Source organism: Streptomyces sp. NPDC048461, from assembly GCF_055587105.1.
In genome coordinates, this window is sequence record NZ_JBVJGW010000038.1 from 1 (window position 1) to 45386 (window position 45386).

General features: G+C 70.5%; 40 protein-coding genes and 2 pseudogenes. 19 read left to right on the forward strand and 23 right to left on the reverse strand.

The features are described from left to right. The first annotated feature begins 115 nt into the window (after positions 1–115). Entirely contained in the window at positions 116–265 is a 150-nt protein-coding gene (locus tag ACZ6S8_RS36365) for a hypothetical protein (RefSeq protein ID WP_469462280.1), read from the forward strand. Positions 266–409: 144 nt separating this feature from the next. Then, positions 410–652: a hypothetical protein gene (locus ACZ6S8_RS36370; protein WP_469462281.1), complete on the forward strand. Its 243-nt coding sequence runs from the start codon at positions 410–412 to the stop codon at positions 650–652. Positions 653–1275: 623 nt separating this feature from the next. On the opposite strand, the gene ACZ6S8_RS36375 is transcribed toward ACZ6S8_RS36370, so the two are convergent. After that, the gene (locus ACZ6S8_RS36375) at positions 1276–1587 is read right to left on the reverse strand and encodes a hypothetical protein (protein ID WP_469462282.1); all 312 of its coding nucleotides are present in this window, start codon (positions 1585–1587) and stop codon (positions 1276–1278) included. Positions 1588–2059: 472 nt separating this feature from the next. Here ACZ6S8_RS36375 and mobF point away from each other — a divergent pair, with 472 nt between their 5' ends. The 3 genes and pseudogenes from mobF to ACZ6S8_RS36390 all read left to right on the forward strand — a co-directional run. Further along, a complete protein-coding gene (gene mobF, locus ACZ6S8_RS36380) occupies positions 2060–3931 on the forward strand; it encodes a MobF family relaxase (protein WP_469462283.1) in 1872 nt (623 codons plus the stop codon). A 197-nt stretch (positions 3932–4128) separates the two neighbouring features. Beyond that, a protein-coding gene (locus tag ACZ6S8_RS36385; RefSeq protein ID WP_469462285.1) for an IS3 family transposase occupies positions 4129–5291 on the forward strand; the annotation gives its coding sequence in 2 pieces (ribosomal slippage) (positions 4129–4413 and positions 4416–5291; 1161 coding nt in all). Between the two features lie 171 nt (positions 5292–5462). After that, positions 5463–5616 (forward strand): annotated as a pseudogene (locus ACZ6S8_RS36390) (TIGR03842 family LLM class F420-dependent oxidoreductase); the annotation flags it as partial. Positions 5617–5766: 150 nt separating this feature from the next. On the opposite strand, the gene ACZ6S8_RS36395 reads toward ACZ6S8_RS36390, so the two are convergent. From ACZ6S8_RS36395 to ACZ6S8_RS36405, 3 genes are all read right to left on the reverse strand, one after another. Further along, on the reverse strand, positions 5767–6039 hold the full coding sequence (locus ACZ6S8_RS36395) for a hypothetical protein (protein ID WP_469462286.1): 273 nt from the start codon (positions 6037–6039) through the stop codon (positions 5767–5769). Continuing rightward, positions 6036–10043, reverse strand: coding sequence for a coiled-coil domain-containing protein (locus ACZ6S8_RS36400; protein ID WP_469462287.1), 4008 nt, complete (start codon positions 10041–10043; stop codon positions 6036–6038). Before ACZ6S8_RS36400 ends, ACZ6S8_RS36395 begins: the two co-directional genes overlap by 4 nt. 210 nt (positions 10044–10253) lie before the next feature. Next, on the reverse strand, positions 10254–11414 hold the full coding sequence (locus tag ACZ6S8_RS36405) for a hypothetical protein (RefSeq protein ID WP_469462288.1): 1161 nt from the start codon (positions 11412–11414) through the stop codon (positions 10254–10256). 1423 nt (positions 11415–12837) lie between these two features. On the opposite strand from ACZ6S8_RS36405, the gene ACZ6S8_RS36410 reads away from it, so the two are divergent. The 3 genes from ACZ6S8_RS36410 (at position 12838) to ACZ6S8_RS36420 (ending at position 15390) form a co-directional block, all read left to right on the forward strand. Further along, complete coding sequence (locus tag ACZ6S8_RS36410; protein WP_469462290.1) at positions 12838–13395, forward strand: RICIN domain-containing protein; 558 nt, start codon at positions 12838–12840, stop codon at positions 13393–13395. 97 nt (positions 13396–13492) lie between these two features. After that, positions 13493–15064, forward strand: a complete 1572-nt coding sequence (locus ACZ6S8_RS36415; protein WP_469462291.1) for an AbfB domain-containing protein — start codon at positions 13493–13495, stop codon at positions 15062–15064. A gap of 185 nt (positions 15065–15249) precedes the next feature. Further along, entirely contained in the window at positions 15250–15390 is a 141-nt protein-coding gene (locus ACZ6S8_RS36420; RefSeq protein WP_469462292.1) for a hypothetical protein, read from the forward strand. A gap of 61 nt (positions 15391–15451) precedes the next feature. Here the strand turns inward: ACZ6S8_RS36420 and ACZ6S8_RS36425 are convergent, their stop codons facing one another. Continuing rightward, positions 15452–15667, reverse strand: a complete 216-nt coding sequence (locus ACZ6S8_RS36425; protein WP_469462294.1) for a hypothetical protein — start codon at positions 15665–15667, stop codon at positions 15452–15454. Positions 15668–15933: 266 nt separating this feature from the next. Here ACZ6S8_RS36425 and ACZ6S8_RS36430 point away from each other — a divergent pair, with 266 nt between their 5' ends. Both ACZ6S8_RS36430 and ACZ6S8_RS36435 read left to right on the forward strand, forming a co-directional pair. Further along, positions 15934–16104: a hypothetical protein gene (locus ACZ6S8_RS36430; protein WP_469462295.1), complete on the forward strand. Its 171-nt coding sequence runs from the start codon at positions 15934–15936 to the stop codon at positions 16102–16104. Between the two features lie 39 nt (positions 16105–16143). Further along, positions 16144–16623: a hypothetical protein gene (locus ACZ6S8_RS36435; RefSeq protein WP_469462297.1), complete on the forward strand. Its 480-nt coding sequence runs from the start codon at positions 16144–16146 to the stop codon at positions 16621–16623. Positions 16624–16691: 68 nt separating this feature from the next. On the opposite strand, the gene ACZ6S8_RS36440 is transcribed toward ACZ6S8_RS36435, so the two are convergent. Next, positions 16692–17162, reverse strand: coding sequence for a hypothetical protein (locus tag ACZ6S8_RS36440; protein ID WP_469462298.1), 471 nt, complete (start codon positions 17160–17162; stop codon positions 16692–16694). Positions 17163–17790: 628 nt separating this feature from the next. Here ACZ6S8_RS36440 and ACZ6S8_RS36445 point away from each other — a divergent pair. Next, entirely contained in the window at positions 17791–18114 is a 324-nt protein-coding gene (locus tag ACZ6S8_RS36445; protein ID WP_469462300.1) for a hypothetical protein, read from the forward strand. 22 nt (positions 18115–18136) lie between these two features. Here ACZ6S8_RS36445 and ACZ6S8_RS36450 read toward each other — a convergent pair. Further along, positions 18137–18996 (reverse strand): IS5 family transposase gene (locus tag ACZ6S8_RS36450; RefSeq protein ID WP_469462301.1). Its coding sequence is split into 2 segments (ribosomal slippage): positions 18137–18645 and positions 18645–18996, totalling 861 coding nucleotides; the frame shifts between segments, so codons are not numbered across the junction. 469 nt (positions 18997–19465) lie between these two features. Here ACZ6S8_RS36450 and ACZ6S8_RS36455 point away from each other — a divergent pair. Beyond that, positions 19466–19669, forward strand: a complete 204-nt coding sequence (locus tag ACZ6S8_RS36455; protein WP_469462302.1) for a hypothetical protein — start codon at positions 19466–19468, stop codon at positions 19667–19669. Then, a complete protein-coding gene (locus tag ACZ6S8_RS36460) occupies positions 19666–19881 on the forward strand; it encodes a hypothetical protein (RefSeq protein ID WP_469462304.1) in 216 nt (71 codons plus the stop codon). Before ACZ6S8_RS36455 ends, ACZ6S8_RS36460 begins: the two co-directional genes overlap by 4 nt. An 805-nt stretch (positions 19882–20686) precedes the next feature. On the opposite strand, the gene menC is transcribed toward ACZ6S8_RS36460, so the two are convergent. The 11 genes from menC to ACZ6S8_RS36515 form a co-directional block, all read right to left on the reverse strand. Then, positions 20687–21793 (reverse strand): o-succinylbenzoate synthase, encoded by a 1107-nt coding sequence (menC, locus tag ACZ6S8_RS36465; RefSeq protein WP_469462305.1) that lies wholly within the window; start codon positions 21791–21793, stop codon positions 20687–20689. After that, positions 21790–22611, reverse strand: coding sequence for a GNAT family N-acetyltransferase (locus tag ACZ6S8_RS36470; protein WP_469462307.1), 822 nt, complete (start codon positions 22609–22611; stop codon positions 21790–21792). The genes menC and ACZ6S8_RS36470 overlap by 4 nt, the downstream gene beginning before the upstream one ends. Then, a complete protein-coding gene (locus ACZ6S8_RS36475) occupies positions 22608–23690 on the reverse strand; it encodes a M20 family metallopeptidase (RefSeq protein WP_469462338.1) in 1083 nt (360 codons plus the stop codon). The genes ACZ6S8_RS36470 and ACZ6S8_RS36475 overlap by 4 nt, the downstream gene beginning before the upstream one ends. 229 nt (positions 23691–23919) lie before the next feature. Continuing rightward, a complete protein-coding gene (locus ACZ6S8_RS36480) occupies positions 23920–24945 on the reverse strand; it encodes a dipeptidase (RefSeq protein WP_469462309.1) in 1026 nt (341 codons plus the stop codon). 83 nt (positions 24946–25028) lie between these two features. Then, a complete protein-coding gene (locus tag ACZ6S8_RS36485) occupies positions 25029–25724 on the reverse strand; it encodes an ABC transporter ATP-binding protein (RefSeq protein ID WP_469462310.1) in 696 nt (231 codons plus the stop codon). Continuing rightward, on the reverse strand, positions 25721–27538 hold the full coding sequence (locus ACZ6S8_RS36490) for a dipeptide/oligopeptide/nickel ABC transporter permease/ATP-binding protein (protein WP_469462311.1): 1818 nt from the start codon (positions 27536–27538) through the stop codon (positions 25721–25723). The genes ACZ6S8_RS36485 and ACZ6S8_RS36490 overlap by 4 nt, the downstream gene beginning before the upstream one ends. Then, positions 27538–28539 carry an ABC transporter permease gene (locus ACZ6S8_RS36495; RefSeq protein ID WP_469462313.1) on the reverse strand — a complete coding sequence of 334 codons (1002 nt, stop codon included), beginning with the start codon at positions 28537–28539 and terminating at the stop codon, positions 27538–27540. Before ACZ6S8_RS36495 ends, ACZ6S8_RS36490 begins: the two co-directional genes overlap by 1 nt. Continuing rightward, positions 28536–30116, reverse strand: coding sequence for an ABC transporter substrate-binding protein (locus ACZ6S8_RS36500; protein ID WP_469462314.1), 1581 nt, complete (start codon positions 30114–30116; stop codon positions 28536–28538). The genes ACZ6S8_RS36495 and ACZ6S8_RS36500 overlap by 4 nt, the downstream gene beginning before the upstream one ends. Before the next feature lie 220 nt (positions 30117–30336). Beyond that, entirely contained in the window at positions 30337–31242 is a 906-nt protein-coding gene (locus tag ACZ6S8_RS36505; RefSeq protein WP_469462316.1) for a serine hydrolase, read from the reverse strand. After that, positions 31239–32180, reverse strand: a complete 942-nt coding sequence (locus ACZ6S8_RS36510) for a serine hydrolase (protein WP_469462318.1) — start codon at positions 32178–32180, stop codon at positions 31239–31241. Before ACZ6S8_RS36510 ends, ACZ6S8_RS36505 begins: the two co-directional genes overlap by 4 nt. Before the next feature lie 27 nt (positions 32181–32207). Next, a complete protein-coding gene (locus tag ACZ6S8_RS36515) occupies positions 32208–33533 on the reverse strand; it encodes a serine hydrolase (protein WP_469462320.1) in 1326 nt (441 codons plus the stop codon). Positions 33534–33702: 169 nt separating this feature from the next. On the opposite strand from ACZ6S8_RS36515, the gene ACZ6S8_RS36520 reads away from it, so the two are divergent. Continuing rightward, a complete protein-coding gene (locus tag ACZ6S8_RS36520) occupies positions 33703–34290 on the forward strand; it encodes an isochorismatase family protein (RefSeq protein WP_469462322.1) in 588 nt (195 codons plus the stop codon). A 105-nt stretch (positions 34291–34395) separates the two neighbouring features. Here the strand turns inward: ACZ6S8_RS36520 and ACZ6S8_RS36525 are convergent, their stop codons facing one another. Together ACZ6S8_RS36525 and cuyB are read right to left on the reverse strand one after the other, a co-directional pair. Then, positions 34396–36087: a PucR family transcriptional regulator gene (locus tag ACZ6S8_RS36525; RefSeq protein WP_469462324.1), complete on the reverse strand. Its 1692-nt coding sequence runs from the start codon at positions 36085–36087 to the stop codon at positions 34396–34398. 52 nt (positions 36088–36139) lie between these two features. Further along, positions 36140–36883: a cysteate racemase gene (cuyB, locus tag ACZ6S8_RS36530; protein WP_469462326.1), complete on the reverse strand. Its 744-nt coding sequence runs from the start codon at positions 36881–36883 to the stop codon at positions 36140–36142. Positions 36884–37362: 479 nt separating this feature from the next. On the opposite strand from cuyB, the gene ACZ6S8_RS36535 reads away from it, so the two are divergent. Continuing rightward, positions 37363–38712, forward strand: a complete 1350-nt coding sequence (locus ACZ6S8_RS36535; protein ID WP_469462327.1) for a pyridoxal phosphate-dependent decarboxylase family protein — start codon at positions 37363–37365, stop codon at positions 38710–38712. A 328-nt stretch (positions 38713–39040) separates the two neighbouring features. Further along, on the forward strand, positions 39041–40072 hold the full coding sequence (locus tag ACZ6S8_RS36540; RefSeq protein WP_469462329.1) for an ATP-dependent DNA ligase: 1032 nt from the start codon (positions 39041–39043) through the stop codon (positions 40070–40072). A gap of 239 nt (positions 40073–40311) precedes the next feature. Here the strand turns inward: ACZ6S8_RS36540 and ACZ6S8_RS36545 are convergent, their stop codons facing one another. Then, entirely contained in the window at positions 40312–40641 is a 330-nt protein-coding gene (locus ACZ6S8_RS36545; RefSeq protein WP_469462331.1) for a DUF6233 domain-containing protein, read from the reverse strand. Then, the gene (locus ACZ6S8_RS36550; RefSeq protein WP_469462332.1) at positions 40638–40934 is read right to left on the reverse strand and encodes a hypothetical protein; all 297 of its coding nucleotides are present in this window, start codon (positions 40932–40934) and stop codon (positions 40638–40640) included. The genes ACZ6S8_RS36545 and ACZ6S8_RS36550 overlap by 4 nt, the downstream gene beginning before the upstream one ends. Positions 40935–40999: 65 nt before the next feature. On the opposite strand from ACZ6S8_RS36550, the gene ACZ6S8_RS36555 reads away from it, so the two are divergent. From ACZ6S8_RS36555 to ACZ6S8_RS36565, 3 genes are all read left to right on the forward strand, one after another. Then, on the forward strand, positions 41000–41815 hold the full coding sequence (locus tag ACZ6S8_RS36555) for a TIGR02391 family protein (protein WP_469462334.1): 816 nt from the start codon (positions 41000–41002) through the stop codon (positions 41813–41815). Positions 41816–41883: 68 nt separating this feature from the next. After that, entirely contained in the window at positions 41884–42351 is a 468-nt protein-coding gene (locus tag ACZ6S8_RS36560) for a hypothetical protein (protein WP_469462335.1), read from the forward strand. A 4-nt stretch (positions 42352–42355) separates the two neighbouring features. After that, positions 42356–42550: a hypothetical protein gene (locus ACZ6S8_RS36565; protein ID WP_469462337.1), complete on the forward strand. Its 195-nt coding sequence runs from the start codon at positions 42356–42358 to the stop codon at positions 42548–42550. A gap of 167 nt (positions 42551–42717) precedes the next feature. Here the strand turns inward: ACZ6S8_RS36565 and ACZ6S8_RS36570 are convergent. After that, a pseudogene (locus ACZ6S8_RS36570) lies at positions 42718–45291 on the reverse strand (helicase associated domain-containing protein); the annotation flags it as partial. Between the last annotated feature and the right edge of the window lie 95 nt (positions 45292–45386).

Sequence of the window (45386 nt, forward strand, 5' to 3'; positions counted from 1 at the left end):
CCTCCACACCTACAACCACCACCGCTGCCACACCGCACTCGACGGCAAGCCGCCCATCAGCCGCGTAAACAACCCTGCGGGTCAATACACCTAGGCCCTGCTGCTCCTCACCGGGATGTGCGCGGTCGTCATTCTCCTCGGCGCCGCCGGGGACGTCTTCGACGCCGCCCTGGGCCAACTGGCCGACGCGCTCCCCACCACCCAGGTCGGCACCAGCACCTCCGACGAGTTCTGGGGCGTGGTCGACGACCCGATCCGCACCTAAATTGCCCAGCACACCGCCGGCCTCCCGGTCAGTGGCGCCGCCATCTACACCTTCTGGCAGCTCACCGGCCTGGTCGGCGGGTTCATCGGCGCCACCGGCGCCCGCCTCACCTGGACTGTCTGGGGCGCCGCAACGGTCGCGGTCGTGTGGACCACGACCCCCGGCGACGGGCGCACCGTCGCCACCGCCATCGCCGTCCTCGCCTGGACCATCGCCACCACCGCCGCCCTGCGCGGCTGGAGCCTGCGCCCGGTCGTCAACAACTTCCCCGCGCACGCCCAGCCTGCCCCAGTCTTCCAGCCCCAGGTCGAGATCCGGTCCAAAATCCACATCCCCACCGCCCCCGACGACGACGCCCCCAACAACGTCCGTCCCTTCCAGCGCTGACCCCCTGTCGCTCCGCCCGGCGATCCCCACCCCGCAGCCGCGGGTCGGAGCGAGGGCCGGTCAGGCCGACCGGCCTCACGAACCCCTCAGCCCGACCGAGAAGGAGACCCCGTCTTGGCGAGAGCGCCGCCCGTATAGGCGTGATCACCGAGCCCTCAGCCCCGACCTGGTGGAAGGTCGACCGCCACAAGGTCTTCGGCATCAGCGGGCTGCTGATGCCTCGGTTCAGGTCGCCGTTCGGGGAGCCTGCTCGCTCGCGCGGCCTTCCCACACCCCGACGCAATGGGCAAGGTCCTCTGAAAGGTAGACGTGAAACCGGCGTGGTGGGGCGGTGACCGTGGCCAGGTACACCCGTGCGTCTCCTACATCGTGGAGCCCATCCAGAGCCTGTGCCAGGCTCCTCAGTCGGCCCGGATCAGATGCTCCCATCTCCACCATCATGTCCAGCCGGGCGCACCAGATGTCCCACAACGAAGGGGCCGAGGCCGATTTCGAAGAGATCTTCCACCGCGCCCGACAACAGAGCAGCCAGGGCCGCGGGCCCGCTGGTGGAGCCATTGCGGGCCAGAGCAAATCTCAACGCCTCGAATGTCAAATCCGCCCCTCTGGTTTGGCCTTGGTGCTCAGAATCCGTCGCCCCATCCGAAAGTGAGGTTGTACGCGCGCTGGAGTGCGTGTCGGCCGTGGTCCCCGTCGGCGTAGGCCCATACAAGGGCTGCGGAGAACCAGAGCAGAAAGACTCCGCCGACGATGCCCAGAGCGATCAGCTTCCCGTTCCAGCTAAGCAGGACCAAGGCGATGGCCACGATGGCCACGCCGAAGTGGGCTCCCCGGGAGTCGAGCGACGCAGCCTTGCGTGCCTCTCTGCGTTCGGCCCGTTCTGCGGCGAAGCGCTCCTCTCGAACAGACTGCGGTTCGTTCTCGTCGAAGTTCATCTCATCCCCCTGGTCCTGAAGCTACATGGACCCGGTCTACGTCGGCAGAGGAGCACCACGGGGATATGGATCAGGTACGTAGGTCGGTGGTGAAGCGGGGCAGGGTCTCGTAGGTCGGCACGTCGGTCCTGCAGGCAGGAAGAAGCCCCGGCGATGCCAGGGGCGGAGAGTCGGTGACGTGGTGCAAGGGCGGCGTTTTGGGCCGTCGGGTGGGGGACCGGTACGTGTATGTCGCTGGTTGACGGTGGAGTCGTCTGCTGGTGGTTTCCGGGGTGCGTGAGGCGTGTGTGACGGGGTGCCGCGCAGTATTTGCATGGCCTGGCGTTGTCCGCCGGGCGGGCTCGGTGTCGCCGAAAGCTCCCGCCGTACGGGATCGGCTGTGAAGTTCCGGTGAACTCTCCTGCCCCACGGGATCGCGTTTTTGTGCAGGTCAGAGGTGGTGTCTCCTGTGGGGATGTTGAGTGTCGCGAAGGTGCAGAGGCGTAACGCGTGGCGGTACTACGTGCGCGGGGTCGCGTTCGGGGACGGTCGCCGTCCGGTCGGTCAGTCGCTGGAGGACGCCCAGGGGCAGGCCGGCCTCCCGCCTGGGAGGTGGCTGGGTCGCGGCCTGGCCGCGCTGGGGCTCACTGCGGGGCAGACGGTGGCCGAGAGGCAGTTGGAGCTTCTGTTCGGGGAGGTCCGGCACCCGGACGCCGACCGAATGGAGCGCGAGCTCATGGACGACGGCGCCGACGCGGAGACGGCAGGGCTGGCCACCGTCCTCGGTCAGCCGATCGAGGAGATCGAGCAGCGGGGTCAGGTTGCGCTGCTCGGCCTGGACTTCGTGTTCCGGCCGCAGGCGTCCCTGGTTGTGCTGTGGGCGCTGGGGGATGAGAGGACGCGCCGGGTCATCGAGCGGGCGCACGAGCGGGCCGTCGCCGCGACCCTGGAATGGCTGGAGGACGAGGTCGCGGAGATCCGGTGGGCGTCCGGCCGGGAGCGCGCGCAGGCCCCGGCCCTGGTCGTTGCGGCGTTCCGGCACTTCGACAACAGGAACGGCTTTCCCCTCCTGCACGAGCACTGCCTGATCGCCAACCGAGCGCAGCGCCCGGACGGCTCCTGGTACGCGCTGGACACGGTCCGCCTGTACCAGCACGTCGTGGCGGCCGGCACGCTCTACACCCTCCAGATGACGACCGAGGTGTGCGAGGAGCTCGGACTGGCGACGGTGCCGCGGGAGGTGACGCCGGGCCTGCGCCCGGTGATGGAGATAGCCGGGGTCGACCAGGAACTCATCGACTGGTCGGCCACCCGCCGCCGGCGGATCGAGGACGCCCTGGAGGGTCTCACCGACGACTACGTGAAGAAGCACGGCCGGCTGCCCGGCGAGCGCGCCCGCCACGGTCTGGCGTGGTGGGCGGCGCAGGAGACCCGACCGGACAAGAAGACCCCGCGCCCGCTGGATCTGCTGCTCGCGTGGTGGCGTGTCTCCGCGCTCCTGAATTTTGGGCAGCGGATGGTCGACGGGCTACTTCAGCGGTGCCAGGCGGCCGGTGCGGCGATCCACGCCCAGGTGGTGCCACGGGTGGACACCGCGCTCGCCGCCGTCGACGTCGCCGCGGTCGTCTTCACCGTGCGCAACGTCTTCGCCCGCCGGCACGTCCTGGCCGAAGCGCGTCGGCACCTGCTGGAGACCCTGCGCGGCCGCGCGGTCCCGCCCCGAATCGACTGCTACATCGCCAATCGGGCGCTGGAACGCTACGGCCGTCAGCTCACCGTGCCCCAGAAGGGCCGACGGGCCCCGGCCCCGGATCAGCTCACCTATACCGCCGACTTCGCCTGGCCCACCCGCTGGTGGATCGCAGGCAACGATGGGAAGCCGCCCCGTGAGTCGAGCCGGTACGAGCGGGCCCGGGTGGCCAGCCTCACCCTGCAGAACGCGATCCGCGCCGCCCTCACCGCGCCGCCCGCCGTACGCGACGACGCACCGACCGCGTCGGCCGTACCCCCCGACCGCGACCAGGCCGCGCCGCACGCCGTCGACCACCGCGGCCGGGACGCCGCCCTGACTCCGGCGCAGCGAGCCGCCGCCATCTACGTCCACCAGCAGGCCGCGATGCCGCAGGAGTACCTCGAGGGCCGCACGACGGACCCGGCGACGTGGATGACCTCACCGCAGAACCTCGCCCGGATCGCCGCGCTTACCCACGCGGCCGAAGCCCGTAGCCGCACGGTCGAAGAGCAGGCCGACCAGACGAAGCAGGCGACTCAGGTCAAGCAGACCGCGGCCGCCGACGCGGGCGGCCACCAGCAGCGGCACCCCACGGCGCAGCCGGACCAGAGCAGGGGAGCGGGTCCCCGCTGAGGGAACGTTCCACGGACCAGGTGTCCGTGGAACGTCGTCGTGTACGCCTTTGGGTCACTAGTCGCGCCGCAGGACTGGGACCGTCCTGCGGAACAGACAGCGAGGCCGCCGCGCCAGCAGTCGGGAGCAGGTCTGCCGCACGATCGGGTGACATCTGAACTGGCTTGGCTTGCATGGCAGGTGGGAAGGATGTCGCTGTGCCCAAGCCCTATCCCCAGGAGTTCCGCGAGGACGTCGTGCGGGTCGCGAGGAACCGCGGTCCGGGCGTCACGGTCGAGCAGGTGGCCACCGACTTCGGCGTCCACGCGATGACGTTGTGGAAGTGGATGCGCCGCGCGGACATCGACGACGGCGTGAAGCCCGGGACGACCAGCCAGGAGAGCGCGGAACTGAGGGAAGCGCGTCGGCGGATCAAGCTGCTGGAGCAGGAGAACGAGGTCCTGCGGCGGGCGGCGGCCTATCTGTCGCAGGCGAACCTGCCGGGAAAAGGATCTACCCGCTCGTGAAGGAGCTGGCCGGCGACGGGGTGCCCGTCACGGTCGCGTGTCGGGTGCTGAAGCTCGCCAGACAGCCCTACTACCGGTGGCTCGACGAGCCGGTGACCGCAGCCGAGGTCGAGGAGGCCCATCGCGCGCAGGCGCTGTTCGCCGCGCACCGCGACGACCCGGAGTTCGGCTACCGCTTCCTGGCCGACGAGGCCCGCGACGCGGGTGCAGGCATGGCTGACCGCACCGCCTGGCGGATCTGCCGGGACAACCAGTGGTGGAGCGTGTGCGGCAAGAAACGCGGCCGGGCCAAGAAGGCGGGCCCGCCGGTCCACGACGACCTGGTGAACCGCGTCTTCACCGCGACCGGCCCGAACCGCCTGTGGCTCACCGACATCACCGAACACGCCACCGGCGAGGGCAAGCTGTATCTCTGCGCGGTCAAGGACGCCTTCAGCAACCGCATCGTGGGCTACTCCATCGACGCCCGGATGAAGTCCCGCTTGGCAGTGACCGCCCTGGACAACGCCGACGCCCGGCGACAGAGCGTCGCCGGATGCATCCTGCACAGCGACAGAGGATCGCAATTTCGCTCCCGGAAACTCGTCCGGGCCCTCGGCCGCCACCAGATGGTCGGCTCGATAGGAAGAGTTGGGGCGGCCGGCGACAACGCGGCCATGGAGTCCTTCTTCAGCCTGCTGCAGAAGAACGTCCTCGACCGACGCACCTGGTCCACCCGCGAGGAACTGCGGATCGCGATCGTGACCTGGATCGAACGGACCTACCACCGACGCCGCAGACAAGCCGCCCTCGGCCGGCTGACCCCCGTCGAATACGAGACCGTCATGACCACGCCGGCTCTTCAGGCCGCGTGACTGAACCTGTCACCCAACGCTGCATCAGACCCTCGTTGAGCCGCGGGTCGGTGTTGGCCAGGTGGGTGTAGGGACGCCGACGCCGACCGGATCATCGCGGCCGTTCTCGCCTTCGACGACGACGCCGAGCACCCCCTCGGCCAATGGGTCCACACCCGCCAGACCGCCCACCGCTTCTGCCTCCTGGGCCCGGCCGAGGCGCACATCGAGAAACTGCGGGTCCTGCGGGACCTCGGCGTCGACCAGTTCCGTGTACGACATGCACGGCGCACGGGAGGCCACGATCGACGCGTACGGCTCCGACGTCATCCCGTCGTTCGGCTGACTCCCGCGCGCGGCGCGGGGGGCCCCCCCCCGCGGGGGGCCCCCCGCGGGGGGCCCCCCGGCCCCCCCCCCGGCGGGGGGGGGCCCCCCCCCGGGGGGGGGGGGGCCCCCCCCCCCCCCCGCGGGGCCCCGCTGTGGATCCCGCAGGCCCTCAGCCGCCGGGAGCGGCTCTCAACCGACGCCCGATCTGCAGGTCCTTGTCGAGCGTGCTCAGGCGGACGGGATCCCGGGTCTCGTCGAGCACGATCACGTGCAGTACGGCGCCGACGAGGGAATCGTCGGCGACCGAAGGCCAGACAGGGGTCTTGGTCTGATCGATGAAACCCCTGCTGCCGTCCGGCGATTCGACCTCCAGGCCCCAAGGTCGTACCGCGGTAACGGTGACGTCTGTTTCGCCGTGCAGGACGAAGTCCATCTCGGTCATCCCTTCTTGCCCTGGAGCCACTCGCGGTGCACCGTGAGCTCGTTGAATTCCTTGATCTTGCCGATCGGGATCACGAACTCGATACGCACGCTTCCGCCCGGACCCTGCCGGTCGTACCGCTCCGCGTACTCGCCGAACTTGGCGAGGAACTCGGGAGCCATGTCGTAGCGGATCATCCCATCGGCGTACGGACCCGCGCCAGTTCCCACGTACTCTGCAGCGATACTGCGCTCGCCGAAGTAGACCGCCGCGTCTCCGGTGGTGTGTGAGGCGGGGTTGGGGCCGTTCTTCTTCTCGTACTCCTTGTCGACCATTTTCGGGGTGCGGTAGATGGAGAGGCCGATCTCCGGACAGTCGTCGTCCCCCTTGGGTTTGTCCTTGCCCGCGGCCGCCATGCGCATGAGGGGCTGCGTGTGGGAACCCTTCCGCGTGTCCTTGTCCTTGTACCGGTCCGCCAGGCAACCGGGGATGCCTCGCTGGACCTTCTCGACGATCTTTTCGCCCTTGGAGACAATCCCCTTGGCGCGGGTGATCTTGTCGAGGAAGGCGTTGATGCCCGCGACGGCCTTCGCGATCCGCGGGATCTTGCTGGCGATCTTGAGGGCCTTGACCGGGCCGAGGTTCTGGACGATGGCCCACAGGCAGGTGGGGATGTCGGGGTCGTCTATGCAGGCTTTGATGTCCTCCAGGAAGAGCTCGACAAGGATCTCCCCGCCGTTTTCCAGCAGGTAGTCGATGAGGTTCTGCCCGGCGAGGGCACGGGCGGCGGCCAGTTCGTCGGCGGTGATGCCGGCCTCGTCGAGCGCCTTGCGTTCAAGGTCCGTCGGTGTGACGGGCGGGGCGGTCGAAGGCTCCTTTGTCCTGGCGGCCTCCTCGCGTTCCTTGCGTTTCAGCTCGCGCTGGTACTCCTCGGCCTTCTTCGCGGCGGTGTCGGCGTCGCGGGCGTGCTGGGCGGCGTTGGTGGCCGCGGTCTCCGCGGCTTTGGCGTGTTTCTCTGCGGATTCGGCGAGTGTGGCGGCGTCGGCGGCGTCCTTCTCCGCCTGGGTGGCGGCGGCCTGGGCGGTGCTCGCCTCCTTCTCCGCCCGGGTGGCGGCGGCGGCCGCGGCCGTCGCCTGGTTCTCCGCCTGGGTGGCCGCGGTACGGGCGCGCTGCGCCTCGGCCTCGGCCTGGGTGGCGGCGTTGCGGGCCGCCGTCGCGTCCGCGAACGCGGCGTTCGCGGACTGGCGGGCCTGCCGGGCGTCGGTCTGGGCCTGCGCGTCCGCCTGATGGGCGCGGGTCGCAGCCGCCCGGGCCTTCGTACCGTCCTGCACCGCCTGAGCCGCCGAGGCCATAGCGGCGGCCGAGGAACGCGCGGCCTCCGCCGTGGAGCGAGCGGCCGCCGCGGCCGCCTTGAAGGCCGGGGCCACCTGGGCGTTCGCCCGGTTCGCCGCTGTCTCGGCGGCTTCCGCCGCTTTGCGGGCCTCCGCCGCGTTGGCCTGCGCCGAGGCGACTTGCTCCTGGCCCATCTTCAGCGCCCCGTTCGCCACCGCGAGCGCGAAGTCCGCGCCGATGTCCGTACCGGAGAACGGGGCGACCAGTGCGATGGCGTTGTTCGCCGGGTCGGCGATACCGGCCGCCGTCGTACGGGCCGCGGAGGCGGCCTGGACCGCTGCGGAGGCCTGGAGCTGGGCCATGGCCGCCTCACTGGCGGCGCCGTCGGCTTCGTCACGGGTACGGCCGGCGGCCTGGAAGGCGTGGTTCGCGTGGATCGCGGCGAGTCCGGCCAGCCGGGAGGCCTCGTGGGCGGCGATGCCCGCCCGGCCTTCCTGTGCGGTGGCCTCGGCCGCCTTGGTGTTCGCCCGCTGAGTGGCGGCCCGTGTCAGGGCGGCCTCGCGCTCGGCCGTGTTCGCCGCGGCGTTCGCCGCGGAGGCCGAGGCTTCCGCCTTGTTGGCGGCGGCGTTCGCGCGCGAGGCGTGTGCCGACGCCTCACTTGCCGCCGCCCGTGCCCGGGCAGCGGCGCCGGAGGCCTCGGTGGCCGCGGAGCGCGACCTCTGCGCCGCGTCGGAGGACTCGTTGGCGGCGCTGCGGGAGGTCACGGCCGCCCTGCCGGAGGCGTTCGCGTCCGACCGTGCCTGGTCCGCGGCCTGCCGGGCCAGCTGGTAGTCGGAGGTGCCGCTCACCGCGGCGGCCAGTGCCTCGGTGGCCTTGGCCCGGGCCTCGTCAGCCTTGTACTGCCGCTCCGCCTCGAAAGCGGCGTCGCGGGCCTGGCGGGCCCGGGTCTCCTCGTCCTGGGCGTGCTGGGCCAGCCGGGAAGAGTTGCCCTCCTGGGTTGCGGCGTGTGCGCGCATCTCGGCCGCGGTGGTGGCGGCGGCCTGTGCCTCGGCCCGCTTGGCCGCGGCGGTACGCGCCTCCGCGTCGGCGCGGGACCGCGCCTGCGCGGCCACCTGGTTCTCGCGTTCGGCGCGTTCGCGGGCGGCCGCGGCCAGCTCGCGTTCGCGTTGGGCGACGGCTTTCTGCTCGGCGGCGATCTTGGCCTGCCGCTCGGCTTCGATCCGGGCGTCGCGGGTCTTCTTCGCGTGCTCCCAGGCCGAGCTCTCGGCCTGCTCCGCCTCGATCCGGGCCTGGCGGGTCTTCGCCGCGGCGTCCGCCGCGGTCTTGGCCTGCTTCTCGGCCTGACGGGCGAGTTCGGCCGCGGCCTTGGCGTGCTGGTCGGCGTTGGCTCGCCACGCCTTGGCCTGGTTCTCGTGTAGCTCGGCGCCGTTCTGCGCGTTGAGGCCGGCCGCGTTCGCGGCGGAGGCGTCGACCGCGTGCTGGGCGGTCTGCGCAGCCCGCGACGCGGCGTCGGAGGCCGCGGCGATGCCGGCCGCGACCTCGGCCCACTGGACCCCGTGGGTCAGGCCGGTCTCCACCAGGATCTCGGCCTGCACCTTCGCCTGCCCCGACGCCACCTGAGCCTGCTTGGCCGCGGTGTCGGCGAAGCCCACCTGGCGGGCTACGTCCTTCTTCACCTCGGAGTAGTCCGACAGGCGCTTGCCCGCCCTGTCCGCCGCCAGCATCCGGTCGGCGTCACGCGAGGCGGAAGCCGCCATGCTCATGGCATTGGAGGCGTTCTTCAGGGCCCGGACGGCGTCCCCGTGCGCGGTGATCAGTTTGGTACGGGCCTGGGCGGCGCGGGCGGTGTTCTCGGCCAGCTTGCGCAGCCGCTCCGCCGCCTCCAGAGCGTCTTTCTGCGCCTGCTCGTGTGCGGCCCGGTCGTCGGCGTCCAGCTGCGCGGCAACTTGGTAGCCCTTCTCCAGGAACTCGGCGATCGCCTTGTCGTCACCGGCGGCCAGCGCCGCCTGTGCGGCGCGCTTGACCTGCGGCCCGCCGATCACCGCGAGCGTCTCCACCCGCTTGCGGTTCTCGGCCGCGCGCTGCCGCTCGTTCTGCTCCGTGGTCTTGTCGCGCTGTCGGGCGATGTCCGCACCGAAGGCGAGGAAGTCCGCGCGGTCCCGCGCGGTCCCGCCGAGCACGCGCTCGACCTCGGCGTTGAAGTGCGGGCCGCCGGTGCCCCGCATGGCCTCGATCGTGCGCCGGTTCTCGGCGTCGGCCGTGTTCCGTTTGTCCTTGGCCCGCTGGCGCGCCTCGGCCTGGCCGCGTTCCAGGAACTCCCGGATGGCGTTCGGGTCGGTGCTTTCCAGGGCCTTGCGAGCGGCTTCGCGCACCTCCTCTTCCTCGTCGAACTCGACGTAGTCCTGGACAAGTTGCCGGTCGCGCTCGTCACTGATCCGGTCCAGTTCGGACCGGGGGGCCACGGGCGGGGCGGCTGCCCGCGCCCGGGCGATCGCCGCGTTTCCGCGCTGGACGCGGTCCAGGTTGGCCACGTCGAGGGCCGCGGCATCCGGTCGCTCGGCGCCGGTGGCGGAGGCCTGTCCGATCAGGCCCGTGAGCAGGGCCACGGCCATCGCCGTGGAAACAGCTCTGGCGGCCGTGCGCACGTGGCCGGGCCGCCGTCTTCCTGTGCTCGGACGGAATACCTCATTCATTGAAATTCCTTTGAAGAGGATGAAATGTCTGTTGATTGGGTGCGGAAAAGCGAGGGGTGGCCGAAGGCAGGGGGGCAGTCAGGGCGCCGAGGCGCCGGGTGCCCGCCCCGCTCGGGGGTGGGCACCCGCTGTCGTCCCCGGGTACCGGCCGGGCCGTCCGCCCCGCGCTTTTGGCGGGCGGGTCCTGCCGCGCTCACGCCGGAGGGGCGGTCAACTCCGCGTGCGGGTAACGCCGTTGTTCGCCTGGCGCAGGATCTCCTGCCAGAAGGCGGCGGCCTCGGCCGCGTGCTGCTTCTCGTTGATCCAGGACTGCTCGTTCTCCCGGGCGGGGTCGGCGATGCGCTTCCACAGCTCCCCCGCCCCGCCCTGGGCGAGTGCCTGGACGTCCTTCCATGTCTCTGCCTGCCGCACCGTGTGGTCGCGCTCCGACTGCCAGGAGGTGTCCGCCGCGCGGGCGTGTCCGGCCACGGCCTCCCAGGCGCGTTCCGCCTCGGCGCGGGCCGCCGCGACGTCGGACGCGTCGCGCAGCGCCTCCTCGGCCGACGTCGCGGCCTTCAGCAGCAGGGTCAGCGTCCGGTGGTGCAGGACTTCGGACTCCGCCGTGCGCAGCCGGTGGCCCTCCAGGTCCACGGCGGCGCCGGTCACCCAGCCGAAGCCGTAGAACTCCCGGACCTCCTCGTCGGTCGCCCCGGGCCGCAGGGCCCACTGTGCCGAGACCCGGACATGCTCTCCCGGATCGTTCGCGGCCACCGTCCGTACGAAATCCCGGTCCCGCTCCTGTATGGCCTGCTGTTCCGCCGTCGCCGCCTCGCGCGTCGTACGGTCGGTCAGCTGTGCCCGGACGTAGCCGGTCTTGACGAAGGCGGTTCGGTCCGCGTCGGAGCCCTTGAGGGCCCGCTCGGCAGCGGTGCGCGTGTTCGGGGCGAAGGAGACCGGGTGGGTGCGTACGACACGCTCGCAGAACAGGCGGTTGCGGGTACGGGTGTCCCGCAGCCGCTGTTTGGCCGCTTCGTAGCCTCCGCCCGGGCCGAGCCAGGCGGTGATCGCCGCGTCGCCCTCGGCCTGGCGCAGCGCGTTCCACGCCGAGGTGCGCAGCTCCGCCGGGAGCCCCGACAGTGCGATCCGCCGTACCTCTTCCCGGGCTCCCGTCGTCGCGGCGGCGACGGCCGCCTGGGGTCCTTCGGCCTCGGCGGGTGCCGACGGGGCCGTGGCGGATCCCGTCCGTACGACACCGGGCGGCCGCGAGGCGTCCTGTGCGTACGCGGCGCCCGCTCCGAAGGCCGTGGGTGCAGATGCCGCGAGGGCTGTGAGGACGGCCAGCGCGGTCCGGGCGGCCTTGCCCACGCGCGGGCGGGCCTTCGCGCCCGTCACGGGGTGAGGGGAAGCGTGATCACCCAGGCCGGGTGGGCGTTGAGGAGGTCGCGCGATTCGCTGTAAGCCCCGGACGTGAACAGCCGCGCTTCTTCTTCTTCTTCTTGGCATGGTGCTGTGAATCCCCCTTAGGAACGTTCCGGATCGTGAACCGTCTCGCAGCCTCAGAAGCGAAGAGGCTGCCGGGATCCTTGGGGAACCGGCGGTGGCCGTCACGGCGGCGGCACGGCGAACCGGCCTGCCCACACGACGCGAGGTCGTGGAAGACGGGCGTCGGAACGTGCGGCAGCACGAAGACTTCCCTCTGTGGTGGGCTCCCCCGGAACCCGTTGAACGGCGGTGCACGTGGCAGGGCGGAATCGATAACACCCGCCACAAAGAAAGTGGTTGGTCAAGCCACCTACATCGACATTACCAAGGCAAAGAGAAAACAAGAGCTCGATTTTCAGCCACCCCGTTTCGGCCCGCCCGACCACCCTGACCCCACACCGCAGCCTGCGGCCCGCGGATCACATCCTTGAGACCGTCGACTGCGGGATGCCGGTGGCCGCAGCCATCGACCTCGTCAACCAGTACGTCCTCGCGGTAATCTTCCATGGGATACCCCGGCCGCGACTCGACGGCCAACACCCGTCCAGACCCTGCTCCGGTAAACGCCGCCGCGAGCGTCGCGGCCGCCTTGATGCGGACCGTCGCCTCAGGATGACGGCCCCGCCGGGCATACCTCCATGGGGGAGTCGCGAACGCCTGCGGCCCGCGCCGCTCAGAATCGGCCCAACTCACCCCGCCCACCGACGCCCCGACCCGCGTCGACACGGCGCGAACAAGACAGGTGGAGTCGCTGGACGGTGACCGAGAGCCCATGCAACTCCCCCTGCTTCACCGGAATCCAGGCCATGAGGTGAGTGCACGTCGGGCGCACCCCGGCCGCTGGCACACCCCTTGAGTGGCGAAAAATAGCCCTTTGCTTCCTTCGGCACCTGCCGGTTACGGTTCCGATGATCATTCAACGGGGTGAGGCGCCGGAGGGGACGGGCGAGGTGTTGACCGCACTTCGCCGGGCCGGGCGAATCCCGCGTACGTTCGTATTCCGGGGGGAAACATGAGCCGTGAGTCTGCGTGCCCAGGCTGCACGATGACCCAATCCGTCGCCGAGTCGCCCCACGGGCGGCCGACCGGCATCGCCGCGCCCGCGAGCTTCCTCACCGGCTGAGAGCCCGAGCCCGGCCGGCTCCTCCGGGGGCGCGCCCGGCAGCGTGCCGCCGCGCGAAGGTGTGAGAACTCTCGTACGCGTACCCGATCCTCCCCACACCCCGGCCCGTAGCCGTACCGGTGACGCTGCGTGGCACCTCCTCCATCGACGCGTCGCGATGCGCCCCGCCGCATCCGCGTCGGACATCCCAGCACGAAGAGAACGGATCCCATGAAGTTCCAGACACTCCGCTCAGCCCTGGCGGTCGGTGCCGCCGCGACCGCCCTCGTCGCAGGGACAGGCACCGCTCACGCGGCCCCCTCCACGCCCGCGCCCGCCGCAGCCACGGCCGGCGGCATGGACACGCAGCTCGAGGTGAAGTACGGCAGCCAGTGCCTCACGATCGCAAACGGAAGCCTGCGCAACGGGGCCCACGCCATCTCGGGTACCTGCGACAGCACCGCGCTCCACCAGGTCTTCAAAGCGAGGGCAAGCGAGACGTCAGGCTTTGAACTGGTCGCCGGCCACAGCGGCCGTTGCCTCACTCACCGGCCTTCGGCGAAGGCCGATGTCGTACAGGATTGGTGCAACGGCTCCACCGGCCAGCGCTGGGCGATGCAGTTCCTGGAGGGCGCCGAGCAGAACCGTCTGCAGCTGCGTCCGGTCGATGCCCCCAGCGATTGCCTGACCATGGGAGGAACCCCCGCAGGGGAGGAGCCGACGGCCTACGTCGTGCAGTGTTTCAACAACATGCCCAGCCAGGAATGGCGTCTCGCCTTCGTCAACTGACGCCTCCCGGCGACTCGTTTTCCGCAGTTCTTGAACGCATTGTGTCGCCGGTTCACGGCGACGGAGGGGTTTCGACATCAGTATGAACACCAATCACATGGCTTCCGCGTGGATGCGGCGGACCGTCTCCCGCGGGCTGGTCACCGCCACCGCACTGGCAGCGGTGACCGGCGCGGCCGTGCCCGGTACGGCCATGGCCGACAGCCCCGCCGAGACGCGGGACGCGGCGGCCCGCGCCGCCGGTATGGGCACGACCGAAACGCAGCGGGTCGAGGCCGCGGCCGTGGTCCGACTGGACCCGACGGCGGACGTGCTCCTCCTCAGCGACTACGACTTCGTGCACGCGCTATGGCAGAAGGCCCGGGACGCGGGCGAGAAGCTTGATGCGGTACGGACAGCCGCGGAGCAGGCCATGGCCAGCACGGCGGCCGAGGACCACGTGCGGTTCATCGTCACGGGCGTCCACGAGGCGTACAGGCTCGATCAGCAGCGCGAGCGCGACAAGGCCGAGGCCGAGCGTGTCGCCCGGCTCGCCAGGTCACAGGTGCTGTTGGCCATCGGCATCTCCAGCAATCCCGACCTGCTCGCGTTGACGGACGACAACTTCATCCGCGCGGTCGCCAGACACCCCGCGTCCGGCGCCGAAGTGCGGGCCGCTGCGCTGAAGGCCCTGGTCGGGGAGGCGGCGGAATGGCGGGAGTTCATCGTCAACGGTGCCCGCGAGGCGCACAAGCGTGACGTGGCCAAGGAGCTGGAGGAGCTGGAGGAGCAGAACCGCAAGGAGGCCGAGCGCCGCAGGGAACTCGCCGCCCGCAACAACACCGCGGCCCTCTTCCGCCTCACGCCCTCCCCGGCCATGATCACGTTGAGCGACGACAACTTCATCCGCGAACTCCTGCGCCTAGCGCCGGCCGACATGGAGGGCTCCGAACTGCTCGCGGCCGCTCAGCGCGCGGTCCTGAGCGCGAAGCCTGTGGACTGGAAGGCCTTCATCCACTCCGGCGCCGAAGCCGCGTACAAGCGGGACGACGAGAACCGCCGCAAGAAGCTCGCCCAGGCCAATCGCACGCTGGCCCTGCAGATCCAGGCAGCCGCCGAGAGCAGCGGCGTCAACCCCCACATGGTCGCCGCCGCGAAGAAGGTGCTCGGCGGTACCAATGACGCCGCCGTGGCGGAGTTCCTCAAGGAGGACACCCAGTACCGGCTCAAGCGCCAGTCCCTCAAGGCGGGCGACAAGAAGCTGACGGGTTGGTTCGCCCGCCAGTCCAGCCCGGACGGCGGCGAGGGGTTCATCGGCCCTCTGGACGCCAAGAGCAAGCAGTCCGATCGCGAGGACGCCACCTGGGTCGTCGTGCCCTCCCTCGCTGGTCTGCCCGGCTGCTACTCCTTCGAGTCAGCCAGCAAGCCGGGCCACTACCTGAAGGGCGACAAGCCGTCGCTGCGTGTCCGGATCGCTCCCGACGACCGCAGCGGGGCCTTCAGGCAGAGCGCGACATGGTGCGCGACCAAGGGCCAGAATGGCTCCGGTACGTCCTTCAAGTGGGCCGTCGGGCCTGAGGAGCGCTCGCTTCGCCACATGGCGGGCGAACTCTACGTAGCGCAGCACTACACCACCGATGACGCCCGCCAGGCCTCCAGCTGGCAGATCGCCACCCCGCTGGCCCCCTGAGCCGCCACCGTCCTGGCCCCTGCCCGCTTGGCACGAGCTGAAAGCGAAAGGCGACAACCGCACGAAGCACCGAACCGCTCGCGGCGCCCGTCGGGGCGACGCGCGCCTGCAGTGGGGCCCCGCGCCGCGCGGCCCCGGCCACGAGGGAGGCCGCCTTCCACGAGCGGGCCCGCCGGGTGGGGAGCGTGAACTACCGGCTCACCGTGGCGACCACGACCCTGCCCCTTCTGACCCGCGACGGGGCGGATGCTCCGGTGTGGCGGGTCGTCGGCAACGGCCACGGCGAGGAACGCCGCGCCCTGGCCGCACTCCCGAAGGCACGGTGAGGCCAGGCCCGCGGGCTTGCGGCCGGAGGTCTCCCGTCAGTCCGGACACTCGGCCCGGCCGCTACGGCGTCGGCTCCCACGCTTCGGGGCCGGCACCCCTCCACTCCACGAAGTCGGGATCGGTCACGTCCACGTCCTCGGCACTCTCCAGGCCGGCGGCGGCCAGGAAGACCCTGATGTCGGAAGGGCGGTGCGCGACCCCGATGGCGACGCCGTCGTAGCGCACCCGGCGCCACCCCTGTTCGTCGGGCGGATAGACGATCAGCTTGGCGGACATGCCTCCACCATCGTTGCGCCACTGCCGCTCAGCAGGTGGAGGCAGCCATCCGGGCTACCAACCCCGGCTGCATCACGAGGGCAAGCCGAAGGGGAGCCTGGGCACGCCACCCCGCACCCCGGCTTGCCCACCCCGGCTGGGGCCTGTCGGCAGGGGACGTCGGTCACGGACGGTCCGGAGCCTCCCGGTGAGGTGGCGGCTGACCGGTGACCGATGGCCGGTCACCGCCTCGGTCAGGAGTTGCACGGACCGGTCACGGCCCTGACGTGCTGTTTGACCGATCGCGGGAGGAGGATCGGTCACGCCCGGCCTGGGTGATCGGTCACGGGGTGCTGCTGGGCAAGCCGCTCGGCACGGATGGCTTGCCCAGCGCCCGGATCGCGTGGCGGGACGGCTCCCAAGGTCGCGGCGTCACCGTCTGGAACGTGACGGCCTGAAGCCGGCCGACGCCTCCTCGCAGGCCGTAGACCGGAGTCATGAGACGAATCAAGCAGGAGAGCCCGGCCGTGCTCGGGCAGAGCGATGCGGGCGACATGTGGCTGGCCCTGGCGCGTCTTCACGCGGCTCACCGCGACCCGGTCGGCCGCCTCGTGCCGTTCGAGCGACCGGAGGCCCTGCTGTCCCTCACCGAGCCGGACGACGTTCTCTTCGCCGCACGGGTGGAGCTGTCCGGGATGGAGACGATGGGGCACCTCCACGACCTCATCCGCACAGTCACCCACGGCGTCACCACGGAACTGGGCTACGTCGGGCCCGGGGTCGCACTGGAGGTCATGGTCGGCAAGCGCCACGAACTCGCCTTGCATCGGGCCCACGTTGACGGCCTCACCCGGCTCCTGCGCGACGCCGTCGACACCGTCGCGGCCCGCAGCACACCCGGGGGCGGCCGGTGCTCCCACTGCGACGGCACCGGGCTTGCCCGCCCGCTGTGGGAGCCGGCCGCCGGGCAAGCCTGAACACCCTGGGCAAGCCCAAGGCGACCCTGGGCAAGCCACCCGCAAAGGCGGCTTGCCCAGGGGCCGGGCTACGCCATCGCGGCGTCCACGGTCTCCAGGACGACGAGCTGCTCCGGGTCGACCGGGACGCCGTCGGCCTGGCGCAGCGAGCGGAGTGTGGTGCCGTCGGCGCACAGCCTGCACAACCCGGCCAGGGGGAACGGGGTGGCACCGATGAGGGTGTGCGAGGAGGAGCTGTCATAGACGGGCCGGTAGCAGCCGGGGCACGGCAGGCAGTCGTCGACTCCGTCCGCCGGCGGCGAGTCCGGGTCGAGCAGCGGCACGATCCACAGGAGGTTCTCCCCGGCCTCGGCCCACTGCGCCATCGGCCGCTCCGCGGACCGTTCGAAGACCACGTCGTCGCCGTCCGGGCCTTCGCTGGTACGGACCCGCGCCAGCGTGCCGACGCCTTCGGCGGGGTGGTTCGGGAGGAACGCCAGGACGGTCTTGGCGCCTGGCTCCTCGGTGACGCTGCAGACGTGCCCGAGCCCGGCCTTCATGGCCGTGCCCCATCTCGGTCAGGCCCTGGCCCTCGTCGTCGTTGCGCAGGCGCAGCTGCCACGAGGCCGGGGCGCCGTCGATCTCGGCGGGGGAGGAGGTGATCAGGATGCCGTTGCCGGACTGGCGGACGTCCAGGTGCACCATCCCCAGGACGGAGTGGAACGCGGTGCCGAACCACTCCGTCGGCTGAGCGCCTTCACCACGCGGCGCGCTCGGCTTGTGCAGCTTGTGTCGTCCCATGCTCTGCCTCGCAAACGTGATCCGTGCACGGGCCGATGGGTCCGCTGAACCCCCAACCGCTGCCCGGCGACCCAGGCACGCCACAGGCCCGGCCTCCACCCATTCAGCGCACCTGGGCAAGCCTCCCCGGCCGGGAGGGCCGCCCGGTGCGTCCCGACCCGCAGGAGGGTTGCACCGGAAGGGGGCTGGAGAGGTGTCTGCACGGGTGCACTAGAGCCTGTCTCTTTGCTGAGAAGCCGCCCAGTCGACCGGAAACTCAGGCGCCTCGAGGGGCTGCTCGACTACGGTCGCCGGGGAGGTAATCGAGTGTCCTGGCCATCTGTGATCATCCTTGTCCCCGCGGATCGACGTCCGTTGCTTGAAGGGGGAATCCGTGCTTTTGGGCTCGTGCCGGATCCTGTGACGGGTGACGACAGGCTGCACTGGCACGGGTACTCGTACTCCATCGACCTCTCGGGCGGGATCCTGAGTGACTACGAGAGCGACGAGCTTGATCAGGTGACCACCCAGATCGGCAAACCGTACGCGGTCTACGTCTCGTGCCAGTCCATGGACGCGGCCCGGGCCTTCCTCCGTGACGTCCTTCTTGGACTCGACGGGCTCGTCGACACCAACCACTCCGAAATCCTGCAGGCGAGCGAGTTCCTCACGCTTGTCGACCGCCACCCCGACTGGGACTGGCGACGCCAACCGAGTACCGACCTCGTATAGGCCGGCTCGCATCGGCGCCCGGTCACCTGCGGGACCAGATCAGAATGGCAGCGAGGTGCAGGGCGGCCTGGTAGGCGACTGCGAGTTTGTCCGTCCGCATTGCGAGGCCACGCCACTGCTTGAGTCGGGCGATGCACCGCTCAACAGCATTGCGCTCCTTGTATGTCTCGGCGTCGAAGCCGGGTGGACGACCTCCGGCGCGGCCTCGGCGCCGTCGGTGGCCGATCTGGTCGGCAGGCTGCGGGATGACGGCACGGACGCCGCGTCGACGGAGGTGGCCACGGATTGCGCGGGAGGAGTAGGCGCGATCTGCAAGGACGATCGCTGGACGAGTTCTTGGCCTGCCGAGTCCCCTTCGCGGGACCCGGATTCCGGCCATGACCGCCTCGAAGGCCGGCGCATCCCCGGCCTGGCCCGCCGTGACATGGATGGAGAGAGGCCGCGCCTGGCTGTCACTGGCCAGGTGGACCTTCGTGCTCAAGCCGCCGCGGGAGCGTCCGAGCGCGTGATCCTCCGGCTCAGACCGGCCGGGAGCCCCCTTTTCCTCGCTCCGGCCGAGTGCTGGTGAGCCCGGCAGATGGTGGAGTCCACGGAGACTGTCCAGCCCACATCATCGTCAGCATCCGCCACTGCAAGGACAGCTGCGAGGACCCGTGCCCAGGTGCCATCCACGGCCCACCTGATCAGGCGTTTATGCGCGGTCTGAAAGGGCCCGAGCTCGTCAGGCAAGTCGCGCCACGGCGAGCAGGTGCGGTACTTCCACGCGATGGCCTCAAGGGTGCGGCGGTGGTCAGCCCACCGCCGGCCACGGACCGGATCGGCCGGCATCAGCGGCTCGATCCGGTCCCACATCACATCAGTGATCACTAATCGGACAGGCATATCCGATCAACTGATCAACCCATCAAAGAGACACGCTCTAGGCGGGGGACCGCAGGTGTGACCGGAGGTGGGACCCCCCGAAACTGGTGATCTTCCATCTGTGCAGGTCAGCAGCCGTGGGCAAGCCCCCTTCGGAAAACGACACCTCTTACCTCGCGATAGCCGAGGGAAGAGGCCCGCTTCGATTCTGGTGGCGGGCGGCGGTGCGAAGGGGCCGGGTGCCAAGGGACGACCCGTTGTTGCGCGAGTGCTTTGCAGCACTGTCCCGCATCCTTCCGGGACTCTCGCTGTCCAGGCCGCAGGGCTATCTGGTGACTGCTTGTGGCAGCTGAGTGCTGTTGTGTGTCGGCGGGAATGCCGGGTCGGTGAAACGGTTCACTACAGTGCCGCCGGCCGAGAGGAACCCGCTCATGAGCACCCCAGCACCCCGCCCCTTGGTCGCAACCTGGGCTCCTTCCCAGTCCGGACCGTGCGTGCGCAGGAGGAGATCAACCGGATCCGTAGGCTCATCGACCGCGTCAGCTCCGACCTCGACCAACTCACCGCCGAGGACCGCGCGCAGATCGAGCAGGCCGTAACCCTCGTGCGCCGCTCGCGCACCGTCCACCTCGGCATGCCCCGCGTCGGCCAGCCCCTGCCCGACATCCGACCCCCAAGAACCCACCCGTCATGACCACCGCCATGAACGACGGCCGCCGATCCGACACCGAACGCCGCCGCGCCCGTGTGCAAGCGGCGATCATGGCAGCACGAAGCGACGGGACGCCGCTGAATACCTCGGCCATCGCCCGGACCGCCCGTGTTGACCGGACCTTCCTCTACCGTCATCTGACCTCCTCGACGCCCTCCATACCGCCGCTTACGAACCGGCCGTGCAGCCGGTAACAGGGGCGGCGGTCCCCCGGCGGTCGTTGCAGGCCGACTTGGCCAACGCGGCGGCCCGTAGTGCACGCTTGGCCGCCCGCGTCCATCAGCTCGAAGAACGCCTGTCCAAGGTGCTCGGCGAGGAAATCTGGCGGATGTCCGGCCTCCGACCACCCGCCGACATCGCCGAGCTCAGTAGCCGCGTCAGCAGGCTTGAACAGACCAACGTTGAGCTGACCCGCAGGCTGACAGATTGTCAGGCCGAACTTGACGCTGCACGGGCAGCCAACCGCGGCCTCACCATCGCCCTGAACCAGAGCACGTGGTCCAAGAGATTGGCTCCACCGGCGCTCGGTCGATCGGCAGGCCGGAGACGATCTGGGTCTGCGCTGAGACGCAGCAGGCACGGACGTAGCGTGCCGGTCGTCCATCGCGCGGCCAGTTCCCGGACTCATTGGCCGCTGCATGCGGCACTGCCCGCCCCCAATGGTGCCGGGACGATCTCTCCCGGGGTGGAGGCGGGCAGCGCATCTCGGGGGGCTTCGCCTTGTGAGCGAGCGCCTTCCCCGCGCGCGGTATTCCTGAGCCGAGTTCCGGGTTGTCGGTGAGTGAGTCGGCGTCAGGTCCGGTTCCGCGAGCCGTGGGTGTGGGCTTCGGTTTCACTATGGCCGTTGCGCGGCATCGTCAGTTGGTGGTGTGAGCCTGTCTCTCGTGTGTGAGTTCGTTCAGGTACACGAGAGTCAGCGAATCACAGGCAGTTCCGACTGCGCGGGCCCCCCATCAGCCAGCCGTCTGGCAGCGGCCGATATCCGCAATGATGCGACTGCTAATGAGTGATCCACTCCGTGGAAGTGGTCATCTCCTCCAGTACGTCGCGTACGGGTTCCACGCCGAGACCGGGGCCGGTGGGGACGTCAAGGTAGCCGTCGTCGTCGAGGACGAACGGCTTGGTGATGTCGGTCGCGAAGTAGCGGTGGGAGCCGGAGGTGTCGCCGGGCAGGGTGAAGCCGGGCAGCGCGGCGAGGGCGACGTTGGCGGCGCGGCCGATGCCTGTTTCGAGCATGCCGCCGCACCAGACGGGGATGCCGTGCGCTTGGGCGAGATCGTGGATGCGGCGGGCTTCGAGGTAGCCGCCGACGCGGGCCGGCTTGACGTTGATGATGGAACAGGCGCCGAGGGAGATGGCGGCCGCGGCGTCGGCTGCGGACTCGATGGATTCGTCGAGACAGATGGGCGTGCGCAGGAGCTTGGCGAGTTGAGCGTGCTGGACCATGTCGTCGTTGGCGAGGGGCTGCTCGATCAGGAGAAGGTCGAATGCGTCGAGTTTGGCGAGGTGCTGGGCGTCGACGAGGGTGTAGGCGGCGTTGGCGTCGACCTGCAGGAGGAGGTCGTTGCCGAACCGCTCGCGGACCGCGCGGACGGGAGCTACGTCCCATCCGGGTTCGATCTTCAGTTTGATCCTTACGTAGCCCTCCTCGACATAGCCTTCGACGGCGTCGAGGAGTTCGGGGATGGAGTCCATGATGCCCACGGAGACGCCGCAGGGGACGCGGTTGCGGCTGGCGCCGAGGTGGCCGGCGAACGACTCTCCGCTCGCGCGGAGCTGGGCGTCTAGGACAGCCGTCTCAAGGGCGGCCTTGGCCATGTGGTGACCGGTGAAGGGGCGAAGGACCCGGCCGACGGTGTTGGCGTCGACGCCGTCCTTGGGGAGGGCAGGGATGAGGAACTTGCGCAGGACGTCCTGGGCGCCGTCGACGTACTCGGAGCAGTAGCGGGGCTCGGACATCGCCGCGCACTCGGCCCACCCTTCGCCGTCCTCGGTCACGACCCGGACCAGCAGGACGTCGCGGGCCGTTTCGGTCCCGAAAGAGGTCCGGAACGGGGCGACGAGAGGCATCTGGATCCGGCGGAGTTCGATTCCGGAGATCTTCATGGCGTAAGGCTCCTGGAGAAAGCGGCCGCGGTGAACGCGGCGGGGGTGCGGGTGACGACGTAGGAAGAGCGGTTGTGAAAGCCGATAACCCGGCCGCCGTCGGCGAGGAGAGCGCCGAGGGTGTCGCGGACGGCCAGGCGCCAGGCCCGCGCCGCAGCGGGGTCTTTCCGACGGAGGGCTTCGATGTCTTCGGGGACGTCGATGAGTACCGTCTCCGTGTCGGCCGACCCCGCCCGAGGGTGCCCCTCGTGGTCGCGTATCGCGTAGGAGGATCCGGCGACCACCGTACTGAGCAAGGGCTCAGGGGTATGGGTGGCGGTGGGCAGCGAGGTGGTCAGGTCCCACGCGGCTAGGACGCGGTCGGTCTCGTCGCCCCCATTGATGGCGTCGTCCATCGGGCCGTAGAACGACGGCAGATATTCCTCGGGGCGGGCGCCGAGCTTGGCTAGGTTGAAGTGGGCGTTTCGGCGGACCAAGGGGTCGTAGGTCCAGGTGATGCGGGCGAGTCCGCGGGCCAGGGCCCACTGGCGTTGGTGGAGTTTGAGGGCGAGGCCGATGCCGCGGCCCATGGCTGTGCCGGTGATGTGGGAGTGCAAGGTGGTGCCGGCGGGGGCGGCGAGGAACGCGACGGACGCCCCGACGATTGTGCCGCTCTCGTAGGCTCCGGCGACATAGTTCCCGGCGTGGGACAGGGCGCGCATCATCTCAACGGAGACGGGTGCGCTTCCGGCGTCGGTGCGCCAGATGTCGGCGTAGAGGCGGTGAATGTCTTCGAAGCCGGAGATGGTGTGGAGTTCGCGCAGTTCGAGTGGGGTCATTGGAGCGCTCCGACGAGGTGGGCCAGGAGGCGGGCGCGGGCGGGCATTGTGGCGGTGAGGACGTGTTCGTGGTCGGCGTGTGCTCCGTCGCCGACGGCTCCGAGGCCGTCGAGGGTGGGGCAGCCGACGCCGGCGGTGTAGTTGCCGTCGGAGGCGCCGCCCACGGAGGTCTCCCGCAGGGGTCCGAGGCCGAGAGTGGTGGCCTGTTCCGCCGCGAGCGCGAACAGCTGGGCGGAGGCACCGTGGTCCAGGGGCGGCCGGTTGGGGCCGCCTCGGACGTCCAGTGTGGCTCCGGGAATCCGCGGGCGGAGGTCGCGCAGGAGACGGTCGACGGTGTCCTGGGCCCTAGTGGTGGGGACGCGGACGTCGATGTTGAGGGTGGCGAGGGCGGGGACGGTGTTGTTGGCGGTGCCGGCTGACATGAGGGTCGGGGTGAGGGTGGTGCCGGGGCCGGTCTGGGCGATGGCGGCTTGCGTGATGTCCTGGAGGGCGAGGACCTGGTGGGCGAGTTCGACGGCGGCGTTTATGCCCTTCTCGGGTTCCAGGCCGGAGTGGGCGGCCCGGCCGTGGACGGTGATGTCGTAGATGGACACGCCCTTGCGGCCGGTCTTCAGGGCTCCGCCGTCGGCGGACGGCTCGGTGACGAGGGTGGCCGCGCAGCGGCGGGCGAGGTCTTCGATGAGGGTGCGCGAGGTGTCGGAACCAACTTCCTCGTCGCCGGTGATCAACACGCAGAGCCCGTCGAGGGAGGGCAGGGAGGCCAGGGCATGGAAGGTCTGGACGAGGCCGGCCTTCATGTCGAAGACGCCGGGGCCGCGGGCTATGCCGTCCTTGACGCTGAAGGGGTGGGTGGTGAGGGAGCCTGTCGGCCAGACGGTGTCGTGGTGGCCAAGCAGCAGAACTCGGGGGGTGCCGAAGGTCCACAGGACGTGGGTGACGCCGTCGAGGACGATGAGTTCGCCCGGGGCGCCCAGGTGGCGGTGGCCTTGGGCGGCGACGAGCTGGGCGCTTCGGGCGACGGCTTCGTAGTCGGCTGAGTAGGACTCGCAGGTGACGAGTTCTTCGAGGTCGGCGAGCATGGCGGCGAGGTCGATCGCGTCTCCTGCTCGCGGGAGAGGGGATCCAAGGTCTACCGGCACGGGTGAGTCCTCCAGGGTGGGTTGGTGGCCACGTTAGGCAGCGTCGGTCAGGTGTCGTTCGTCGTTCCATCACTGCCTTGGCGGTCGGATTCGTACCCGCCGCCGAAGTCCTGGAAGTTGGCGACGCCCGGCAGGTGGGGGTACCTGTCGGGCGTGTGGCGGCGGGGTGTCAGCCCATGTGGTCGGTCATGAGGCGCCGGACGTTGCCGCCGAGGATCTTGAGGAGGTCCGCTTCGGGGAAGCTGCGCCGGATGAGGGCTTCGGTGAGCAGGGGCATGCCGGCGGGGCCTTCGAGGCCGGGGAAGTCGAACATGGGGTCTTCGTCGTCGAGGCTCTCGCAGCAGGGCGGGGTGACGTCGTGGATGATCTCGCGGACGAAGTCGGAGCCGAGGCCGACGTGGTCGATGCCGGTGAGGGAAGCGATGTGTTCGATGTGGTCGACGATGCGTTCCACGTCGACCTTGTCCTGGGTGTCGGTGAGGAAGTCGGGGACGAAGTTCACGCAGATGACGCCGCCGGTGGAGGCGACGCCGCGGATCTGCTCGTCGGTGAGGTTGCGGTGGTGGTCGCGCAGGGCCCGGGCACAGGAGTGGGTGGCGATGAGGGGGCGGGTGGCGATCTCCAGGACGTGGGCGACGCCGGTGGCGGAGAGGTGAGAGACGTCGAAGAGCATGCCCAGGCGTTCCATCTCGCGCAGGGCCTGGATTCCGGGGGTGGTGAGGCGGCTGCCGGTGGCGTCTTCGCGGCTGCCGTCTGCGAGGGGGGTGCGGCCCCAGTGGGCTATGGAGGCTATCCGTACGCCGAGCCGGAAGAGGGTGGGGAGGAGTTCGACGGATGCGTCGATGCCGGGGGCGCTCTCGAGGGCGAGGACGAGGGCGATCCTGTCGGTGGCGAGGGCGGCGTCGATGTCGGCGCCGTTCAGACAGAGGGAGACCTGGTCGGCGTTGGCCTCGGCGAGGACGTGGGCGCATTCGATCATGCGGAGCGTCTGCCGGAGGGCGCCTTCGGGCCGGTACTGGTCGTCGATGAAGACGGGCAGGACTTGGATGTTGATGCCGCCCTCGCGGAGCTGCGGCAGCCAGCGTTCGCGGAAGAAGCTGCCCCAGAGGCGGGGTGGACGCGCGGCGACGGCCATGAGGAGGTCGTTGTGGGCGTCGGCGACGATGGCGCGGTGGTGAAGGTCGGGCAGTGACATGAGCTGGCCTTTCACGGGTGTGAGGGCGAGGGCCGGCTCCCGACAGGCACCACGTGCCCGCGGGGCCGGCCTGCGTGGGTGGGTCAGGTCCGGGTAAGGCGGGGCACGGCGTCGAGCAGGGCGCGGGTGTAGGGCTGCGCGGGTCGGTTGATCACGTCTTCGGCGGGGCCGGCTTCCACCAGGTGGCCGTGGCGCATGACGGCGACGGCGTCGCAGACGTAGCGGACGACGGCGAGGTTGTGGGAGATGAAGAGCATCGTCAGGCCGAGTTCGCTGCGCAGGTCGCGGATCAGGTTGAGGACCGCGCCCTGGACCGATACGTCGAGGGCGGAGGTGATCTCGTCGGCGATCAGGACGTCGGGGCGTGCGGCGAGGGCGCGGGCGATGGCCACGCGTTGGCGCTGGCCACCGGACAGTTCGCGCGGGTAGCGGGCCTGGTAGCTGGCGGGCAGGGAGACGAGGTCGAGGAGGCGTCCGATTTCGGGTTCCCGTTGTGCGCGGGGTACGCGGAGTCCTTCGGCGATGGCGTCGCCGATGCTCATGCGGGGGTTGAGGGAGGAGTAGGGGTCCTGGAAGACCATCTGGACTCGCCCGGGTTCGACGCCGGTGACCGTGCCGCTGTACGGGAGGAGGCTGGCTGCCGCACGGGCGAGCGTCGACTTCCCTGATCCGGATTCACCGACCAGGCCGGTGACCGTGCCGGTGGGGATGGTGAGGCTGACGTGGTCGACGGCGGTGACGCGGCCGAAACGCACGGTGAGCTCGTTGATGATCATCATGCCTCCCAGCAGGCGACCGAGTGTCCGCCGGAACGCAGGGCGAGTTCGGGACGGGTGGAGCAGCGTGCGGTGGCTGCCGCGCATCGGTCGGCGAAGGCGCAGCCGGGGCCGATGTCGGCGGGTGAGGGCTGGCGTCCGGGGATGGTGGTCAGCGGGCGGCTGCGGTCGGTGTCCATGTCGGGCAGGGAGCCGATGAGCGCGCGGGTGTAGGGGTGGCGGGCGTGGTGGAGGGCGTGCGCGGGCAGTTCCTCGACGACGCGGCCGGCGTACATGACGAGGACGCGGTCGCAGAGTTCGCTGACGACGGCAATGTCGTGGGAGATGAACAGGGCGCCGGCCTGGGTGTCGTCAACGACTTCGCGCAGGACGCGCAGGACTTCGCGTTGGACGGTGACGTCGAGGGCGGTGGTGGGTTCGTCCGCGATGATCAGGCGGGGGGTGCCCATGAGTCCCATGGCGATGACGGCGCGTTGGCGCATGCCGCCGGAGAGCTCATGGGGGTACTGGCGTACGACGCGTTCGGGGTTCTTGATGTGGACGGCTGCCAGGCGGTCGATGGCGCGCCGGTCGGCCTGGGCGCGGGTGGCACCGTCGTGGAGGGTGGCGACTTCGGCGAGCTGGCCGCCGACCTTGAGGGCGGGGTTAAGGGAGGAGGTGGGGTCCTGGAAGACCATCGCTAGACGGGTACCGAGCGTCTTGCGGTTCTCGGCAGGGGTGAGGGTGGCGAGGTCGGTGCCGCAGAGCAGGGTGCGTGCGCTGGCGACGAGGCCGGGATGGGGGACGATCTGTCCGATCGCGGCGGCGGTCATGCTCTTGCCGCTGCCGGATTCGCCGACCAGGCCGATGATCTCGCCTTCGCCGATGGTCAGGGACAGGCCTCGTACGGGGGTGATGCCGCCGGGGAAGGCGACGGTGAGGTCGCGGACTTCGAGGACCGCGCCTGAGGTTGGGGCAGTGGTGGCGGGGGTGGTCGGCGGGGTGACCGGTTTGCCGGTCGGGGCGCTGCCGGTACGGGCGGCGGCTGTGGCGAAGGCGTCTCCGAGGAGGGTGAATCCGAGCCCGGCCAGCGTGACGGCGAGGGCGGGGGCAATGACGACGGCGGGGGTGACGTAGACGTGTCCGAATGCTTCGTTCAGCAGGCGGCCCCAGTCGTAGTGGGGGGCTTGGACGCCCATGCCGAGGAAGGACATCGCGGATAGGCCCAGGAGGGCAGCGCCCAGGGACTGGGAGATGTTGAGGATGAGCGGTTCGGCGATGTTGGGAAGGATGTGCCGGGTCAGGATCCGATGGCGGGGGACCTTGAGCATGCGGGCGGCGGCGATGTAGTCGGCGCCGGTGACGGTCGCGGTGAGATTGCAGGTCAGGCGGGCGAAGGTCGGTGCGAGCGCGACACCGATGCCCAGGACCGCGCCTTGGGCGCCCAGGCCGGCGACGACAGCGGTGAACATCGCCAGAAGCAGCGCGGGGAAAGCGACGAGGAGGTCGACGACGGCAACCACGGCCCGGCCGGCCCGGTACGGGAGGACCGAGGGCAGGGTGCCCAGGATGATTCCGGCGAGGGTTCCGATCAGGGTGGCGACCAGGGCGAGGCCCAGGGTGAGGCGGGTCGCGACCAGGGTGCGGGCCAGCAGGTCGCGGCCGAGGGCGTCGGTGCCCAGCCAGTGGGCGCCGGAGGCGCCTTGGCTGATGTCGTCCGCGTTGATGCGGGCCGCGGCCGCGCCCCACAAGGGCGGGGCAACGATGGCCAGGAGGACGATCAGGGCGACAAGGGCGGAGCCGATGAGGCCGGCGGGGGTTTTCAGCAGGCGGCGCATCAGCCCTCCCGGCGGGTGGCAGCTTGGGCGGACTTGGGGTCCAGGGCACCGAGGAGAAGGTCGACGAGGAAGTTGACGAGCAGGACGAGCGCCCCGTAGACGAGGATCATGGCCTGGGCGACGGGGTAGTCCTTCTGCGTGATGGCCTCGACGGTGCGCAGGCCCAAGCCGGGCCAGGCGAAGACGCTTTCGACGAGGACGCTTCCGGTTATCAGGCCGCTGAGGAGCAGGCCGCCCATGGTGAGGGTCGCGGTGAGGGTGTTGGGCAGCAGGTGCACCGCGTACAGGCGCCAGGGTGGCAGCCGTTTGGCGTGGGCCAGGCGCATGTAGTCGGTGTCCAGTTCGCGCAGGGTCTCCACCCGGGCCAGGCGGGCGATCATCGCGGCGGGGGCGATGGCCAGGGCGGTGACGGGCAGGACGTAGGAGGCGGGGCCGGTCAGGCCGGCCGGGGGCAGCAGGCCGAGGCCGAGGCCGAAGACGAGGAGCAGGGCCAGTCCGTAGAGGTATTCGGGGATGGCGACGGCTGCGCCGGTCGCGGTGGTGAACGCGGTCTCGGTATGGGGGGCGCGCCCGTTGTGGGTGCGTACGGCGCCCCACAGGCCGAGCGGGATCGCGATGGCCAGGGCCAGGAGGGTGGCCAGGGTCGCGAGGGCGAGGGTGTTGGGGAGGCCTTGGCCGATGATGTCGGCCACCGCCTGGTTGGAGAAGAAGGAGGTGCCCAGGTCGCCGCTGAACAGGTGCTGCACGTAGTGGACGAACTGGGTCGGCAGGGGGGCGTCGAGGCCGAGGTCGGCTCGGCGGGCGTCGATGAGTTCCTTGGGGGCGGTCGGGCCGAGCATCTGGCGCAGCGGGTCGCCGGGGATCAGGTGGATCATCGCGAACGACGCCACGATCAGGACCGCCAGGGAGAGCAGCAGGCGCAGCAGCCGGCGGGCGAGATCTAGCGGGTTGATTCTGCGGGTGCGCCGTGCCGGTTGGGCAGCCGTGTCGGTGGCGGTCACTTCTTGGTGCCTCCCGTCATGCGGATCGACGTCGGGTCGAAGAGACCGTTGGTCATGCGGAAGGTGGCGTTGTGGGCGGCGATGGTGAGGGTCTTGTCCACGACGGGGATCAGATCGGCGCTGTCGAACAGTGCGCTCTCGGACTGGGCCCATTTCTCGCAGCCTTCGCTGCCGGGCAGGGCGCTCGCGGCGGCGGTGAGTTCCTCGTATGTGCTGTTGGTGAGGTGGGCGAAGTTCTCGCCGTCGGGGGTGACGGGGCCGGAGAGCATGCCGGTCAGCTGGGTGGGCAGGGCGACGCCGAGGGGTGCCCAGTCGACGTCCCAGTCCTGGGTGTCCAGTTCGATCTCCGCGTAGGCGGCGTCCGAGACGGCCCGCAGCTTCACCTCGGCGCCGACCTTGGTCCAAGTGTCGGCGAGGTACTCGGCGGCGGCCGCCATGGTCTCTCCGGAGGATGCCGCGTAGATCATGCGCAGGGTCAGTTTCTTGCCGTCCTTGGTGCGGACGCCGCCCTGGGTGCGGTGCCAGCCGGCCTTGTCCAGGGCGGCTTCGGCCTGGCCGCGGTCGAAGGCGGGCAGGTGGCCGGTGACGGTGTCGCCGGGGCAGGGGCGGGGAGCGTTGACCAGGCCGGTGGGCGCGGTACCGGTGCCGCCGGTGGCGATCGCGCCGAGACTCTTCAGGTCGACGGCCTGCAGGAGCGCGCGGCGGACGGCGGGGTCGCTGCCGGGGTGGCCGGCGCCTTGGTGGAAGAAGAACTCCTGGGTGCCGTTGGGCTGGACGCTGGTCTTCACGCCGGGGATGTTCGTGACGCGGGCACGGTCGGGGCCGCCGAGCTGGGCTCCGTTGAGCTGGTGGGAGGCGAGCATGTTGGCGACGGTCGCCTCGCTGCCGAGGACCTTCAGAACGACGCGGCCCGGGGTCGCCGGGTCCGCGGTGGTGGTTCCGCCCGGGCCCCACGTGTAGTCCTCGCGGCGGGTGAAGGTGTAGCTCTGGTTCGCCTTGGCCGCGGTGAGCTGGAACGGCCCCGACCCCGAGGTGTGGCCTTCCAGGAAGGTGCGGTCCTTGAGTCCCTGGCCGCAGACGACGAACAGGTAGCGGGTGGATTCCAGGATGAACGCGAACGGCTCCGGGGTGGAGAGCGTCACCCTCCCCGCGGCGTCGTCGGCCGTGGCGGTCAGCCCCGCGGGGACCAGAACCCCGTAGGCGGGCGACTTGGTGGCCGGATCGGTGATGTGGGCGACGTTCCGCGCGATCGTGGACGCGGTGACGGGGCTTCCGTCCGCGCAGGTGACACCGCGGTGCAGCGTGAATGTCACCGACCTGGGGGTGACGTTCCAGGTGTCGGCGAGGCCGGAGGTGATCCGGCCGTCGGAGCCGGTGTTCACGAGCGTGTCGTAGGCGAGCGACAGGGCCGTGTAGGTCGTCGTCTTCTGTACCTGGGCCGGGTCGAGCAGGCCCGGATCGCTCTTGATGGCGAAGCTGAAGGCGTCGCCGCCGGCTTGGCCGGCGGGTGTGGCACCACAGCCGGCCGCCAGCAGCGACGCCGCGATACACGCGGCGATCGCTTGCGCTCTTGTCATGGGGGGCTCCTTGGGGCGGGAGAGTTGCCCCACAGTCGCGGCTGGTGGCCGGAAATGATTCGGACGGGAGAACAAAGACCGCGCGCCGGATTGGGTCCCGGGCCCCAACCGGATCCGATCTTCATCTGGTGCCGCTTCCGCGTGGCGGGAGCGGTGGGAAAGACGTGTGCCCCGGACCGGGGATCCCGGGCCGGGGCACACATACACACGACGGGGTGGGTCAGGTGCGGGTTCGCAGGTGGTCGACGGCGATCCTGGCTGCCTGGCCTATGGCCCGGTCCACGAGCGGCTGTCGGCCGGCCGCGGTGGTGGTGCGCAGGAAGACGCCCACGGCGTAGCGGCTGCCGTCGGGGAATTCGACGACGCCGGCTTCGTTGCGGATGGCGAACTCGGTTCCGGTCTTTCCCGCGATCCTCCCGCCGTCGGGGAAGCCGGAGACCATCCGGTGCTGCCACACCTGGCGGCTCATGATGTCTCTGACCTCGGCGCACGCGGCGGTAGAACCGGCTTCGTCGCGCCAGATCGCGGCCAGCAGAGCGGTCACCTCCCGCGGGGTGCTGGAGGGGCTGCGCGCGGGGTCGTTTGCTCCCAGGGCCACCAGGCGGGCGTCGGGGATCCCGGCGAGCTGGTCGTCGATGGAGCGGTCGGGGTCCAGGCCGAGCTCGCGGCGGATTTCGTCGTCCAAAGCGGCGCACGAGGACACCCCGAAGCCCTCGTGGCCGAGACCGTCGAGGGTCTTGCGGACCCGGTCAGGGCCGACGATGTCCAGGAGGAGGTCGGTGGCGGCGTTGTCGCTGATCGTCATCATCATGAAGGCCAGGTCGCGGGCGCTCATCTCGACGTCGTGCAGGCAGCCGTCGGTGGCGCTGCCGCCTGACCGGTAGGAGGCGGTCACGGTGTGGCGTCCGGCAGGATCCAGCTCTCCGGCCGCGCTCTGACGGGCGTACTCCAGGGCGATGGGGATCTTGAACACGGACGCCAGCACGACGCGGTCGTCCGCGGCGAAGCCGAACTCGGCTCCGGTGTCGATGTCGCGGGCGTGCACGAACCCTTCGGCGTGAGCCTGGGCGAAGGTGTAGGCGAGGACGGTGCGGGCCTGGTCGGCGTCGGCCGGCTGCGCGGTCATGGACGGGCGCTCCCTTGAGGTGTCGTACCGGGTATGTCGCGGCGGAGGTGGTCGACGGCGGTGCGGGCGGCGAGGCCGATCGCGGTGTCGGCGGCGGGGTTGCGTCCGCCGAGGTCGGGGGTACGCAGGAACACGGCGACCGCGTAGCGACGGCCGTCGCCGTAGTGGGCGACGGCGGCTTCGTTCAGGACCCCCCACAGGGAGCCGTTCTTCGCGGCGACCTTAACGTCGTCGTCGAAGCCGGCGACGAGGCGGTGCTTGGACAGCTGGCGGCCCATGAGGTCGCGTACCTCGGCGCAGGCGTCGGCCGGGCCTGCGGTGTCACGCCAGATCGCGGTGAGCAGGGTCGTGATCTGGCGGGGGGTGCTGGAGGCGGATCGGGTGGGATCGAGCATGGCCAGGGTGCGCAGGCGTGAGTCGTCGACCTGGTCGAGCTGGGCGTCGATGTCACCGTCGGTGTCGATTCCGAGTTCCTGCCAGACGGGATCCCACAGGTCGCGGTAGCGGCCGACGGGAATGTTCGGGCAGCCGAGTTCGGCGGCCAGGGCACGGACGCGGTCGGTGCCCAGGAGTTCCATGAGCTTGTCGGTGGCGGCGTTGTCGCTCATGGACATCATGAAGAACGCGAGGTCGCGGCTGCTCATGGTGACGTCGTGAAGGCAGCTGTCGGTGCCGATGCCTCCGCCCTCTCGGTTGGCGTCGGTGATCGTGTGGCGGCCTGCGGGATCGAGTTCGCCGGATGCGGCGGCGCGGGCGTAGGCGAGCGCGATCGGGATCTTGCGGAGGGAGGCGACGATGATGGGTGCGTCGGCGCGGAAGCCGATCTCGGCGCCGGTGTGGACATCGACGGCGTGGAGGAAGCCTTCGACACCGGCCTGGTCGAAGATCTTCTTGATGGCCGCGGCCGCTTCGCCGGAGGTCGGGTGGGGTGGGGGCACGGGCTGCTCCTGTCCTGTCGCGGGTGTTCAGGCGCGCTTGGGGGTGGCGCGCCCGCCGTGGTGCAGGTAGACGGTGCCGTCCGGCCTGGTTTCGAAGACCACCGCGTCCCCCACCGTGCTGTCCTCATCGCGGGCGACGAACGTCGTCGTGTCGACGGCGGTCAGCTCTCGGATCCGCGGTTGTGCGAGGCCGACGAGGGTCCCGGTGGGCTCGGTACTCATCCGCAGCCCGCCCTGGTGACGGGTGACGTGGATGCGGCTTCCCGCCCGCTCGTAGATGCCGAGCAGCGGCGTGGTCTCCATGGTGACCGGGCGGGCAGGCGGGGTGAGGGGTTCGGGGACGCGGATCTCGTGGAGGTCGGCCAGGAGTTCGGTGATCAGGCGGTGCTGGAAGTCGACGCTGTGCCCGCCGTTGACGAGGACCACGATGACGGTGGCGAGGTTGGGCAGCATCCACAGCATGGCGTGCTGGCCGATGGTGTCTCCGCCGTGGGAGGCGACCTGGTGGCCGTCCCATTCGTCCAGGGCCCAGCCGATGCCCCACTGGCGGGCGCCGTCGTGTGGATTGGGCAGGTCGGCCTGGACCGCGCGCATCGCGGCGGGATCCACGAGCAGGGCGCCGGGGGTCAGGTGGGCGCGGGCGAAGGCGACGACGTCGGCGGCGCGGGCGCAGATCAGGCCGGCCGGGCCGATCGAACGCGGCAGGCCCCAGACCGACGCGGGGCTTCCGTCGTCGGTGTGGCCCATGGCGGCACCGAACCGCAGGACGTCCTCCGGGAGGGTCACCGTGTGCGTCAGGGCGAGCGGTTCGCAGATCTGGTCGCGCAGGGCCTGGTCCCAGACCTTGCCGGTGAGGCGCTCGACGATCCGGCCGGCGATCACGAATCCCGAGTTGCAGTAGGAGTGGGAGTCTCCGACGGGGAAGGCCTGCTCCAGGTCCGCGCACCCCTCGACGTAGCGGGCCAGGCAGTCGTCGCCGCGGCCGGTGTCGAGGAACAGGTCGCCGTCGATGCCGGAGGTGTGGGTGAGCAGGTGACGGGTGGTGATCGTCTTGCTCGCCCGCTCGTCACGGACGCGGAACTCCGGCAGGACTTCCACGACGGGGGTGTCCAGTGCCAGGAGTTCCTGTTCGACCAGGAGCATGAGCTGGGTCGCCGTCCAGACCTTGGTCACCGACCCGATCTGGAACAGCGAGTCGGTACGCACCGGGGCCCCGGTGGTGGTGTTGAGGACCCCGGTGACGGCTTCGTGGAGCGAGCCGTCGTGCCAGAGGGCGAGGCTGGCGCCGGGCACCTCGGAGGCGGCGGCCAGCACGGCCAGGCGGCTCGCCCAGTGGTCGATGTCGACGTTCACGCAGACCCTCCGCGGTGTGTGGTGGTGAACAGGCCGGAAGACTACGCACGCCACCAGCTCGACTGTTCGTCCCCGGATACCAAAGCCGGGCGCCCGCCTGGGATGTGCGGACCATTCGCGAGGCGGTCGCGGCTCCTACGGTGAGCCAGAGCCCGAGCAAGGAGAGCCGATGCCGCTGATCGACCGCGATGACTCCACCCTGGTGGTCATCGACGTCCAGACCGACTTCTATCCGCCGCGGCGCCTGGATGTGGACCGCCGGCGCTTCCACGAGATGGTGCAGCGGATCGCCTGGATCACGGCGATCGCCGACCGGCTGCGGATTCCCGTCGTGGTCACCGAGGAGGATCCCGAGCACAGCGGCCACACTGAGCCGGACATCACCGCTGTACTGCCCAAAGATGCGGTGACGCTTCCCAAGAATGCCTTCGCCGTGTGGGACAACCCCGACATCGCGGCGGCGATCGAGGCCACCGGCCGCGCCACCATGGTCCTGGTCGGTATCGAGACCGACATCTGCGTCGCCCACTCCGCCATCCAGCTCCACCACGCCGGCAAGCGCGTCGTGGTCGTCCACGACGCCACCTACTCGCCCGACGCTGCCCACGACAACGGGCTGCGGCGTCTGGCCGCGCACGGCATCGAGACCCTGTCCACGAAGGAACTCTTCTACGACTGGGTCCGCACCAACGATGACGCAAACACCTTCCACGACGCCTACCCCTCCCTGACCGTCCCGGTGGGCGTGCGTCTCTGAACCGGACGGAAAACAGCCGCCCGACCCTCGCCGTGAGCGAGTCGGGCGGCTGACGCCGTGCAGGCGGCTTGAGCTGCGTGAAGGGCCACTGCGGTCGGGAAGCGGTCAGGCGACGGGGTCGGATTCCTCGACGCGGGTGACCGATCCGCCGCTGCCTGGGGTGTCCATGAGGCGCAGCTGGAGCATGGCGGCGAAGCGGGCGGCCGGATCCTGCAGGTCCAGGCGGCCGACCTCGGCGACCCGACGGATGCGGTAGCGGAAGGTGTTGGGGTGGACGAACACGCTCGCTGAGGCGGCGATGACGTCTCCGAACGCGTCCAGCCACGCCCGCAGGGTTTCCACCAGGTGGGCGTTGTGCCTGGCGTCGTAGGCCACGAGGCGGGCCAGCGGGTCGGAGAGTTCGTCGCGGTTGGCGGCGGCCAGGTCGCGCATCTCCAGCAGGAGCGCGTCGGTGTACACGTCGGCGATGGAAGCGACGTTCTTGCCGCCAGGGGCATTGAACAGGACCCGCAGCGCACGGTCGGCGTTGGCCCGCGAGCGGGCGAGCGCGGCCGGCTCTTCGGCGATCGAGCCGATACCGATCACGGCTCCCGCGCGCCCGCCGGTGCGCTGGAGGAAGTTCGAGGCCATCTGCGCGGCGCGTTCCCTGCCGTGGAGTGGGTCTCCTGGCGCGGGCACGATCGCGTAGGCGATCTCTCCCAGCAGCGCGACCGCGGCGCGGGGTTGGACGGCGGTGATATGGACGGCCAGCGCGCTGGTGAGGCGGTGGCGTTCGGCGGCGAGGTGGGCGTGGTCCTCTCCCGGTCGGTGCGCAATGCCCAGGGCCATGACCAGAGCGGGCTCATCGCGCAGGCCGAGGCGGCCGAGCGCGTCGGCGGCTCCCGAGCCGCCCTCCAGGACGGTGGCGACGAGATCGGTTCGCAGCCGGTTCTCGGCGTCGGCTCCGGCCCGGAAGCGGAGCATGTGCAGGGCGACGAGTTTGGCGGCGTCCTTGAACGCGTTCTCCCGGGCCTGAGTGAGCGGTTCCTTGACCGCCGCCCACATGGATCCGAGGATCTCCTCGCCCGCGCGGACGGCGATCGCCACGCGGGGGATCGCGGTCTCGCCTTCGCTGAGCGTCGCGGGCTCGATGTGGACGGGGTCATGGCTGCGGTAGATCTCTTTGAAGACGCCGCGGCTTTCCAGGATCCGTACGTATCCGTCGGGGACCTGCCGGGCCAGGATGGTGGCCACCCGGGAAGAGTCCGCTTCGTCCTGGCGGCCGGAGAAGGCCAGGATGCGCTGGCGGCGGTCCTCGATGGTGATCGGGGCGTCCAGCAGGGTGGAGACGGCGTTCGCCAGGGCGAACAGGTCCCCGGACGGCACGCCGCCGAGCATCTGCCCGTCCCCCTCCCCCACGTCGCCTTCCGCGAGGAGGGTGCGCAGCATCGCGGCGAGCTGGGCCCAGGAAGCGCCGCGGGTCAGCGCGAGGAGCGCGACGCCGCTGGCGGCGACCGCCGTGACCAGTTCTGGGGCGTCTTCGTCCTCGACGGGGCCGCGCACGACCAAGGCGGCCGCCCGGTGGGCGGCCAGGTGCCGCAGAAGGCCTGCTATCTCCTGGGGGCCGCGCGCGCCGGGCCCCAGGACGATGGCGTGCGGGGGGTGCTGCTGGTCGTCGTGCGGGTCGTGGATCGCGACGCCGCCGATCTCCGGCGTGTGGGTGATGTCGCCGTGGACGAGGTCGAGGAGGGTGGGGCCGAAGTCGTCGAGGACCCGGCTCAGGCTTCTCGGGGGGTGCGTCGACACGTGCCTGATCATCTCCGCAGGGTAGAGGCGCTCAGGCCGGACAGGTTGGTTCCTGCGGACAACACTACCCGGGTGTTTCGGTCGCCCGGAACGAAGCCAGTGGTGAGCGCCAGAGCCGGGCCAGGGCCAGATCGACGAGGGCATCCGTGGAGTCCGTCAACGGCAGAACACGGGAGGCGGGCTCGCTGACCAGGGGGATCTCGGTACAGGCCGCGATCACGGCTTGGGCCCCGCGGTCTTTGAGGGTGTCGACGGCCCACGCAATCCACTGCTCGGCCTCGCCCAGGCGCACTCCGGCCTTGACCGCGTGGATCGCGGCGTCCACACACTCGCGCTGAACCACCTCCGGCACCTGGATCACCTCCAGGCCGAGCCGTGCGCCCGCCCGTTCGTACAGGGCCGCCGCCCTGGTCCCGCGCGTGGCGAGGATCCCGACCCGCGTCGCTCCGGGTGCCTTTCGTACCGCGGCCGCCAACGCGGCTTCGACCATGTCCAATACCTCCAGACCTGTCGCGCGGGACACCTCTCCCACATAGGCGTGCGCGGTGTTGCACGGGACCGCGAGAGCGCTCGCCCCGGCCCGGCGCAGCCAGCGCGCTCCCTCGACCAGACCCGGCAGTGGAGAAGGCCCTGCTCCGAGGAGCGCCGCCGTCCGGTCCGGAATCCGGGGATCGGCCCACATCAGCACGGGCAGATGCTCCTGATCGCGGCCCGCCGGGGTGCGCTGAACGAGCCGGCGATAGAAATCGGCGGTGGCCAGCGGTCCCATGCCGCCCAGGATCCCCAGGGTGGTGCGGGCCCGCCTCATGCCCTCACCGGCCTGGACCGCGGGAAGCCCGCACTCAGACGAGATGGCTCTCGCGACAGCGGGGAACACGGGGTAAGGGGTGGTCACAGCGGGAGGCCGCCTTTCCAGAAACGCGCGGGAGTGGCACCGATGTTCACCCCGGTGCTCTCCTCTTCGCTTGTCGCCCGCTCCAAATCCCAGCCTCGTACTTGGGACCCGGGTCCCGACACGCTCCCCGGCCTCCTGCGCGCCCTCCCCCACCGCCTCACGGCGCCGATGCGTTCGGACTGCGGAACCAAACCGGCACCCCAAAGTCGTACGGCAAGCCCAACACCCGCGGTGGGGGCAGGGCTTCACTTGCCCCTGAACGTCGCGGGGGCCACACCCCAGGCCGTCGTACCACGTCACGGCGCCCCCACGACCTCTACCCCACCAAGGTGAGCACCGTCCGCGAACGGCCCCTCCTGACACCCCCTGCCGACCCACGCGAAGGCCCGAGCATGCACCGCCACGATCCCGCCCTGACCCGACTCGTCCTGGACCACGTCCAAGACCTCCTGCAGACCGAAACCCCACCGCTGAACCACCCCGGCCAAAGAGACAAGCTCGAACGCGCCCTCGCGGGAGCGATCACCGCCGACGGAACCGACCCCGCGCACGTCCTCAACCTCTACACGGAGCACCTCGCCCCGACCGTCATCGGCGTCGACAGCCCCCGATTCCTGTCGTTCATCCCTGCGGCCCCGACCCAGGCAGCACGCCTCTTCGACATGATCGTCTCCGCATCATCCGTCCAGGGCGTCTCCTGGATGCTCGCCTCCGGACCCATTGCGGCCGAGAACCAGGTGCTGCGCCTCCTCGCAGATCTGGCCGGCTTCCCCGCACAGGCCGGAGGGTGCTTCGTCTCCGGCGGCTCCGCCGGCAACCTCTCCGCGCTCGTCACCGCCCGCGACACCGCCCGACGCACCCGCGGAATCGGCCCCTACGAACGCATCCGGATCGCCGTCTCCGACCAGGCCCACTCCTCCATCGCCAACACGCTTCGGATCATCGGCGCCGAACCGCTCGTCATACCTACCGCAGGTCACCGCCTCACCGGCCCCATGCTGCGCACGGTCCTCGCGTCCGACGCCCACCCCGAAGACGTCATCGCCGTGGTCGCCACCGCGGGCACCACCAACGCCGGCATCATCGACGACCTGAACACCCTCGCCGACACCGCCCGAGAGTTCGGCCTGTGGCTCCACGTCGACGGCGCCTACGGCGGCGCCGGTCTCCTCGCCCCCACTGTCCGCGACCGTTACCTGGGAATCGAGCAGGCGGACTCCCTCGTCATCGACCCCCACAAATGGCTGTACTCACCCTTGGACTGCGCCGCCCTCCTCTACCGGGATCCGGCCCTCGCCAAAGCTGCTCACAGCCAGAACGCCTCCTACCTCGACGTCCTCCAAGACGACGACACCACCCTCTGGAACCCCTCCGACTACGCCCACCACCTCAGCCGACGAGCCCGCGGCCTGCCCCTGTGGTTCTCCCTCGCCGTCCACGGCACCCGCGCCTACACCCACGCCATCGAATCCGCCCTCACCCTCGCCCGCGACACCGCCGACCTCATACGCATCTCCCCCCACCTGGAACTGATCCACGAACCCGACCTTTCCGTCGTCCTCTTCCGCCGCACCGGCTGGACAGCCCCCGACTACCACCAGTGGTCCAGCCGACTCCTCGCCGGGCAGACCGGCTTCGTCGCCCCCACCGGCTGGCACGGCGAAACGATCGCCCGCTTCGCCTTCCTCAACCCCCACACCACACTCGAAACCGTCCGAGAGATCCTCGACACCACCCTCTAAACACGGCCGATTCCGTCGGCGGGCTGCCCCGTTCCAGTGCCATCACCCCAACCGGTGATACCGCCACACCTGTTGTGCCGTCTACTCTCGGTCCTACCGGTGCTGAGCTGCGACGACGATCAGCTTCAGGTTCGCGCGACAGCTATACCCCCAGAGAACTCACTCTGCCAGGAGTGCCGGGCCCGGCTTGTGGAGTCACAGCAGAAGCCGGCCCACCCCGGAGCCTGACTCGGCAGGGCCCTCTGGCCCTATCCACGCGCCATACATGCCCGGCCGGGGGAGGCTGTCGGTGCCAGGCCCGGAGCGCGGTGAAGGAGGCCATCCCCGAGTGGTTCTCACCCCGCCCTTCGAGCCGATGCTCGCCCAGGCCGCCGAGCACGTCCCCGGCTCCGGCGTCCTGGCGAGCGGCTTCGCGGCGGAGCAGAAGTTCGACGGCCACCGCGCGATCCTCTTCACCCCCGCCAGCCCGGGCGGCCGGCTGCTCCTGCAGACCCGGCGCGGCTCCCTGGTCCAGGACCGATTCCCCGACCTGGTCGCGGCCGCCGAGCAGCTGCCGGACGGCCTGGTCCTCGATGGCGAGCTCGTCGTCTGGGACACCGCAGCCGGCCGGCTGTCCTTCGAAGCCCTCCAGCGCCGGGCCGCCGCCCGCGGCCGCACGGCCACCGCGCTCGCCGCGAAGGCCCCCGCGTTCTTCATCGCCTTCGACGCCCTGCAGATCGACGGCATCGAGCTGCTGGCCCTGCCCTACGCCGAGCGCCGCAGACGCCTGGAGGTCCTCTTCGCGGCCCGCGCCCTGACCGCCCCGTGGACCCTGTGCCCCATGACCACCGACCCCAACAAAGCCCGGGAGTGGCTGGAGGACTGGACGGATGTCTCCGGGGTGGAGGGGATCCTTGTGAAGAACATGAACCAGCGCTATCGGCCCGGAGCCCGCGACCGGGCCTGGACCAAGATCAGACGCAGGAACACCACCGAAGCGATCATCGGCGCGATCACCGGAACCCTCAGCCGCCCCCAGCTCCTCGTCCTCGGCCGCCACGATGCGACCGGCCGCCTCCGCCCCATCGGCCGCACCGTCCCACTGCGCCCTGACGCGGCCGACATGCTCGCCGAGTACCTCACTCCGGCCGGCCCTGGTCATCCATGGACCGGTGCGAAGTTCTCCTCGGCATGGGGCACACGCGACGTCCTCGATACCACCCTGGTCCGGCCCGACCTCGTCGCGGAGATCAGCGCCGACACCTCAGTCGACCGCGGCGGCGTCTACCGGCACCCGGTCCGGTACGTGCGCGTGCGCGTGGACGTGACCGTCGATGACGTGCCCCGGTACGGCGGGGGTCCGGCTGCAGCTGCGGGGTGACCGATGACGGCGGCTGGGTGGTGAGGCTGCCGGGGGAAGGAGACGACGTTGCCTCCGGGCGGCGGAGCAGGGCCGTCTCGCGCGGGCCGCCCTGGGGCCGGGGGTCCACGCCGTACCGCTCAACGCCTGCGTCTGGCGCCGGGACACGGGTCGGGGCGCGGCCCCCCCCGTCGCGGCCTTCTGGTGGCCAGGGCCGCACCCCTTACCTCCGAACGTATCCGCCGCCCTCAGGTCGACGGTCAGCCGGTCATGCCGAGCGCGTTCTCGGGACTGCAGTAGGGGCAGGGTTCTACGCCCTCGACGAGCATCCGGCGGGCCTCCTCACGACTTAGGGGCCTGCCGCCGCTCATCGCGCAATCCCCGACGTGGACGCGCAGGGCCTTCGGCCCGGATCCGGTCCGGATGGATTCGAGCTTCCAGTCCGGCGGCGGAGGCGGGGGCCGGCGGGCCGCCTCAGTCGCCAGCTCCACCTCCAGATCGGCAATCGCCCGCTCGGCCAGCTTTTGCTGCCAGCCCAGCCACGCCCGCACGGCCCGCCAGCTCTCCAGGCGGGCCTCCAGGTCGCTCACGAGGACCCCCGCCCGGGCTCGGATACGACGAACTCCTCACCGTCCCAGCGCACGCTCAGTTCCCGCACCCCGTCCGGCCCCCTCTCGGCCGCGCGGAACAGCTCGATGCGCCCCGCCGTGCTCCAGCCGCGCTCCGCCCAGTACGGGTGGGAGCTGATCAGGCACGACAACCGGATCAGCTCCCGTCGCAGCTCAGCCGCTCCCACGGTGGGGCGAAGGGCGAGCCGGTTGTAGGCGCGGATCTGCTGGCGCTTGAGGCTGATCAGGTCGTCGGGGAAGCGGAAGGACGTCACCCACTTATTCAATCAGATGTTCGAATTGCGATGCCCCTCCGCCTGCCGTCGTGTGAGGATGCGGCATGGACGCAGCCCGTGACCCCGAGTACCTGAAGGCGACCGCGCGAGCGGTCGCCGATTTCAAGAGCGCGCTGGAGGAGTTCCTCTCCCTCCATGTGACCAACCGCCACTTCGCCCGGGGCCTGGCCCCGGCAGAGATCCCCCGGGACGACGCCGACCCCATCGAGATCAAGGAGCTGCGTTCCAAGGTCGCGCTGGCGGCCGGCCGCGCCACCTACGCCCCCGGCCTCACGAACGCCTATATCCACGTGCAAGGACACGGCGCGGTCGACCCGATAGCCGCCTGGGCGTCCATGACCTCGCCCAAGCCCCTGTTGGAAGCAGACAACGTCCTGGAGATATGCGATCAGATCCTGGGACGCCTGGAGGCCATGGCCCTCAAGGCCGAGGCAGAAGCCCCCACCGTCTCCGGCGTAGAACACATGCACCCCCTGGTCTGGGGCGCCGCTGCGCGCCTGTGGCGCAACGAGCACTACAGAGAGGCCGTTGCCTCCGCTGCGGAGAGCCTCATAGCCCACGTCCAGGCCCGCACCGGACGCCACGACCTGGCAGCCACCAGCCTCTGGCAGCAAATCTTCTCCGAAGGGCTGCCGAAAGCGGGAGAGCCCCGCCTGCGCTGGCCCGGCGACCCGACGAACCAGAGCGTGAAGACGATGAACACGGGCCTGAGGTTCTTCGCGCCCGGAGTGCAGATGACCATCCGCAACACCTCCGCCCATGGCACCGACGACATGACCGCCCAGGACGCCCTTGAGCGGCTCGGCACCCTCAGCCTTCTGGCCCGCTGGGTCGACGACTGCGACGACGCCACGGTGTAATCCGGCTGCCCGATCACGGCTAGAGAACTGACTGCGGCCCTGCCGCTCTCGGCTCCTAGGCTTTCGGCATGACGATGACACCGGCCGAACTCGAGGCGCAGAAGGACACGCTGGAACTCCTCAACAACGAGGTGACCTCACGCCTGACGCGCCAGTCGGACTCGCTTGCGAAGATCGACACCAAGGCGGTGTTCCTGATCGGGTTCGCGGCCACCGCCGCGCAGTTCCTGGCGACGCACAAGCACCACGACGTCCTCGCCTACTGCGCCTTCTTCGCCTACGCCGTCACCCTACTCACGGGCGTGCAGACGATCCGCGTGGCGGAACACAAGGACCTGGAACCCCGCGTGATGCTCGCCGACAACGTCCGCTCCCCCAAGAGCCAGGCACTGGCCGCCCTGGCGGCAACCCGGGCGTCGATCTTCGAGAAGAACCAGCAGCGTCACGAGCTGAAAGCCCGGTACTGGGCGGTCAGCCTCTGGTCGCTGGTGATCGGACTTGGCCTGTCGACTGTCGCACTGCTGCTGCACACTTGATCCCATGAGCAACCCACAGAATCAGGGAAGCGATCAGCCTGCCCCCGCGCCGGCCTCTCCCGCCCCGGCCCCGGCGCCCCAGCCGGACTTCGTCGACAGCTTCACCAACACGACGATGATCGGAACCGACAAGAAGAGCGACACCAACCCCACGCTCAACAAGGCAGTGCGGCCGCCGGGGAACACCGAGACTCGCTGAGCGTCGCCTGCGGGCCCGGCCCTCCCCATCGGAGGATCGGGCCCGGACTGTGTCCCTGGCCGGTTAGCGTCTGGTGCCAGGAGGCAAGACGAAGGCCCCGGGGATCACGACGCCCCGGGGCCTCCACTTCGCTGACCTCCCCGCTCAACGACGAGCCGGGCAGCCTGTCACGCCCAGTCCACGCCCAGCTTCGCGAGCGAGGCGAGCTGGTCGGCGGTGAGCTTGTCGCGCCGGCTCTTGGTGTTGGAGACCCATACGCCCAGCTTCACCACCACCGGCTCCGCCTCGCCCTCGACCGCGACCTCCTCGCCGTGCGCGCGGGGCACCGGCCGGTGGGCGCCTTCCCGCTCCACCCACTGCGCAAGGGCCGCCAGGCCCCGCTGGAACGCCTGCTGCGCCTTGCTCGGCCCCTTCGCCCCCCGGCCGTCCGCAGGGGCGGGAGACGGCTTCTGGTCGGGCTGCACGCCCAGCGCGGTCAGCCGCTCCTGCTGCTCGGGCAACAGCCGCGCCCAGGTAGCCGGCTGCTTCTGCTGCTGGAGCCACCGTCCGACGTCGTCGCCGTCGAAGACGACGCCCGGCGCGATGTGGGGCAGCACGCCGTCGGCGTCGACCAGGTCCGCCAGGACGCGGTAGTGCCGCTGCCAGTCCAGAGGCCAGGGGCAGTCCCAGTCCTTGTCGATCGCGGCGAGCTGCGCGGCCCGGGTCGTGGCGGTGTCCTCGTCCTTCCCGAGGCCGTTCTTCGCGCCCTTCCTGCGGAGGTTGGCCATGTACTGCCCGACGGGCACCATCTCGTCGTCCTCACCCCACACCGCGTCCTGCCGGGGCGCGAGGTGCCCGGTGGCCCGCCGGTACGACCGGAGTACGGCGAGCTTGGCCTCCCATGCCTCCTCGCCGGGCTCCCAGACCATCCCGGCCTCCGGCGCGTCCAGCAGGGTCTTGCGCCGGTCCTCCAGCTCCCCGGCGCGCAGGGCCTTGCGCTGCTGGTGCACCCACCGCCCGAGCGGGAACGCCTTGGTGACGCCGACCTCGGTCTCGGTGTCATACGGCACGGCGTAGAGCCCGGTGATCTCGTTCTCAGCCCGCCACCGGATCAGGGCCTGGTATCCCTCCAGCCACACCAGGGACTCCGGCCGGTAGACGCGGGTGCGCAGGAACGCGGCGATCGTGGCGGCGTCGCGCGGGCTGGAGAAGTGGAGCAGCGCCGACTCGGCCGCGGCGTCAGTTCCGTCCTCCTGGTCCTCGCCGTCTCCTGCGCTGGCCCCGACGATCTGCCCGTCCTCGTCGCGCCGGACGTGTAGCTTGCGCTTGCCGCTGGTGAGGGCGCGGGAGGCGAGCTGCTCGACAAGGCGGTCGTCATGACTGCGGAGGCCCTGGAGGACCGCTACAAGGGGGCGGAAGCTGGCGCTGGCGACCATGTCGGTCGGGTCCTCGTTCGGCTCCAGGAACACCGGCACGATGATCCTGGCGACCTTCGTGGACCCGTCCTTGTTGAGCCGGAGCGCCCGGCCGATGTTCTGGACGATCTCCACCTGGGAGCCGCGGGTGTCGGCGAAGCAGATCGCCTCCACACCGCGCTCGCCGGTGATGTCGACACCCTCGCCCAGGACGCGCACGGACGCCAGGAACGCCCGGTGCACGCGCCGGTTGTCGGCGTCAATGCCGTTGGCGAACTGGCGCAGGACTTCGCGGCGCTCGGTGACGAGGTGGTCCCCGCACAGCCACGCCGACCACACCCGGTCCGGGGGTACGTGGCGGCCGGCCTCCAGCTCGTAGAACTCCGCGTCGATCGACGACTTCGGCAGCTTCTCCGCAGCCGCGAGATCGGCGTCGGAGGCATCGGTGACGTACAGCTCGGCCGCCGTCTCCGACAGCTTCTCCGCGAACGCGGCCGCCTCCTCCACCTTCTGGTGGAACGTCATGACCGTACGCAAGTTGTACGCCGCGGCGTGCTCCAGAAGCGCGGCCTGCAGCAGCGCCAGCCGCCGGCCCCGCTGCGCCTCCTCGGACTCCCCGAGTACGGGCGACGGGTCGCGGATCTCCAGCACGTCGATCTCGAACCCCGCGAGGATCCCCCGCTCGATCGCCTCCGAGAGACCCAGCTCCGCCAGCCACGCGCCGTAGGTGCCGTCCGGGTCGTCGGCCATGCTCGCGATCTCCGCCTCCTCGCCTCCGGCGCCCTTCTGCGGCCGGGCGGCGGCCAGGATGCGCGGGGTCGCGGTGAGGTAGAGCCGGAAGCCCGCCGGGATCCGGGCGTTGTCGTGGATCGCCGCCCACGGACGACCAAGATCACCGGCGGTTCCGTGCGCCTCGTCCACGATGGCGAGGTCGAAGCCGTCCATGCGCTGGCCGTAGAGCCGCTCCCCGCCCGCCAGAGCGGCCTCCAGCGGCCCACGAAGCTTCCGCTGGCCCTCGGGTGCGTCGATGTCCTCGCGGTCCACGAGGGAGGCGTACGTGGCGAACACGACGACCGGCCCGGCGCCGGCCCACAGGGCGAGCTGGATCGGGTTCGTGGTGGTGCGCACCCCCAGCGAGTTGAGAACCGCGTCGTTCTCCAGCGAGCACACCGCGACCATCGGGGCACGGTGGCCCACCAGGCGCCACGCCTGGGCGGTCTGCGCCAGCAGGTCCAGAGTCGGGACGGTGACGAGGATCCGGCCGTCCGCGAAGCTCTCCAACGCGCACGCGGCGGCCGTGATCGTCTTGCCCGAGCCGGTCGCTGACACGATCGTGCCTCGGGCACCTAACGCTCGGAGAGGGGTTTGTTGGTGTGCCGGGTCGTTGTTGGCCTGGGGTGTTGTGGGTTCGTTGAGAGGCGGGGTTGGTGGTTTGACGGGGG

Bases quoted from the DNA above. Each gene is read 5' to 3' on its own strand.
- menC (WP_469462305.1), bottom strand. From the start codon at position 21,793: ATGAAGATCTCCGGAATCGAACTCCGCCGGATCCAGATGCCTCTCGTC.
- ACZ6S8_RS36415 (WP_469462291.1), top strand. From the start codon at position 13,493: ATGGCTTCCGCGTGGATGCGGCGGACCGTCTCCCGCGGGCTGGTCACC.
- ACZ6S8_RS36375 (WP_469462282.1), bottom strand. From the start codon at position 1,587: ATGAACTTCGACGAGAACGAACCGCAGTCTGTTCGAGAGGAGCGCTTC.
- ACZ6S8_RS36410 (WP_469462290.1), top strand. From the start codon at position 12,838: ATGAAGTTCCAGACACTCCGCTCAGCCCTGGCGGTCGGTGCCGCCGCG.
- ACZ6S8_RS36475 (WP_469462338.1), bottom strand. From the start codon at position 23,690: ATGCTCGCCGACCTCGAAGAACTCGTCACCTGCGAGTCCTACTCAGCC.
- ACZ6S8_RS36535 (WP_469462327.1), top strand. From the start codon at position 37,363: ATGCACCGCCACGATCCCGCCCTGACCCGACTCGTCCTGGACCACGTC.
- ACZ6S8_RS36525 (WP_469462324.1), bottom strand. From the start codon at position 36,087: ATGATCAGGCACGTGTCGACGCACCCCCCGAGAAGCCTGAGCCGGGTC.
- ACZ6S8_RS36560 (WP_469462335.1), top strand. From the start codon at position 41,884: ATGACGATGACACCGGCCGAACTCGAGGCGCAGAAGGACACGCTGGAA.
- ACZ6S8_RS36365 (WP_469462280.1), top strand. From the start codon at position 116: ATGTGCGCGGTCGTCATTCTCCTCGGCGCCGCCGGGGACGTCTTCGAC.
- ACZ6S8_RS36470 (WP_469462307.1), bottom strand. From the start codon at position 22,611: ATGACCCCACTCGAACTGCGCGAACTCCACACCATCTCCGGCTTCGAA.
- ACZ6S8_RS36425 (WP_469462294.1), bottom strand. From the start codon at position 15,667: ATGTCCGCCAAGCTGATCGTCTATCCGCCCGACGAACAGGGGTGGCGC.
- ACZ6S8_RS36490 (WP_469462311.1), bottom strand. From the start codon at position 27,538: ATGCGCCGCCTGCTGAAAACCCCCGCCGGCCTCATCGGCTCCGCCCTT.
- cuyB (WP_469462326.1), bottom strand. From the start codon at position 36,883: ATGAGGCGGGCCCGCACCACCCTGGGGATCCTGGGCGGCATGGGACCG.
- ACZ6S8_RS36480 (WP_469462309.1), bottom strand. From the start codon at position 24,945: ATGTCACTGCCCGACCTTCACCACCGCGCCATCGTCGCCGACGCCCAC.
- ACZ6S8_RS36500 (WP_469462314.1), bottom strand. From the start codon at position 30,116: ATGACAAGAGCGCAAGCGATCGCCGCGTGTATCGCGGCGTCGCTGCTG.
- ACZ6S8_RS36555 (WP_469462334.1), top strand. From the start codon at position 41,000: ATGGACGCAGCCCGTGACCCCGAGTACCTGAAGGCGACCGCGCGAGCG.
- ACZ6S8_RS36565 (WP_469462337.1), top strand. From the start codon at position 42,356: ATGAGCAACCCACAGAATCAGGGAAGCGATCAGCCTGCCCCCGCGCCG.
- ACZ6S8_RS36440 (WP_469462298.1), bottom strand. From the start codon at position 17,162: ATGAAGGCCGGGCTCGGGCACGTCTGCAGCGTCACCGAGGAGCCAGGC.
- ACZ6S8_RS36505 (WP_469462316.1), bottom strand. From the start codon at position 31,242: ATGACCGCGCAGCCGGCCGACGCCGACCAGGCCCGCACCGTCCTCGCC.
- ACZ6S8_RS36520 (WP_469462322.1), top strand. From the start codon at position 33,703: ATGCCGCTGATCGACCGCGATGACTCCACCCTGGTGGTCATCGACGTC.
- ACZ6S8_RS36395 (WP_469462286.1), bottom strand. From the start codon at position 6,039: ATGACCGAGATGGACTTCGTCCTGCACGGCGAAACAGACGTCACCGTT.
- ACZ6S8_RS36400 (WP_469462287.1), bottom strand. From the start codon at position 10,043: ATGAATGAGGTATTCCGTCCGAGCACAGGAAGACGGCGGCCCGGCCAC.
- ACZ6S8_RS36435 (WP_469462297.1), top strand. From the start codon at position 16,144: ATGAGACGAATCAAGCAGGAGAGCCCGGCCGTGCTCGGGCAGAGCGAT.
- ACZ6S8_RS36460 (WP_469462304.1), top strand. From the start codon at position 19,666: ATGACCACCGCCATGAACGACGGCCGCCGATCCGACACCGAACGCCGC.
- ACZ6S8_RS36485 (WP_469462310.1), bottom strand. From the start codon at position 25,724: ATGATGATCATCAACGAGCTCACCGTGCGTTTCGGCCGCGTCACCGCC.